The 55,561-nt window shown below is 62.6% G+C and carries 54 protein-coding genes and 4 tRNA genes (1 of these 58 running past the window's edge); 25 read left to right on the forward strand and 33 right to left on the reverse strand.

The features are described 5' to 3' along the window. Positions 1–51: 51 nt before the first annotated feature. The 7 genes from F6X62_RS06560 to F6X62_RS06590 all read right to left on the reverse strand — a co-directional run bounded on the left by F6X62_RS06560 (position 52) and on the right by F6X62_RS06590 (position 4,762). Complete coding sequence (locus F6X62_RS06560; protein ID WP_153773018.1) at positions 52–1,050, reverse strand: glycosyl transferase family protein; 999 nt, start codon at positions 1,048–1,050, stop codon at positions 52–54. Positions 1,051–1,058: 8 nt separating this feature from the next. Continuing rightward, positions 1,059–1,394: a TusE/DsrC/DsvC family sulfur relay protein gene (locus F6X62_RS06565; RefSeq protein ID WP_054892321.1), complete on the reverse strand. Its 336-nt coding sequence runs from the start codon at positions 1,392–1,394 to the stop codon at positions 1,059–1,061. Beyond that, positions 1,391–1,687 carry a sulfurtransferase complex subunit TusB gene (gene tusB / locus F6X62_RS06570; protein ID WP_153773019.1) on the reverse strand — a complete coding sequence of 99 codons (297 nt, stop codon included), beginning with the start codon at positions 1,685–1,687 and terminating at the stop codon, positions 1,391–1,393. The genes F6X62_RS06565 and tusB overlap by 4 nt, the downstream gene beginning before the upstream one ends. Next, positions 1,687–2,046, reverse strand: a complete 360-nt coding sequence (gene tusC, locus F6X62_RS06575) for a sulfurtransferase complex subunit TusC (protein ID WP_065864358.1) — start codon at positions 2,044–2,046, stop codon at positions 1,687–1,689. Before tusC ends, tusB begins: the two co-directional genes overlap by 1 nt. 1 nt (position 2,047) lies before the next feature. After that, positions 2,048–2,440, reverse strand: a complete 393-nt coding sequence (gene tusD / locus F6X62_RS06580; RefSeq protein ID WP_125930282.1) for a sulfurtransferase complex subunit TusD — start codon at positions 2,438–2,440, stop codon at positions 2,048–2,050. 86 nt (positions 2,441–2,526) lie between these two features. Beyond that, positions 2,527–3,906, reverse strand: a complete 1,380-nt coding sequence (locus tag F6X62_RS06585; protein WP_153773020.1) for a nucleobase:cation symporter-2 family protein — start codon at positions 3,904–3,906, stop codon at positions 2,527–2,529. A gap of 184 nt (positions 3,907–4,090) precedes the next feature. Further along, on the reverse strand, positions 4,091–4,762 hold the full coding sequence (locus F6X62_RS06590) for a Bax inhibitor-1/YccA family protein (protein ID WP_054892316.1): 672 nt from the start codon (positions 4,760–4,762) through the stop codon (positions 4,091–4,093). Positions 4,763–4,886: 124 nt separating this feature from the next. Between F6X62_RS06590 and F6X62_RS06595 the strand changes: the two genes are divergently transcribed. After that, positions 4,887–4,974: transfer RNA gene (locus F6X62_RS06595), tRNA-Ser, on the forward strand. 285 nt (positions 4,975–5,259) lie between these two features. Here F6X62_RS06595 and F6X62_RS25355 read toward each other — a convergent pair. Together F6X62_RS25355 and F6X62_RS06600 are read right to left on the reverse strand one after the other, a co-directional pair. Next, positions 5,260–5,496 carry a hypothetical protein gene (locus tag F6X62_RS25355; RefSeq protein WP_232233450.1) on the reverse strand — a complete coding sequence of 79 codons (237 nt, stop codon included), beginning with the start codon at positions 5,494–5,496 and terminating at the stop codon, positions 5,260–5,262. A 98-nt stretch (positions 5,497–5,594) separates the two neighbouring features. Continuing rightward, positions 5,595–7,022: a PLP-dependent aminotransferase family protein gene (locus F6X62_RS06600; protein WP_218572546.1), complete on the reverse strand. Its 1,428-nt coding sequence runs from the start codon at positions 7,020–7,022 to the stop codon at positions 5,595–5,597. A gap of 125 nt (positions 7,023–7,147) precedes the next feature. On the opposite strand from F6X62_RS06600, the gene F6X62_RS06605 reads away from it, so the two are divergent. Then, positions 7,148–7,579: a cupin domain-containing protein gene (locus tag F6X62_RS06605; RefSeq protein ID WP_063544301.1), complete on the forward strand. Its 432-nt coding sequence runs from the start codon at positions 7,148–7,150 to the stop codon at positions 7,577–7,579. A 1-nt stretch (position 7,580) separates the two neighbouring features. After that, positions 7,581–8,042, forward strand: coding sequence for a carboxymuconolactone decarboxylase family protein (locus F6X62_RS06610; RefSeq protein WP_153773021.1), 462 nt, complete (start codon positions 7,581–7,583; stop codon positions 8,040–8,042). A 219-nt stretch (positions 8,043–8,261) separates the two neighbouring features. On the opposite strand, the gene F6X62_RS06615 is transcribed toward F6X62_RS06610, so the two are convergent. Further along, complete coding sequence (locus F6X62_RS06615) at positions 8,262–9,293, reverse strand: alpha/beta fold hydrolase (protein ID WP_232233452.1); 1,032 nt, start codon at positions 9,291–9,293, stop codon at positions 8,262–8,264. A 251-nt stretch (positions 9,294–9,544) separates the two neighbouring features. Between F6X62_RS06615 and F6X62_RS06620 the strand changes: the two genes are divergently transcribed. The 3 genes from F6X62_RS06620 (at position 9,545) to F6X62_RS06630 (ending at position 11,106) form a co-directional block, all read left to right on the forward strand. Beyond that, positions 9,545–10,036: a GNAT family N-acetyltransferase gene (locus F6X62_RS06620; protein ID WP_153773023.1), complete on the forward strand. Its 492-nt coding sequence runs from the start codon at positions 9,545–9,547 to the stop codon at positions 10,034–10,036. Positions 10,037–10,078: 42 nt separating this feature from the next. Beyond that, positions 10,079–10,432, forward strand: coding sequence for an SH3 domain-containing protein (locus F6X62_RS06625; protein ID WP_054892690.1), 354 nt, complete (start codon positions 10,079–10,081; stop codon positions 10,430–10,432). Between the two features lie 479 nt (positions 10,433–10,911). Next, positions 10,912–11,106 (forward strand): hypothetical protein, encoded by a 195-nt coding sequence (locus F6X62_RS06630; protein WP_063544312.1) that lies wholly within the window; start codon positions 10,912–10,914, stop codon positions 11,104–11,106. A gap of 126 nt (positions 11,107–11,232) precedes the next feature. On the opposite strand, the gene F6X62_RS06635 is transcribed toward F6X62_RS06630, so the two are convergent. Further along, positions 11,233–12,132 carry a LysR family transcriptional regulator gene (locus F6X62_RS06635; RefSeq protein ID WP_153773024.1) on the reverse strand — a complete coding sequence of 300 codons (900 nt, stop codon included), beginning with the start codon at positions 12,130–12,132 and terminating at the stop codon, positions 11,233–11,235. A gap of 100 nt (positions 12,133–12,232) precedes the next feature. On the opposite strand from F6X62_RS06635, the gene F6X62_RS06640 reads away from it, so the two are divergent. Next, positions 12,233–12,991, forward strand: coding sequence for a TSUP family transporter (locus tag F6X62_RS06640; RefSeq protein ID WP_054892693.1), 759 nt, complete (start codon positions 12,233–12,235; stop codon positions 12,989–12,991). 1 nt (position 12,992) lies between these two features. Here F6X62_RS06640 and F6X62_RS06645 read toward each other — a convergent pair whose 3' ends face one another. Together F6X62_RS06645 and F6X62_RS06650 are read right to left on the reverse strand one after the other, a co-directional pair. Beyond that, positions 12,993–14,411, reverse strand: a complete 1,419-nt coding sequence (locus F6X62_RS06645) for a GGDEF domain-containing protein (protein WP_153773025.1) — start codon at positions 14,409–14,411, stop codon at positions 12,993–12,995. Positions 14,412–14,557: 146 nt separating this feature from the next. Then, on the reverse strand, positions 14,558–16,390 hold the full coding sequence (locus F6X62_RS06650) for an SLC13 family permease (protein ID WP_153773026.1): 1,833 nt from the start codon (positions 16,388–16,390) through the stop codon (positions 14,558–14,560). A gap of 162 nt (positions 16,391–16,552) precedes the next feature. Between F6X62_RS06650 and F6X62_RS06655 the strand changes: the two genes are divergently transcribed. After that, positions 16,553–18,349, forward strand: coding sequence for a glycoside hydrolase family 15 protein (locus F6X62_RS06655; RefSeq protein WP_153773027.1), 1,797 nt, complete (start codon positions 16,553–16,555; stop codon positions 18,347–18,349). A gap of 78 nt (positions 18,350–18,427) precedes the next feature. On the opposite strand, the gene nuoN is transcribed toward F6X62_RS06655, so the two are convergent. From nuoN to F6X62_RS06730, 15 genes are all read right to left on the reverse strand, one after another. Beyond that, complete coding sequence (nuoN, locus tag F6X62_RS06660; RefSeq protein WP_054892697.1) at positions 18,428–19,897, reverse strand: NADH-quinone oxidoreductase subunit NuoN; 1,470 nt, start codon at positions 19,895–19,897, stop codon at positions 18,428–18,430. Positions 19,898–19,904: 7 nt separating this feature from the next. Further along, positions 19,905–21,437: an NADH-quinone oxidoreductase subunit M gene (nuoM, locus tag F6X62_RS06665; protein ID WP_054892698.1), complete on the reverse strand. Its 1,533-nt coding sequence runs from the start codon at positions 21,435–21,437 to the stop codon at positions 19,905–19,907. Positions 21,438–21,495: 58 nt separating this feature from the next. Beyond that, positions 21,496–23,349: an NADH-quinone oxidoreductase subunit L gene (nuoL, locus tag F6X62_RS06670; protein ID WP_054892699.1), complete on the reverse strand. Its 1,854-nt coding sequence runs from the start codon at positions 23,347–23,349 to the stop codon at positions 21,496–21,498. Next, entirely contained in the window at positions 23,346–23,654 is a 309-nt protein-coding gene (gene nuoK, locus F6X62_RS06675; RefSeq protein ID WP_023631349.1) for an NADH-quinone oxidoreductase subunit NuoK, read from the reverse strand. The genes nuoL and nuoK overlap by 4 nt, the downstream gene beginning before the upstream one ends. Positions 23,655–23,657: 3 nt before the next feature. Continuing rightward, entirely contained in the window at positions 23,658–24,158 is a 501-nt protein-coding gene (gene nuoJ, locus F6X62_RS06680; RefSeq protein ID WP_054892700.1) for an NADH-quinone oxidoreductase subunit J, read from the reverse strand. Positions 24,159–24,168: 10 nt separating this feature from the next. After that, positions 24,169–24,717, reverse strand: a complete 549-nt coding sequence (gene nuoI, locus F6X62_RS06685) for an NADH-quinone oxidoreductase subunit NuoI (protein WP_011534620.1) — start codon at positions 24,715–24,717, stop codon at positions 24,169–24,171. Between the two features lie 11 nt (positions 24,718–24,728). Next, on the reverse strand, positions 24,729–25,736 hold the full coding sequence (nuoH, locus tag F6X62_RS06690) for an NADH-quinone oxidoreductase subunit NuoH (RefSeq protein ID WP_016488222.1): 1,008 nt from the start codon (positions 25,734–25,736) through the stop codon (positions 24,729–24,731). Then, a complete protein-coding gene (nuoG, locus tag F6X62_RS06695) occupies positions 25,733–28,447 on the reverse strand; it encodes an NADH-quinone oxidoreductase subunit NuoG (protein WP_153773028.1) in 2,715 nt (904 codons plus the stop codon). The genes nuoH and nuoG overlap by 4 nt, the downstream gene beginning before the upstream one ends. 132 nt (positions 28,448–28,579) lie before the next feature. After that, positions 28,580–29,944, reverse strand: a complete 1,365-nt coding sequence (gene nuoF, locus F6X62_RS06700) for an NADH-quinone oxidoreductase subunit NuoF (protein ID WP_054892702.1) — start codon at positions 29,942–29,944, stop codon at positions 28,580–28,582. Further along, positions 29,941–30,438: an NADH-quinone oxidoreductase subunit NuoE gene (gene nuoE / locus F6X62_RS06705; RefSeq protein WP_012313767.1), complete on the reverse strand. Its 498-nt coding sequence runs from the start codon at positions 30,436–30,438 to the stop codon at positions 29,941–29,943. The genes nuoF and nuoE overlap by 4 nt, the downstream gene beginning before the upstream one ends. Positions 30,439–30,440: 2 nt before the next feature. After that, on the reverse strand, positions 30,441–32,222 hold the full coding sequence (gene nuoC, locus F6X62_RS06710; protein ID WP_153773029.1) for an NADH-quinone oxidoreductase subunit C/D: 1,782 nt from the start codon (positions 32,220–32,222) through the stop codon (positions 30,441–30,443). Positions 32,223–32,301: 79 nt separating this feature from the next. Further along, positions 32,302–32,979, reverse strand: coding sequence for an NADH-quinone oxidoreductase subunit B family protein (locus F6X62_RS06715; RefSeq protein ID WP_029614113.1), 678 nt, complete (start codon positions 32,977–32,979; stop codon positions 32,302–32,304). Positions 32,980–32,989: 10 nt separating this feature from the next. Next, entirely contained in the window at positions 32,990–33,403 is a 414-nt protein-coding gene (locus F6X62_RS06720; protein WP_003251427.1) for an NADH-quinone oxidoreductase subunit A, read from the reverse strand. 707 nt (positions 33,404–34,110) lie between these two features. Continuing rightward, positions 34,111–35,436 carry an isocitrate lyase gene (gene aceA, locus F6X62_RS06725; RefSeq protein WP_054892704.1) on the reverse strand — a complete coding sequence of 442 codons (1,326 nt, stop codon included), beginning with the start codon at positions 35,434–35,436 and terminating at the stop codon, positions 34,111–34,113. A gap of 495 nt (positions 35,437–35,931) precedes the next feature. After that, complete coding sequence (locus F6X62_RS06730; RefSeq protein ID WP_153773030.1) at positions 35,932–36,666, reverse strand: secretin N-terminal domain-containing protein; 735 nt, start codon at positions 36,664–36,666, stop codon at positions 35,932–35,934. A 181-nt stretch (positions 36,667–36,847) separates the two neighbouring features. On the opposite strand from F6X62_RS06730, the gene F6X62_RS06735 reads away from it, so the two are divergent. Then, on the forward strand, positions 36,848–38,557 hold the full coding sequence (locus tag F6X62_RS06735) for a S8/S53 family peptidase (RefSeq protein ID WP_153773031.1): 1,710 nt from the start codon (positions 36,848–36,850) through the stop codon (positions 38,555–38,557). A gap of 133 nt (positions 38,558–38,690) precedes the next feature. Beyond that, entirely contained in the window at positions 38,691–40,133 is a 1,443-nt protein-coding gene (locus F6X62_RS06740) for a SulP family inorganic anion transporter (RefSeq protein ID WP_153773032.1), read from the forward strand. 66 nt (positions 40,134–40,199) lie between these two features. On the opposite strand, the gene fusA is transcribed toward F6X62_RS06740, so the two are convergent. Continuing rightward, positions 40,200–42,311, reverse strand: coding sequence for an elongation factor G (gene fusA / locus F6X62_RS06745; protein WP_153773033.1), 2,112 nt, complete (start codon positions 42,309–42,311; stop codon positions 40,200–40,202). A gap of 71 nt (positions 42,312–42,382) precedes the next feature. Next, positions 42,383–42,811, reverse strand: a complete 429-nt coding sequence (locus F6X62_RS06750) for a hypothetical protein (RefSeq protein WP_151923981.1) — start codon at positions 42,809–42,811, stop codon at positions 42,383–42,385. Between the two features lie 206 nt (positions 42,812–43,017). Here F6X62_RS06750 and F6X62_RS06755 point away from each other — a divergent pair, with 206 nt between their 5' ends. Further along, positions 43,018–43,320, forward strand: a complete 303-nt coding sequence (locus tag F6X62_RS06755; protein ID WP_153773034.1) for a hypothetical protein — start codon at positions 43,018–43,020, stop codon at positions 43,318–43,320. A gap of 3 nt (positions 43,321–43,323) precedes the next feature. Here F6X62_RS06755 and F6X62_RS06760 read toward each other — a convergent pair whose 3' ends face one another. Continuing rightward, complete coding sequence (locus F6X62_RS06760; protein WP_153773035.1) at positions 43,324–44,574, reverse strand: aspartate aminotransferase family protein; 1,251 nt, start codon at positions 44,572–44,574, stop codon at positions 43,324–43,326. 110 nt (positions 44,575–44,684) lie between these two features. Then, positions 44,685–45,581, reverse strand: a complete 897-nt coding sequence (gene gcvA, locus F6X62_RS06765; RefSeq protein WP_063544338.1) for a transcriptional regulator GcvA — start codon at positions 45,579–45,581, stop codon at positions 44,685–44,687. Between the two features lie 289 nt (positions 45,582–45,870). Between gcvA and F6X62_RS06770 the strand changes: the two genes are divergently transcribed. The 14 genes from F6X62_RS06770 to F6X62_RS06835 all read left to right on the forward strand — a co-directional run bounded on the left by F6X62_RS06770 (position 45,871) and on the right by F6X62_RS06835 (position 55,198). Then, positions 45,871–47,256 (forward strand): amino acid permease, encoded by a 1,386-nt coding sequence (locus tag F6X62_RS06770; RefSeq protein ID WP_112897967.1) that lies wholly within the window; start codon positions 45,871–45,873, stop codon positions 47,254–47,256. A gap of 105 nt (positions 47,257–47,361) precedes the next feature. Continuing rightward, entirely contained in the window at positions 47,362–47,859 is a 498-nt protein-coding gene (locus tag F6X62_RS06775) for a PaaI family thioesterase (protein WP_063544342.1), read from the forward strand. A gap of 299 nt (positions 47,860–48,158) precedes the next feature. After that, positions 48,159–48,548: a DUF4398 domain-containing protein gene (locus F6X62_RS06780; RefSeq protein ID WP_063544344.1), complete on the forward strand. Its 390-nt coding sequence runs from the start codon at positions 48,159–48,161 to the stop codon at positions 48,546–48,548. A gap of 11 nt (positions 48,549–48,559) precedes the next feature. Further along, on the forward strand, positions 48,560–49,333 hold the full coding sequence (locus tag F6X62_RS06785; RefSeq protein ID WP_153773036.1) for an OmpA family protein: 774 nt from the start codon (positions 48,560–48,562) through the stop codon (positions 49,331–49,333). A 112-nt stretch (positions 49,334–49,445) separates the two neighbouring features. Then, the gene (locus F6X62_RS06790; protein ID WP_153773037.1) at positions 49,446–50,141 is read left to right on the forward strand and encodes a glutathione S-transferase N-terminal domain-containing protein; all 696 of its coding nucleotides are present in this window, start codon (positions 49,446–49,448) and stop codon (positions 50,139–50,141) included. A gap of 145 nt (positions 50,142–50,286) precedes the next feature. After that, the gene (locus F6X62_RS06795; RefSeq protein ID WP_063544348.1) at positions 50,287–50,685 is read left to right on the forward strand and encodes a DUF488 domain-containing protein; all 399 of its coding nucleotides are present in this window, start codon (positions 50,287–50,289) and stop codon (positions 50,683–50,685) included. Between the two features lie 7 nt (positions 50,686–50,692). After that, positions 50,693–51,151, forward strand: coding sequence for an N-acetyltransferase (locus F6X62_RS06800; protein WP_153773038.1), 459 nt, complete (start codon positions 50,693–50,695; stop codon positions 51,149–51,151). Positions 51,152–51,294: 143 nt separating this feature from the next. After that, positions 51,295–51,684 carry a helix-turn-helix domain-containing protein gene (locus F6X62_RS06805; RefSeq protein ID WP_054892717.1) on the forward strand — a complete coding sequence of 130 codons (390 nt, stop codon included), beginning with the start codon at positions 51,295–51,297 and terminating at the stop codon, positions 51,682–51,684. Positions 51,685–51,747: 63 nt separating this feature from the next. Continuing rightward, positions 51,748–52,386, forward strand: coding sequence for a UvrY/SirA/GacA family response regulator transcription factor (gene uvrY / locus F6X62_RS06810; RefSeq protein ID WP_153773039.1), 639 nt, complete (start codon positions 51,748–51,750; stop codon positions 52,384–52,386). Between the two features lie 6 nt (positions 52,387–52,392). Continuing rightward, positions 52,393–54,216, forward strand: coding sequence for an excinuclease ABC subunit UvrC (gene uvrC / locus F6X62_RS06815; RefSeq protein ID WP_054892719.1), 1,824 nt, complete (start codon positions 52,393–52,395; stop codon positions 54,214–54,216). A gap of 33 nt (positions 54,217–54,249) precedes the next feature. Further along, positions 54,250–54,810 (forward strand): CDP-diacylglycerol--glycerol-3-phosphate 3-phosphatidyltransferase, encoded by a 561-nt coding sequence (gene pgsA / locus F6X62_RS06820; protein ID WP_054892720.1) that lies wholly within the window; start codon positions 54,250–54,252, stop codon positions 54,808–54,810. Between the two features lie 64 nt (positions 54,811–54,874). Next, positions 54,875–54,950: transfer RNA gene (locus F6X62_RS06825), tRNA-Gly, on the forward strand. 92 nt (positions 54,951–55,042) lie between these two features. Next, positions 55,043–55,118: transfer RNA gene (locus F6X62_RS06830), tRNA-Glu, on the forward strand. 4 nt (positions 55,119–55,122) lie between these two features. Further along, positions 55,123–55,198, forward strand: a tRNA-Gly gene (locus F6X62_RS06835). 290 nt (positions 55,199–55,488) lie between these two features. Here the strand turns inward: F6X62_RS06835 and F6X62_RS06840 are convergent. Beyond that, a protein-coding gene (locus F6X62_RS06840; protein WP_153773040.1) for a DsbA family protein crosses the window boundary here: on the reverse strand, positions 55,489–55,561 show its end. It continues 614 nt past the right edge of the window; the window shows 73 of its 687 coding nt (coding positions 615–687); the start codon falls outside the window, past its right edge — the gene reads right to left on this strand; the stop codon is at positions 55,489–55,491.

Genomic DNA, 55,561 nt, shown 5'->3' on the forward strand with positions numbered 1-55,561 from the left:
GCATACCGTTCGAATAAATAGCGCAAATATCGCCGGTCATTGATCGAGTGATTAGATGTTTCGGTTTGACCAGAACGTGCGCGCGGTGCTGAACGCCAGTTCGCGATCCTGGCCCAGACCGCGCAGCGCCAGGGCCATGGTCGCGACTACTGCCAGCTCGCCATAGCTGTCCTGCGCCGCGCCGCGCCATACCGCCAACAGATGCTCAGGCTCAAGCTTTGCCGGCTTGACGTGGCGTTGTGCGCTCAGCGCGGGCCATTCTTCGTCCCAGGCCTCGCTGCCAGTAGTGCCGTACAAGTGACTGAGGACATCGGGGTTCACCTCGATCTCGCCGCCATCACCTTTGATCACCAGGGCGTGATCGCCGAGCAGGCGGCTGGCTTCGCGGTGCACGGCCTGGTAGCCGGGGTGGAAGATGCTTTGCAGGCCGCAGCGGGCGCCGAGTGGGTTGAGTACACGGGCCAGGGAGTGGATCGGCGAGCGCAGGCCCAAGGTGTTGCGCAGGTCGATCATCCGCTGCAACTGCGGCGCCCAGTCCTGCAACGGGAAGAAGGCCAGTTGCTGCTGGTCCAGGCTGCTGGCCACCGCTTGCCAGTCGCGGCACAGGGGGATGTCCAACAGGGTGAGCAACTGTTCGGTGTACAGGCGCCCGGCCGTGTGGGCGCCGCCGCCATGCATGAGAATACGCACGCCGTTGCCAGCCAGGCACTTGGCGGCCAGCAGGTACCAGGGCAGGTGGCGCTTCTTGCCGGCATAGCTTGGCCAGTCGATATCCACGGCGATCGATGGTGCTTGCAGGTGGCTGCGCAGGGCTTCGGTGAAACCAGCCAGTTCCTCGGCACTTTCCTCCTTGTGCCGCAGCAGCATCAGGAAGGCGCCCAGTTGGGTGTCTTCGACTTTCCCTTCGAGCAGCAGTGTCATCGCCGCGCGCGCTTCCTCGCGGGTCAAGCCCCGTGCCCCTCGCTTGCCCTTGCCAAGAATGCGCACGAATTCGGCGAAGGGGTGTTCGGCCGGGGTTTCCAGGGTCAGGGGGCTTGGGCTGTCGGTCATCGGCTCGGTCATATGCAGTTGGTCGGCTTGGGCAGGCCCGCCAGCTTGGCGGCCAGTTTGGCGGGGGTGCCGTTGAACAGACGGTTCAGGTGCGGGCTGTTGCCCTTGTCCGGGCCCAGCTTCAGGGCGGTGTACTTGATCAGCGGACGAGTCGCTGGCGAAAGCTGATATTCGTCGTAGAACTGACGCAGCAGTTCGAGGACTTCCCAATGGTCCGGGGTCAATGCGATCGCTTCACGAGCGGCCAGGGCTTGGGCGACCTCGTGGGACCAGTCCTGCAAGTCGACCAGGAAGCCGTCCTTGTCCAGGGCGATCGAGCGATCGCCGACAGTCAGGTTGCTCATAGCCAGGTGTTGACCTTGTCGTAGTGCAGCGAGAGCTCGACGAAGGCGGGATAGTCCACGGCCTTTGCCAACTCGCTGGGGATTGCGCGGGCCTGTAGGTCTTCTTCGAGGGCGAACAGGCGTTGCTCCAGGCCTGCAGCGTGCAACACCCGGTAAGGTTCGCTGCCAGGCTTGAGGGCGTAGGTTGCATCGCCGCACAGCAGCAGCGCGTCCTGGGTGTCCAGCAAACGCAGGCAGCTGGCCAGGCGGTCGTCGCCGAAGGGCGAATGGCTGATTACATGCAAGGTCATCATCAGAGGGTCACCACCTGGTCGAAACGGGCGATCAGTGCGCGCAGCGCTGCATCGTCGAGAACCTGTACTGGCAGTTCCAGCGTGCTGCCGTCCAGCCCGCGCTGCTGGAGGCTGTGCGCGCAGGCGAACAGTTCCTCGACCCCGAACATCGGAAGCGCCTGCAGGTTGGCGGCAAGGTTCTTCTGCTGCAGCAGCGCCGGTTGTTGGCTGCTGGCGAGCTGGAAGACACCGTCGTCGAGAAACAGCATGCCCAGCGGCAGGTCGAAGGCGCCACCGGCAAGCGCGATATCCAGCGCTTCGCGGGCGGATGGCCCATTCCAAGGCGCCTGACGGCTGATGATCAACAAGGATCTGGCCATTTCAATCGCCTCCGAAGCAGACCAGGCGGTCTGCCGTTTGCGCAGCTTCGTGCAGTTGCCCAAGGCCGGACAGTTCCCAGGGTTTGGGCAGGTTCACGGCAGGGCGCTGGTAACGGTTGGCTTCGGCCTCGTCGAGCACGCCCCGGCGCAATGCTGCGGCGATGCAGACCACGGCATCGAGCTGATGGTCGCTGACGAAGCTGCGCCATTGCGCCGCCACATCCTGTTCATCCTGAGGCGCGACGACGTTGGCCGAGGCGCTGTGCACCCCATCCTGATAGAAGAACAGTCGGGTAATCTCGTGTCCGCCGGCCACGGCCGCCTCGGCGAAGCGCAGCGCGCGGCGCGAGGAGGGCGCATGGGCCGGAGAAAACACCGCGATGGCGAATTTCATGGAAGGCTCGTGCAAAGAAATGCCGTCATGATAAAGCAAAAAGCCCGCACCTGTAGGCGCGGGCTTTTGTCTGTCGGCAACAGTGGTCAGGCGCGTTCCTTGCTCTCTGGCAGGAACCAGTTCAGCACCAGGGCGCAGATGCCGCCGGTGGCAACGCCCGACTCCAGTACGTTACGCAGCGCCGCCGGCATGTGCGCCAGGAACTCCGGCACCTGCGCCACGCCCAGCCCCAGGGCCAGCGACACGGCGATGATCAGCAGCGCCCGCCGGTCCAGGCGGGTGCTGGCCAGGATGTTGATCCCTGATGCCGCCACTGCACCGAACATCACCATCGCAGCGCCACCCAGCACAGGCTCCGGCACGGCCTGGATCACCCCGGCTACGCTCGGAAACAGCCCCAGCAGTACCAGCATGAGCGCGATCCAGACACCGATATGACGGCTGGCGATGCCCGTCAGCTGGATCACCCCATTGTTCTGCGCAAAGATCGAGCTGGGGAAGGTGTTGAACAGGCCCGCCAGCAGCGAGTTGGCACCATTGACCAGCACCCCGCCCTTGATCCGTTGCATCCACACTGGCCCCTCGACCGGCTGGCGCGACACTTTGCTGGTGGCTGTCACATCGCCGATGGCTTCCAGCGAGGTCACAAGGTAGATCACCAGCATCGGAATGAACAGCGCCCAGGAGAAGCCCAGGCCGAAGTGCAGCGGGACCGGCACCTGGAACAGCGCGGCCTCGTGCATGCCAGTGAAGTCCAGGCGCCCCAGGTAGCCTGCCAGCGCATAGCCCACCGCCAGCGCGATGACGATGGCGCAACTGCGCATCCACACCACCGGAATCCGGTTGAGGACCACGATGATCGCCAGCACCACGCCCGACAGCAGCAGGTTCTCGCCATTGGCGAAGGTGCCGTTGCCCATGGCCGCGAAGCCACCGCCCATGCTGATCAGGCCAACCTTGATCAGGGTGAGGCCGATCATCAGCACCACGATGCCTGTCACCAGCGGGGTGATCAGGCGCTTGATGAATGGCAGGATGCGCGAAACGCCCATCTCCACGAACGAGCCGGCGATCACTACCCCGAAAATCGCCGCCATCACGCCTTCGACTGGCGTACCCTGCTTGACCATCAGCGCGCCACCGGCAATCAGCGGCCCGACGAAGTTGAAGCTGGTGCCCTGGACGATCAGCAATCCCGCGCCGAATGGCCCGAAGCGCTTGCACTGGACGAAGGTGGCGATGCCCGAGATCACCAACGACATCGACACGATCAGGTTGGTGTCTCGCGGCGAAACGCCCAGCGCCTGGCAGATCAACAGGCCAGGCGTGACGATTGGCACGATGATCGCTAACAAGTGCTGCAGTGCCGCCAGCAGGCCGATCAGTGGCCGCGGCTTGTCCTCGAGGCCAAGGACCAGTTCGTTGGCAGGCGCCGTCGCGCCCGGCTCGTGTTCGAGTGAACTCATGGGAAACCGCCCCGAAGAAAAAAGGAGCGCATTCTACGGGGCCCGACGGTGAAGGGGTAGAGGTACGTCTTGGCTGGGCGCTCTTTGTTTCTTTGTGGCGGGGAGGGGCGTGCAACCCTAAAAGCATCCGCCCACAAAAAAGCCCGCCGAAGCGGGCTTTCCTGAATCGTCCAATCGCTAGCGATCAGTCGTCACGACCCATGATGCCGAACAGTTGCAGCAGGCTGACGAACAGGTTGTAGATCGATACATACAGGCTGATGGTCGCCATGATGTAGTTGCGCTCGCCGCCATGGATGATGGCGCTGGTCTGGAACAGGATGCAGACCGACGAGAACAGCACGAAGCCAGCGCTGATCGCCAGTTGCAGGCCGCTGATCTGGAAGAAGAAGCTCGCGACCACGGCACCCAGCAACACGAAGAAGCCCGCGGTGATGAAGCCGCTGAGGAAGCTCATGTCGCGGCGGGTGATCAGCACGTAGGCCGACAGGCCGCCGAACACCAGTGCGGTCATGGCGAAGGCCGAGCTGACCACTTCAGCGCCACCGGCCATGCCGAGGTAGCGGTTTAGGATCGGGCCGAGGATGAAGCCCATGAAGCCGGTGAGGGCGAAGGTCGAAACCAGGCCCCAGACCGAGTCACGCAGCTTGGCGGTGAGGAAGAACAGCCCGTAGAAGCCGATCAGCACCACGAAGATGTTCGGGTAGCCGACGCGCATCTGTTGAGCGACGAAAGCCATCACGCCGCTGAAGGCAAGCGTGAGCGCCAGCAGGCTATACGTGTTGCGCAGGACCTTGCTGACCTCCTGCTGCTCGACCTGCTGGCCGTGTTGTACGGCGTAATCCTGTTCGCGCATGGCGACACTCCTGTGGGTTTGAAACGTTCAGATGCAAAGATCATAACAGAGCCTCTGCAACGGGCGACAGAGAGAGTTTGACAGCGTGTTTCATTACGGTATGATTGCCGCCGCAAAACAAGCTGGAAGCGTGGCCGAGTGGTTTAAGGCAACGGTCTTGAAAACCGTCGATGGGCAACTATCCTAGAGTTCGAATCTCTACGCTTCCGCCATATTCAAAGCCCTGATTATTCAGGGCTTTTTGCGTTTCTGGGGTAGAAAAAACTTTCCGAAGCGCTTCCGACACGTTACTTGGTCGGCAGGTTTCGCCAAGAGCCCGCTAGGTGGCGCTCCCCGCACGTTATCTGTTCTTTGGTTTGCCCCGGCAGCAGTTGCATGGTCCAGATCGATGGATGTCCGAAGCTGCGGCTGGTCAGTAAATTTATACATGTGGCGAAGCTTGGAGCGGCTACGCGAGAGCCGCTTCGCCGGAGTCTTCGCGGTCAGTCGACGCTTGTCTACCCTTCAGGCAAGCTCACACCGCATATGAAATCATCCGATCCTAGTCGGTGTGCGCCATACTCCACGACGTAGTCATCTCCCCGGCGTTGCGCCTCCATCCTGGCGGTATTTCTGTCGGCGAAGACGTCGACAAAGTGCCAGGGATGTCGATCCCTCAGCACTCCCCAGCCAAGCACCCAGCCCTCGTTGTGAGGATCGGGTGGAAGATTTTTTGCCAAGCTGCGTAGGGTCATGACCTCTCCTTGAAGTAGCCGTGTGACAACGCCAAGGCCCTTCGTGAACGCTGCAGTTGATCTTGCCAGTGTAGACGGCTGATGGCCAGGGCCAGGGTCTATAGCCCACCCCCATCACCCTCCACAAACCGCCCAACAATCTCATCCAGCCGATCACAGCACCGCTCCAGCTCTCGCCCCGAGCTGGTCGCAATACCAAGCAGAATCCCGCTGCTGGCCCGCGCCTGGTCCAGATACCACGGCGACAATGCCCCAGGCGACATGCCGAACATCGACGCCTCTCTGACAATGCTCACATCCAGCGTCCCAGCCGGCAGTCGCAACAGCACCGCGAGCCCGGCAGTGCAGATGTCGGCACCCAGTGGCCTTTTTTTCAAGGCGCTGAGCAGTTCGTCACGCTGGCTGCGGTACAGGCGTTTCGCCCGGCGAAGATGGCGCAGGTAATGTCCCTGCTGCATGAATTCCGCCGTGGCCAGTTGCACGGCGGGACCTGGCGCGGGGCTCAGGCAGGCGGCGACTTCGCCGAGCCTGGGGGCCAGTGCCGGTGGGGCGATCAGGAAGCCCAGGCGCAGCGCTGGGCTGATGGTCTTGCTGAAGGAGCCGATGTGCACCACACGGCCATTGCGGTCCAGGGAGGCGAGGGCGGGTGCTGCCCTGGACTCCAGTTGCAGCTCGCTGAGGTAGTCGTCTTCGATGATCCAGGCGTTGTTCTGCGCGGCCCAGTCGAGCAGGTTCAGGCGTCTGGGCAGGGACAACGTGACGCCCAGTGGGGCGTGCTGTCCGGGGGTGACCAGCGCCACGGCGGCATCCGGCGCCAGGCGCCGGCCCTGTTCGACGTCCATGCCCGACGCGTCCACCGGTACGGGAACCGGCACCAGCCCGGCGAGCTCCAGGCCTTTTCGGGAGAACGGAAAGCCGGGGTCTTCGATCCAGGCCTTGCGGCCGCCGATGCCCAGGGTCTGCAGAAGCAGGCCGAGCCCGCCAGCGAAACCACTGGTGATGATCACCTGCGAGGGCAGGCACTCGATGCCTCGGGCGATGGCCACATAGGCGGCCACCACCCGGCGCAGTTCCAGCTCGCCCCGCGGGTCGGGGTACTGGATCGAGCCGCGCATCTCCGAGCGCATGGCATGTGAGCGGATTTGGCTGAACAGCCTCGCTGGCAAGCTTTCATGGGCCGGAACACCGAGCTGGAAGATTGCGGGGCCTGCGGTGAACTCGCGGTACAACTCCATGAACGGGGTTTCGCGCGGGGGTGTTTCTTCGCGCGCGGGGAGTGCTGGCCGGTCGCAGACGCGTGTGCCATCCGCCCGTGAGGCGACCACGAGCTGGGCGTCCACGAGCATCTCGTAGGCGGCGCGCACGGTGCCGCGCGATACGCCCAACTGGGCGGCGAGGTCCAGCCAGGAGGGGAGGCGTGCGCCAGGCTTGAGTACGCCGGATTCGATCGCGGCACCGATGCTGGCGCGGATCTGCTCGGTCAAGGGTGTTTTTGCAGCGCGGTCGATGCTGACGTTGAGCGGCATGAGTATTAGGCCTGGACGCGACGAGGTAGCCGCCTGGTACATGTAAAAAAGGTATTTTTGGTGCTTTTTAATGTACCAGATAGCACCGAGACTGACGTTGCCATTCATTCCACGAGGAACTCTCGATGAAGCGTTTTTCGCTCACGGCTACCCTTTTTGCCGGCGTCCTGTTGGGCGCTTCGCTGACGGCCCAGGCGCATGGTGTCGGCGAGGTAGTGACGCCCAACTTCGAACATGCCATTCCCAACATTCCAGGCAAATCGCTGGTGGCGGTCGAGGTGGACTATGCGCCGGGTGCTCAGTCGCCTTCGCATGTGCATGCCCAATCGGCATTCATCTACGCCTATGTCGTATCGGGGGCCATCGAGTCCCAGGTCGATGATGGCCCCAAGCAGGTCTTCAAGGCCGGCGAAAGCTGGTACGAGAACCCCGGCGCGCGTCATACCGTGAGCCGCAACGCCAGCAAGACAGCGCCTGCTAAGCTGCTCGCGGTCTTCATTGTCGATAGCGATGACAAAGCCCTCACCACACCTGTCGCACACGCCGGGGAGAAGTAAGATGACCAACCGACTCGATTACAACCAACTGGCACCCGGTGGGGCAAAGGCCCTGGGAGGGGTCTACGCCTATGTCATGCAGAGCGGTCTCGATGCAACGCTGGTAGAAATGGTTTACCTGCGGGTCTCGCAGATCAACAACTGCGCCTATTGCCTGGACATGCACACCCGCGACCTGATCAAGAAAGGCCAGAAGATCGAGAAGATCGCTCTGGTCCAGGCCTGGGCAGAAGCGGGCGATCTGTTCGATGCGCGCGAACGGGCGGCACTTGCCTGGGCCGAGCAGGTCACGCGAGTGGCGCAGACCGGTGTGCCGGATGACGCCTATGCGGCAGCCCGCCTGGTGTTTGCCGAGCGCGAGCTGATCGACCTGACGATCGCCATCAGCTTGATGAACGCCTACAACCGTATGGCCATCAGTTTCCGCAACACGCCCAAGGCCGTCGGGGAGTTGGCGCGATGAAGGTGCTGATTGCCGGGCGCCAGACTCGGTGACCTCAGAACAGGCGTTGGTCAGTTTTGGCAGGAGGCGCTGTTCTATCATGCAGCGATGCGGGGTGCGTTCAATGCTGGAATTCCGACCTGCCACAGGCCGTTGACCTTTATTGTCCTGATGACCTGTTGTCCTGCGCAAAAAGCCCTGGCATGCCAGGGCTTTTGTTTGCGGATGAGCCAGGGCCAGTCAAAGGTGGTCGGCATCCACCACCGCCTGCGCGAAGGCTGCAGGTGCCTCCTGCGGTGGGTTATGACCAATCCCGCCGGTCAGCAAGCGATGCTCGTACTTCCCGGTAAAACGTTGCCGATAGGCGTCTGCCGGCGGATGCGGTGCGCCGTTGGCGTCACCTTCGAGGGTGATGGTCGGTACCGTGATCGCGGGGAACTTGGCCAGTTTCGCTTCCAGCGGATCGTATTGGGTTTCGCCCTGCGCCAGGCCCAGGCGCCAACGGTAGTTGTTGACGGTGATCGCCACCTGATCAGGGTTGTCCAGCGCCTTGGCACTGCGATCGAAGGTGGCGTCGTCGAATGCCCACTTCGGCGAGGCGAGCTGCCAGATCAGCTTGGCGAAGTCATGACGATTCTTTTCATACCCGGCACGGCCGCGCTCGGTGGCGAAGTAGAACTGGTACCACCATTGCAGCTCGGCACTGGGCGGCAGCGGGGCCTTGGCGGCCTCCTGGCTGCTGATGAGATAGCCGCTGACCGAGACCAGCGCCTTGACCCGCTCGGGCCACAGGGCCGAGACGATGTCGGCGCTACGTGCACCCCAGTCGAAGCCTGCGAGCACGGCCTTTTGTACGTGCAGAGCGTCCATGAAGGCGATCACATCGCTGGCCAGGGCCGAGGGTTGAGCGTTGCGGGGCGTCTTGTCGGAGAGGAAGCGGGTGTCGCCGTAGCCACGAACATAGGGCACCAGGACGCGATAGCCCTTGGCCGCGAGCAGGGGCGTCACGGTTTCGAAGCTGTGGATGTCATAGGGCCAGCCGTGCAGGAGGATGACTACAGGACCGTCGGCGGGACCCTGTTCGACGTAGGCGACATCCAGCACGCCGGCCTTGATGTGCTTGAGCGGGCCAAAGCTGTCGTGTGCGGTTTGCGTGCTTGGGGCAGCAGGCGTTGGGTCCGCGGCGAAGGCTGCGCCTGTGGCAACGAGGCTCAGCGGCATCAGTACGGCGGCGAGCAGGGCGGGGTATCTGAAACGGTGAGGGCTGGACATGGACATTTCCTTGGCGTGGCCGTGGGGCGGGGGTGGCACCAGTAGAATGTCGGGGTGTATCGAGGATGTGTCTGATGATGCTGGGTGTGGTTTTCCTACGTATCTGCGCTTGGATTTGATACGTAAGCATACAAAGGCGTGGTGCACGGATAACGCTCGGTTAAGCGGGGTGTGACCTGTGATCGCGGTGCGAAGCTGAGCCGCTCCGGTTAGGATGTCGTCCTCTGCTTATCGAAACACGGACCTACCCCATGAATACCCCTGATTTCCGCCCCGCCACACCTTCGGATGTGGACCGCTGCTATCACATCGAAACCACTGCCTACGAAGGTGACGAAGCGGCCACGCGGGAGAAGATTGCCACGCGCATCGCCCAATACCCGCAGGGTTTCCTGGTGCTGGAGCTGGACGGCCAAGTGGTGGGCTTCATCAACAGTGGCTGTGCCCACGAGGTGGTGATGTCCGATGAGGCGTTCAAGGAACTGGTCGGGCACGATGCCCAGGCGCCAAATGTGGTGATCATGTCGGTGGTGGTCGATCCGTCGTTTCAGGGGCGTGGTTTCGCCGGGCAACTGATGACGCGCTTCATCACGCAGATGCGTGAACGTGGCAAGGCGACCATTCACCTGATGTGCAAAGACCAGCATGTAGGGTTGTACGAAAAGATGGGATACGAGTACGTAAAACCCTCCAGTTCCGATCACGGTGGCATGGCTTGGCATGAAATGGTCATGAGCCTCTGAACGACTGCCAGGACTGATTCTTCTATAGCCAGGGAGCGGCATATGAAATACGTGGTGATCGAAAGCCATCGCAGTGAATACCCTCGACCCATCAGCTTCGCCCGAGGGACGTTGTTGCAGATCGGGCAGCGTTACGAGGGCGAGGAAGACTGGCAGGACTGGTACCTGTGCAGTTGTGAGGGGCAAGAGCCAGGCTGGGTACCGGGGCAACTGATCGAGCGGCTGGGTGTTGGCCAGGGGCGGGCACTGGAGTCGTACTCGGCCTATGAGCTGGACGCTGATCCCGGGCAGGTGATGGTGGGGCTGCGGCGCTTGAACGGCTGGCTCTGGTGTCGGCGCCAGCGCAACGGTGAGCTGGGGTGGTTGCCGTTGGAAAAGTTGCGACAGATGGACTGAACGATCAATCTGATATGCTTTTTTTCCAGCAACCTGAATCTGTAACCGTATCAGCCAAGGCCTGACAATGCCCCTCAAGCCCAGCCGTACGAAGCGGTATGCGCTGGGCAAGCGCGGCTGCACTGTATCCCTGACGGGCAGCTCTGCCGTTCAGTCCCCACTTTGTCGAGGTTCCAATGGGCAAGCTTGCGTTGTTCCTGGGTGGTTTCCTGATGCTGACGATCCTGATCGGCTTGCTGGGTACCATCCCGCCGGGCTGAAATGCCCGTCCAACTTTCCCGAGCCCGTCTACCCGTGAGACGGGCTCGATGCGTTTTACCTCCTGCTACGCCTCTCATCGACTTTCCGTCGGCTTCTTGTTGATATTTATTCTTGTTTGATGACCGCTCGTGTAATCTCCCGCGGCCGTTTTCGGCGCCTGAGCGTGGGGGCGTCTGGAGTTTTGGCTTGACGGCAGCCCACCTGTCTCGGAGTCGTACATGGAAAGCAAGAAGGGCACTGCAGCGATGCTGGAGTGGCGGGAGCGGTTCGTTGGCACAGGTATCGCCAGCGAACGGGATTACGAGCAGGCACTGGTCTGTGCCGAACAACTCGAGCAGGCCGGGGCGATCAACGTTGGCGAGTGGATCGAATTGGTCAAGCTGGCCAATGCTGCACTGGTGCGTGTGCGATAAGTCGTTATCTGGCCTCGGAATTCTGTCCACAAAAAACGTGGGTAGGTCTGTGGATAAAACGCTACAAGCCAGGAGTGAAGCGGCCTTTGTTAAATTGAGCAGAATTTGTACAGCACCATCTGAGGGTCAGGGACGCGCATGCCGCAGCGCCTGCAGCAGTTCACGGACCCGAGCCGGTTGTTCGCCTGGCGGATAGAGCGCATGCATCTGTGGATCCTGGCCGCTGCTGGAGGTCAGGTGATACGCCGGACATACCCGCAGCAAGCGCCCGGCCTGCACTTGTGGTTCGCCCAGCCAGTCGGCGAGGCGGGCGATGCCGGCGCCTGCCAACGCGCTTTGATACACCGCAGTGCCAGCGGACAGGCGCAGGCGCGGACGTGGTCGCAGGCTGGTGATCTGGCCGTCGCGGCAGAAATGCCAAGCCTTGAGGATGCGGGGAGCGGTGTGCAGGATCAGCGCATGGCCGCTCAACTCCTCTGGCTCCAGTGGCAAACCGTGTTGCTGCAGGTACGCCGGGCTGGCGTACAGGTGGCGACGGTAGTTCCACAGTGGATAGCCGATCAGTTCGCTTGACTGGGGAAAGGCGCCGCGCACGACGAAATCGAACTTGCCTTGCACCGGGTCCAGGGCCTGGTCGACGAACTGTACGTCCAGGGTTACCTGGGGGTGACGCTGGGAAAAGTCTGCGAGTACCGCTGGCAGTACTTTCTGGCCTAACAGTTCGGGCACTGCGAAGCGGATCCAGCCTTGTGCCGAACCGCTCAGCGCCGCCAGCTCATCGGCCGCATCACGTTGCACCTCCAGCAAGCGTTGTGCATGTGGCAGCAGGTGTTCACCGGCTTCGGTCAGGGTAACGGCATTGGCACTGCGATTGAGCAGGCGGGTGCCAGCGTTGTCCTCCAGTGCTTGCACCGCGCGGGTTACGGCGCTGGGGGAGCGCCCCAGCGCGCGGGCGGCGGCAACGAAGCTGCGCTTGTGGGCGACGCTGACGAAGGCTTGTATTTCGCGCAGCATGTCCAATGCCATGGCGAGTTCCTCATTGCGGTTTGTGCAATATGGCATTTCAACACAGGTGCGGCCATTTGATTAGGCTGTGCGCACGCTCTCCCTGCCTGGAACCTTTCAAATGACGGATATCGTCCTGTTGTCCCTGTTCGCTTTCGCTGCCGGATTGATCGATGCTGCGGTCGGCGGCGGCGGGCTGATCCAGATTCCTGCATTGTTCAATGTATTGCCCGGTGCTCAACCGGCAGCGCTGCTGGGCACCAACAAGTTTGCGTCGGTGTGCGGCACGGCTTTCGCTGCGCGCTCGTTCATTCGCAAGGTCAGTCTCGACTGGGGGCTGATCGTGCCGGCGATGGCCAGTGCCTTTGTGATGTCGTTCGTCGGGGCTGCGACCGTATCGTTGGTCCCTCCCAGCGTGATGCGCCCAGCGGTGCTGGTGCTGATCGTATTGATGGCGATCTACACGTTCTGCAAGAAGGACTTCGGTGCCGTGCACACACCGACGCGCATCGGCCGCAGGGAACAGTGCCTGGCGGTACTGATCGGCGGTGCCATCGGTTTCTATGACGGTCTGTTCGGCCCTGGCACGGGCAGCTTCCTGATCTTCCTGTTCATCCGCTTTTTCGCGCTGGATTTTCTCCACGCCTCGGCGTCGGCCAAGCTTGTGAACATCGCCACCAATCTCGCAGCGCTGGTGTTCTTCGTGCCCTCGGGTAACGTGCTGTGGGCCATTGCATTGCCGATGGCGGTGTTCAACATCCTGGGGGCTTTGACGGGTACCTGGCTGGCGGTACGCAAGGGGGCAGGGTTCGTGCGCGGGCTGTTCCTGGTGCTGCTGTGCGTGCTGATCGGCAAGCTTTCGTGGGACCTGATCGGCTGACTCAGACGACCTGGCGCTGGGCCTGCTCGACACGATTGCGGCCATGGGCCTTGGCGCGATACAGCGCCTGGTCGGCGTCGGCCAGCAAGGCATCAAGGTCGGCTATCGGTTGGCTATCGTTGCAGCCACTGACACCGATGCTCACGGTGATACGCAGTGGCACCTCGCCTTGCACCATCTGCAGGTCCTGCACGGCCCGGCGCAGACGCTCGGCAGTGAACGCGGCCTGCTCGGGAGCCAGCCCCGGAACGACGATGACGAACTCCTCGCCACCCAGGCGAGCGAACAGCTCGCCGTCGTGCAGCTGGTCCTGCAGTACCCTGGCGCATTGGCGCAGGACGTGGTCGCCGACAGCGTGGCCATGGCGATCATTGATGGCCTTGAAGTAGTCGATATCGAGCATCATCAAGGTCAGCGGCAGCGCCTGGGCATGCTGCTGCCGGCCTTCGAGCAGGGCGTTGGCCTGGCGAGCGAAGGCGCTGCGGGTCAGGGCGCCGGTCAGGTGATCGATGGTCGCCTGGTGCGCCAGGCGCGACAGCAGGGCACGGTTGGCATTACTCACACAGGCCACCACCAGCGGCCCGAGCACCAGCATGGCGATGCCCAGGCGAGCCGACATCAGCGCAGTGACGCCAGGCTCGCTCTGCGGCACGCTGAAATGCATCAGGTTCTGGGCCACGGCAACGATGAGGGTGCTGCCCGCTGTCAGGGACAGCAACGAAAGCATGAAGGGGGAATAGCTCAGGGCGCACCACAGCAGCGCAGAAATGGGGAAGGCGATTGCGCCAGGGCCGCCGAAAACGATACTGAGCACCAGCGACGCCAGCAGCACCAGCAAGGGTGCCAGTCGCACAGGCAGCCCTCCGCTGCGCACCAGGGCCGGTAGCGACGGCGCAGTGAGCATGATCGGCAGCACGAGTACGCTGGTGGAGAACTGTTCGCTGAACCAGGCCAGCCAGGTGGCGCGCAATGATTGATCGAACCAGGGCGCGGCCATCACGCAGGCGAGGCTCGCAGCCACCACGGCCCCTGCGGCACAGGCAGCGAACACGCGCAGTACGCCGTGAGGTGTACGCAGGCGCCGGTGGGAGCGGGGCAAGTGCGCCAGCAGACGCCAGAGAGTGACGATCGCACCGACGTTGCACAGGTTGAACCACAGGGCCGGGCGCCACTCGCTGCCACAGATCAGATCAGCACTGACCATCGCCAGGTACATCAGGGCCACGCCCAGGATACTGCCCTGGCGGGGATGGCGCAGCAGAACCCCGGCCAACACCGCATTGACCGGCCAGAACAGCGACAGGGATTCGATCGGCCTGGCCAGGATGCCGCCCAGCGTCAGGGCGAAGGTCAGGCCAAACAGGATCAACGGAGGCAGCAGGCGCGACTGGGCTGAAAACACCATGGGCTCGACCGACAAGCGGAAACGTAATCCAGGACGACTACAGCGAACACCTGGGACACATGGCTTGCAGTGTGGTTCATGAAACGAATTGATGTCAATTGGATATTAGTTTGTGCCGATCCTCCCTGATATTTCAGGTTTGGTACAGGTTTTCAGCCGGCTCACTGCAACCCGAAGAACCAGGGCACCATCACCACGGTCACTCCCATCACCAGAAGGGTGAAGGGCACACCGATCTTGACGAAGTCGGCGAAGCGGTACTGGCCCGGGCCGAGCACCAGGGTATTGACCGGCGAGGACACCGGCGTCATGAAGGCTGCCGAGGCGGCCAGGGCCACGGTCATGGCGAAGGGGTACGGTGACATCCCCAGCTGTTGCGCCGTGCTGATTGCAACCGGAGCCATGAGCACTGCCGTAGCCGTATTGGAGATGAACAGCCCGATCACTGCGGTGAGGGCGAACAGGCAGGCCAGGATGGCCAGCGGGCCGGCGCCGCCGAGCAGGCCGACCAGCCCGGTGACGGCCAGGTCGATGCCGCCGGTCTTCTGCAGGGCCAGGGCGAAGGGCAGCATGCCGACGATCAGTACCAGGCTTTGCCAATGGATCGCGCGGTAGGCGCTGTTCATGTCGATACAGCGCCCGGCGCCCATCAACAGGCAGCCGATCAGCGCAGCGAGGACATTGGGTACCAGGCCGCTGACCATCAGTCCGACCATCACCGCCAGGCTCAGCAAGGCGTGCGGAGCACGGGCGCGCGCAGGCGCCACCTGATCGACTTCGGCTGGCAGGCTGAGTACCAGGAAGTCGCGCGGCTGACTTTGCAGCTGGCGCACGGCCTTCCAGGGGCCGATGACCAGCAGGGTATCGCCCAGGCGCAGTTTCTCTTCCACCAGTTGCTCATCGACCGCGTTCTGCTCGCGGCGCAGGCCGACCACATTGAGGCCGTAGCGACTGCGAAAGGCCAGCTCCAGGATAGTCTTGCCGATCAGTTGCGAACCGGGCGGCAGCGAGACCTCGGCCATGCCCACTTCCTGCGATTGATCGATGAAGTAGGCGGCCTTGAAGTGCAGGGGTTCCAGTTGCATGGTCTGGCACAGGCTGCGCAGATCGTCGCGATTGGCGAAGAGGTCGAGCAGCAGCACATCGCCCTGTTGCAGCAAGGTGCCGGAGTCGGCGGCGATCACCCGGGTGGTGAATTTGTGCTGGCGCTCGATGCCGACCACATTGGCGCCATGGCGGGTACGTAATTCGAGTTCGCCAAGGGTATGGCCGATCAGCGGCGAATGTGGACGAATGCGCAGCCGCCGCTCGCGGCCGCTGAGTTTGTAGTCCAGCACCAGGTCGAGCAGGGTGCGACGGCTTTCGCTGCGGCCGTCCTTGCGCACCTCGCCGTCGAGCCAGCGGCGGGTCAGCAACATGTAGCCCACGCCCAGCACCAGGATGACCAGGCCGAACGGGGTGAAACTGAAGAAGTTGAAGCCCTCCAGCCCATGGCGTACCAACTCGCTGTGCACCACCACGTTCGGTGGCGTCGCCACCAGGCTGAGCATGCCGCTGATCAGGCCGGCGAAGCTCAGCGGCATCATCAGGCGGCTTGGCGAGCGCTTTTGACGCGCAGCGATGCTCAGCACCACCGGGATGAAGATCGCCACCACCCCGGTCGAACTCATTACCGACCCAAGCCCGGCAACTGCGACCATCAACAGCACCAGCAAGCGTGCCTCGCTGTTGCCGGCGCGCTCGCTCATCCAGTCGCCGATGCGGTAGGCGATGCCGGTGCGCACCAGGCCTTCGCCGATCACGAACAGCGCGGCGATCAGCACCACGTTGGGATCGCTGAAGCCGGCCAGGGCCTGCTCGACGGTGAGGATGCCGGACAGCGGCAGAAACAGGATCACCAACAGGGCAACCACATCCATGCGGGGGCGGTTGAGGATGAACAGGGTGACGACGATGGCCAGCAGGCCGAGGACCAGGAGCAGGTCGGAAGACATGGGGCAGGGTGATCCTTCACGGGTTGGGGCTGGGGAGAACAGTAGCAGGCCAGGGGGGCGACGTCGTTGATGTACTGCAGGATTCGGGCGAGGGGCGCAAAGCGTGCTCGGTTGTGGTCACAAACAACAGAGCGAACCCAAGCCTCAATCCAAGGAGCTCCAATGCCCGCGCACATCGAAGACTATGCCCTGCTTGGCAACTGCCGTAGCGCAGCCCTGGTCAGCCGCGATGGTTCGATCGACTGGCTGTGCCTGCCCCGTTTCGACGCCCCGGCGGTGTTCGCCGCCTTGCTCGGCAGTGAAGAAAATGGTCGCTGGCGCCTGGCGCCCAGTGACTCGGTGGAGCAGTGCAGCCGGCAGTACCTGGGCGATACCCTGGTACTGGAAACCACCTGGACCACTGCCAGCGGCCGTGCTCGGGTACTCGACTGCATGCCCCTGGGTGAAGACAACGCCGTGCTACGCATCGTCGAAGGTCTTTCGGGGCAGACCCGATTCGAGCTCGATCTGGTGCTGCGCTTCGACTATGGCCGCAGTGTTCCCTGGGTGGAGCGGCTCGATCCACTGACCCTCAGTGCCGTTGCCGGCCCCGACCGGCTGATCCTGCGTAGCACGGTCGGGTTGCATGCAATGGACCATCACAGCGTCTGCCGCTTTCATGTGGGCGCGGGCGAGCGGCAGGTGTTCGCCTTGCGTCATCAACCCTCGCACCTGCCCGACACGCCGGATTTCGACGCCGATCAGGCGCTCGCACGCACCTTGGAGCACTGGCAGGACTTCGCTGCCCGCTGCCCTGACATGGGGCCGCACAGCGCTCTGGTGCGTCGCTCGCTGTTGACCCTCAAGGCGCTGACCTATGCGCCCACCGGCGGGATCGTCGCTGCGGCCACCACCTCGCTGCCCGAGCGCATTGGTGGCGAGCGTAACTGGGACTATCGCTATTGCTGGTTGCGGGACGCCACCATGACCCTGCTGGCGTTCATGAACCTGGGGTACTTCGATGAAGCGCAGGCCTGGCGCGAATGGCTGCTGCGCTCGGTGGCCGGTAATCCGGAGCAGATGCAGATCATGTATGGCCTGGCAGGCGAGCGCGACCTTGCCGAGTTCACCTTGCCCTGGCTGGCCGGGTATGAACGCTCAAGCCCGGTGCGCATCGGCAACGCAGCCTCCGGGCAGCGCCAGCTGGATATCTATGGTGAGGTGGCCGATGCCATGGCCCAGGCGATCAAGGGCGGGCTGCCCCGCCACCCTCGCAGTGCCGCAATCGCCCGGTTGATCATGCCGTATGTGGAGCGCATCTGGCGCGAGCCCGACGAAGGAATCTGGGAGGTGCGTGGCGGTCGCCAACAGTTCGTGCATTCGAAGGTGATGGCCTGGGTTGCGTTCGACCGTGCGGCGAGTCTGGCTGAAACCACCGAGGAGGATCGCGAACGGGGCACGCATTATCGTCAGGTAGCCGAGCAGATCCACCGGGAGGTGTGCGAGCAGGGGCTGGACGCTGGTGGGCAGTACTTCGTGCAGGCCTATGGCTCGGACGAACTCGATGCCAGCCTGCTGCAGATTGCCCTGACCGGTTTTCTGCCAGCGGAAGATCCGCGCTTCTTGCGGACGCTGGAACAGATCGAGCATCGTCTGCTGAAGAATGGTTTGTTGCTGCGCTACGACAGCGACAGTTGCAGCGACGGCCTTGCGCCTGGGGAGGGGACCTTCCTGGTGTGTTCGTTCTGGTTGGCTGACGTGTATGTGCTGCTGGGGCGTCAGGCCCAGGCGCAGGCCTTGTATGACCGCCTGACCGGGTTGTGCAACGACGTGGGCCTGCTGGCCGAGCAGTACGATCCGCTCGGGCAGCGAATGCTGGGGAATTTTCCCCAGGCGTTCAGTCACATCGGCATTATCAATACCGCATTGAATCTGCACCGAGCTGAATGCCCGGCGCGTGACCGTGCTCGCTGTGGTTGAAGGCGGTGGCCGGTTTTGCCGGACCCTGAAACAAGACACCCCGCCGAGGCGGGGTGTCTTGATACAGCGCAGAACGGATCAGCCCACCAGGTGCAGGCCAGCCTGCTGAACCAGTTCCAGCAACGGCTGCGGGTATACACCCAGCACGAAGGCCAGGATCGCAACGGCCAGCAGCATGACGCCGCCGGTACGCTGTTCCCACTTCAGCGGCGCATCGTGACGACGCAGGTTCGGCTCTACCAGGTACAGGGTCACCATGACCCGCAGGTAGTAGTACACGCCGATGGCGCTGCCGATCACCAGAGCACCGACCAGCCACCACAGGTGCGATTCGACGCCGGTGGCGATGATGTAGAACTTGCCGATGAAGCCTGCAGTCAGCGGGATACCGGCCAGCGACAGCATCATCACGGTCAGTACCGCGGTCAGGTACGGACGACGCCAGAACAGGCCGCGGTATTCGTAGAGCGCGTCGGCGTCACGGCCGGCGTACGGCGAGGACATCAGGGTGATCACGCCGAAGGCGCCCAGGCTGGTGATCACGTAGGTGACCAGGTACACGCCCATGGCCTCCAGTGCCAGACCCTTGCTCGCCACCAGGGCGATGACCAGGTAACCGAAATGGGCGATGGACGAGTAACCCAGCAGACGCTTGAGGTTGCTCTGGGTCAGCGCCAGCAGGTTACCGACCAGGATCGAGGCGACGGCGATCACTGCCAGTACGGTGCTCAGCACGCCACTGCTGGCGGCAGGGGAGAGCATGAACAGGCGTACGACCACGGCGAATACCGCAACCTTGCTGGCGGTGGCCAGGAAGGCGGCGACCGGTGCCGGAGCACCTTCGTACACGTCCGGCGTCCACAGGTGGAAAGGCACGAGCGACAGCTTGAAGGCCAGGCCTACCAGCATCATGCCCAGGCCCAGCTGGGCCAGCAGGCTTGGCATGCTGGTGGCGGCCAGGGCCTTGCCCAGCTGGTCGAAGGTCAGGGCGCCGGCATCGGCGTAGAGCAAGGCCATGCCGAACAGCAGGAAGGCCGAACCTGCAGCCGAGAGCACCATGTACTTGATGCCGGCTTCCAGCGAGCGCTTGTTGAAGAACGCATAGGCTACCAGGCCATAGACCGGCACCGACAGCAGCTCCAGGCCGATGAACAGGCCTGCCAGGTGGTTGGCGCTGACCAGCACCAGGCCCCCCAGCGCTGACATCAGCAGCAGCAGGTAGAGTTCTTCACGGTTGCCCGGGAAGCCCTTGGAGCCCTCGCCCAGGTAGGCGTGGGCGAGGGTAACGCATGCCAGAGTGGCCACCAGGATGATCGCCATGTACAGGCAGGCGAACTTGTCGATGGTCACCAGCGAGGTGACCGCCAGCGGTGCGACTTTCAGTGCCGGCAGGATCGACAGCAGGGCCAGGTTCAGGCCCACGGTGGACAGCAGGAAGGTCTGCGAGTGGTTGCGCTTCCAGGCGATCGCCAGCATCACCACCACCGTGGTGATGGTGGTGATCAGCATCGGCGCCAATGCGATGAAGTGTTGAGTGGTGAATTCCATAGCGCTCTTACCGGGCCGAAGCGAGTTGAGTGAAAGCGGAACCGAGCCACTGCTGCACACCGCTCATGGTGGCGGCAGAGGTGTCGAGGAACGGCTGCGGGTAGACGCCCAGCACGATCAGCAGCACCGCCAGGCCCAGCACCATGATCAGCTCGCGTCCGTCCATGCCGGCCAGCACGGTGTCGGCTTTGGCCGGACCGAAGTAGGCGCGGTGGATCATGATCAGCGAGTAGACCGAGCCGAACACGAGGCCGGTGGTGGCGATCACGGTGATCCATGGTACGTGGGCGAAGCTGCCGATCAGGATCAGGAATTCGCCGACGAAGTTGCCGGTGCCCGGAAGGCCCAGCGACGCGGCGGCGAAGAACAGGCTGATGGCTGGCAGATACGCGATGCGGTGCCACAGGCCACCCATCTGGCGCATGTCACGGGTGTGCAGGCGCTCGTACAGCTGGCCGGACAGGATGAACAGCGCCGCGGCCGACAGGCCGTGGGCCAGCATCTGGATCACCGCACCTTGCAGGGCTTGCTGGCTGCCGGAGTAGATACCGATCAGCACGAAGCCCATGTGCGAGACGCTGGAGAAGGCGATCAGGCGCTTGATGTCGGTTTGGGCGAAGGCCAGGAACGCACCGTAGAAGATACCGATCAGGCCCAGGGTCATGGCGATCGGCGCGAACTCGGCCGAGGCGTTCGGGAACAGCGGCAGGGCGAAGCGCAGCAGGCCGTAGGCCGCAGTCTTCAGCAGGATGCCGGCGAGGTCGACGGAACCTGCAGTCGGCGCCTGGGCGTGGGCGTCAGGCAGCCAGGAGTGGAACGGAACCACTGGCAGCTTGACCGCGAAGGCGATGAAGAAGCCCAGCATCAGCAGGTATTCGACACCTGGCGGCAGCTGTGCCTTGAGCAGGTCGCTGTAGTTGAAGGTGATCACCCCGGTGGCGTTGTAGTTGACCAGCACCAGGCCAAGGATCGCCACCAGCATGATCAGGCCGCTGGCCTGGGTGAAGATGAAGAACTTGGTCGCCGCGTAGATCCGGGTCTTCTTGCCATCTGCCGAGCTGTGACCCCAGAGCGCGATGAGGAAGTACATCGGCACCAGCATCATTTCCCAGAAGAAGAAGAACAGGAACAGGTCCAGCGCCAGGAACACACCGACCACGCCGCCGAGGATCCACATCAGGTTGAGGTGGAAGAAGCCGACGTGGCGCTGGATCTCTTTCCACGAGCACAGCACCGACAGCACGCCGAGCAGGCCGGTGAGCAGGATCATCAGCAGCGACAGGCCGTCCAGGGCCAGGTGGATGCTGATGCCGAAGCGCTGGATCCACTGGACTTTGTATTCCACGGCCCAGGCAGGTTCGGCGCCCGGAGCGGGGGCGAGGGTGTAGTCACCGGTGCCCCACAGCCACAGGCCGATACCGAGCAGCAGGGACATGGTCAGCAGCGCGATCCAGCGCGGCAGGGTGGCGCCGAAGCGCTCACCCAGCCAGCACAGGAAGCCGCCGATGAAGGGGATCAGGATCAGCCAAGGCAGAATCATGACGGGTTCGTTTCCTTTCGCAGAGTCGCAAGGTTCGCGAGGTTCGCAATATTCATGGTCATACCGCGGCCACTACCACGGCGCCGAGCACGAGCACGGCACCTACGGCGATAGAGGCGGTGTACCAGCGCAGCTGACCGGTCTCGGTCTTGCTCATGGCGACGTGGCCGCCGCGAGCCATGCGAGGAATCAGGCCGATACCGCGGTCAACCGGGTCCTTGCGCAGGATGTGGCTGATCAGCAGGTAAGGTTTGACGAACAGCTTGTCGTAGATCCAGTCGAAGCCCCAGGCGGCGAACCACCAGGCGGACAGGACGCGACCGATGCTGCTGTTGGCGATCGCGGTGACCAGGCGACGTTTGCCCAGGAACAGCACCGCAGCCAGCAGGATACCGGCGATGGCGATGGCGCCCGAGGCGATCTCCAGCGAGTGCTTGGCTTCGCCACCGGCGTGACCGGCGCTCTCAGGCAGCACGCCTGCCAGCGGCGGGTGGATCCAGGCGCCGACGAAGGTCGACAGCACGATCAGCACGCCCAGCGGCAGCCAGTGGCTGATGCCGTGGCCAGCGTGGGCTTCGGTCTTCGCTTCGCCGTGGAAGGCGATGAAGATCAGGCGGAAGGTGTACAGCGAGGTCATGAACGCGCCGACCAGGCCTGCGTACAGCAGGTTGGTGTTGCCGCTGGCGAAGGCTTCCCAGAGGATCTCGTCCTTGGAATAGAAGCCCACGGTCAGGATCGGCAGGGCGGCCAGCGCAGCACCACCGACCACGAAGCTGGCGTAAGCCAGTGGCAGCTTCTTCCACAGGCCGCCCATCTTGAAGATGTTCTGCTCGTGGTGGCAGGCAACGATCACCGCACCGGAGGCAAGGAACAGCAGGGCCTTGAAGAAGGCGTGGGTCATCAGGTGGAAGATCGCCGCATCCCATGCGCCAACGCCCAGGGCGAGGAACATGTAGCCGATCTGGCTCATGGTGGAGTAGGCGAGGATACGCTTGATGTCGGTCTGCACCAGCGCGGCGAAGCCGGCCAGTACCAGGGTGATGCCACCCACTACGCCAACCAGGTGCAGGATGTCTGGCGCCAGGGTGAACAGGCCGTGGGTACGGGCGATCAGGTAGACGCCTGCGGTGACCATGGTCGCGGCGTGGATCAGTGCCGAAACCGGGGTCGGGCCAGCCATCGCGTCGGCCAGCCAGGTCTGCAGCGGGAGCTGGGCCGATTTACCAACCGCACCACCGAGCAGCATCAGGGTGGCCAGGACCATCCAGGTGTCGCCCGCCTGGAATTTCTGCGGTGCCAGCACCAGCAGTTCCTGGACGTTCAGCGTACCCAGTTGGGCGAACAGGATGAACAGGCCGATGGCCATGAACACGTCGCCGATGCGGGTGACGATGAAGGCCTTCAGTGCCGCGTTACCGTTGTTGCGGTTGCTGTAGTAGAAACCGATCAACAGGTAGGAGCACAGGCCTACACCTTCCCAGCCGAAGTAGATGAACAGCAGGTTATCGCCCAGGATCAGGAACAGCATGCTGGCGATGAACAGGTTGGTGTACGAGAAGAAGCGCGAGTAACCGGCTTCGCCACGCATGTACCAGGAGGCGAACAGGTGGATCAGGAAGCCTACGCCGGTGACCACGCCGAGCATGGTGACCGACAGGCCGTCCAGGTACAGGGTGAAATTCGGCGCGAAGCCGTCCACCGACATCCACTGCCACAGCAGCTGGCTGTACGCACCGCCTTCAGGCGGCGCGACGTTGAACTGCCAGATCACGTAGGCGGCGGTCGCGGCCGAGAGGCCGACCGAACCGACGCCGATCAGGGCGGACAGGTTCTCCGAGAACCGCCCGCGCGAGAACGACAGCAGCAGGAAGCCGATCAGGGGAAAGACGAAAGTCAGGAAGAGAAGGTTCATCCGCGCATCTCACTGGCAGCATCGATGTCGAGAGTGTGGAAGCGGCGATACAGCTGCAGCAGGATTGCCAGGCCAATGCTGGCCTCGGCGGCTGCCAGGCTGATCACCAGAATGAACATCACCTGACCGTCGGGCTGGACCCAACGGGCACCGGCGACGATGAACGCCAGGGCTGCGGCGTTCATCATGACTTCCAGGCTCATGAGCACGAAGAGGATGTTGCGGCGGACCATCAGGCCGACCAGACCTAAGCAGAACAGGATGCCGGCGACCGCCAGACCATGCTCGAGAGGGATAGCACCCATGATTTACTCCTTCGCCTCGTTGCGGCCCAGGTGGAAGGCGGTGACGGCCGCGGCCAGCAGCAGCATCGAGGCCAGTTCGACCACCAGCAGGTAGGGGCCGAACAGGCTGATGCCGACGGCCTTGGCGTCAACCGTGGTACCGCTGATGGCAGCACCGCTCGGATTGGCGAACAGCACGTACAGCAGCTCCAGCAGCAGCAGGGCGGCGAGGATCACCGGCCCTGCCCAGATGCCCGGCTTGAGCCAGCCACGCTCCTGGGCGACCGAAGCCGGCCCCAGGTTGAGCATCATCACCACGAAGACGAACAGCACCATGATGGCGCCAGCGTAGGCGATCACTTCCAGGGCGCCGGCGAACGGCGCACCCAGGGAGAAGAAGATCATCGCCACGGAGATCAGCGAAATGATCAGGTAGAGCAGGGCGTGCACGGGGTTTGTGCCGGTCACCACCCGAAGGGTGGAGACCACGGCGATCCCGGATGCGAAGTAGAAAGCGAATTCCATCTTTCTGTCCTTATGGGAGCAAGCTCTTCACGTTGATCGGCTCGGCTTCGTTCTGCGCAGAGCCTTTCGGCTTGCCAGCGATGGCCATACCCGCAACACGGTAGAAGTTGTAGTCAGGGTTCTTGCCGGGGCCGGAGATCAGCAGATCTTCTTTCTCGTACACCAGGTCCTGACGCTTGAACTCGGCCATTTCGAAATCCGGGGTCAACTGGATCGCGGTGGTCGGGCACGCCTCTTCACACAGGCCGCAGAAGATGCAACGCGAGAAGTTGATGCGGAAGAACTCGGGATACCAACGGCCATCCTCGGTCTCGGCTTTCTGCAACGAGATGCAGCCGACCGGGCAGGCCACCGCGCAAAGGTTGCACGCTACGCAGCGCTCCTCGCCGTCGGGATCGCGGGTGAGGACGATGCGGCCACGATAGCGTGGCGGCAGGTACACGGGCTCTTCGGGGTATTGCAGGGTGTCGCGCTTGCGGAACCCGTGGGAGAACACCATCACCAGGCTGCGCAGCTGAGTGCCGGTGCCCTTAACGATGTCGCCGATATATTTGAACATGGGTCAAATCCTCACTGGGCCGCGACGGCTGGCGTGTTGTAGAGCACGATCGCAGCGGTCACCAGCAAATTGATCAGGGTCAGCGGCAGGCAGAACTTCCAGCTGAAGTCCATCACCTGGTCATAGCGCGGGCGCGGGATCGAGGCGCGCAGCAGGATGAACAGCATGATGAAGAACGCGGTCTTCAACGCGAACCACAGGAACGGCAGTTGCGGCAGGATGCCGAACGGGCCGTGCCAGCCGCCGAAGAACAGGGTAACCAGCAGCGCCGAGATGAGGATGATGCCGATGTACTCACCGACGAAGAACATGCCCCATTTCATGCCGGCATACTCGATGTGGTAGCCGTCGGCCAGTTCCTGTTCCGCTTCTGGCTGGTCGAACGGGTGACGGTGAGTCACGGCGACGCCAGCGATGAAGAAGGTGCAGAAGCCGAAGAACTGCGGAATGATGAACCACAGGTTCTGAGCCTGGTATTCAACGATGTCGCGCATGTTGAACGAGCCCACCTGTACCACCACGCCCATCAGCGCCAGGCCCAGGAACACTTCGTACGACACGGTCTGCGCCGAGGCCCGCAAGCTGCCCAGCAGGGCGTACTTGTTGTTCGACGACCAGCCGGCGAACAGCACCGCGTAGACCGACAGGCCGGCCATGGCGAAGAAGAACAGCAGACCGATGTTCAGGTCGGCAACGCCCCAGCCCGGTGTGATCGGGATGATCGAGAAGCCGATCAGCAGGGCGCTCATGGCCACGACCGGCGCCAGGGTGAAGATCATCTTGTCGACGAAGGGCGGGTTCCAGTCTTCCTTGAAGAACATCTTCAGCATGTCGGCGGCGATCTGGAACATGCCGAACGGGCCGACACGGTTCGGACCGTAGCGGTCCTGCCACCAGCCCAGCAGGCGGCGCTCGACGAAGCTGAGCAGGGCGCCGCAAACCACCACGGCCAGCAGCACCACGATAGCCTTGACGACCTGGATGATCACATCGATCACTTCGGGGGTGAACCAGCTCATTGTGCTGCCTCCTGCAGGCCTTCGACGGATGCACCGAAGATGGCGGGCGGAATGCCGGCCAGGCCTTTGGGCAACGCCACCAGGCCAGCGCCCAGTTCTTCATTGATGCGCAGCGGAAGGCGCAGCGAAACGCCCGCGACGTTCAGGCTCAGCAGTGCGCCGTCGTTTACGCCCAGGCGGTCGGCTTCAGACTTGGCCAGGCCGACGTAGGCGGCCGGGATGCGCTCTTGCACCGGGGCGGCGCGGGAGGAGGACTCTTCGCTGCCGAACAGGTGGAAGAACGGCACGGCAGTCCAGGTCCCGCGCGCCGGGTTGAAGGCAGCCGGGATGGTGTTGAACCAGTTCAGACGATCGCCTTGCGATTCGATCAAGCGCACGCCAGGGTCACCGGCACGCAGGTGGCCACCGACTTCATCCTGGAACTTGTTCCAGGCTTGCGGCGAGTTCCAGCCCGGCGACCAGGCGAATGGCACTTGCTGGCGCGGTTCGGCCGAGCCCGAGTAGCCTTCCATCGAGAAGGCGAACGCGGTGTCCTTGTCCTGCGGTGTGCGCGGCTCGTGAACGCTGATGTTGGCGCGCATGGCGGTACGGCCCGAGTAGCGCAGCGGCTCACGGGCAAGCTTCATGCCCTTGATGCGGAACGCGGCGCTTGGCGCTGCGTTGACGATGCCGGCCAGTTGCGGTGCGGCGTTGGCGCAGGCGCTGGTGACGTGGTCCAGTTGGGTCCAGTCGACCGGCTTGTTCAGCAGGGTGGCACGCAGGGCGTGCATCCAGCGCCAGCCTTCGTGGATCTGGATGCTGCTGTCCAGGTACTGCGGGTCGAACACCTGGAAGAAGCGCTGGGCGCGGCCTTCCTGGCTGACCAGGGTGCCGTCGCCTTCGGCGAAGGACGCTGCGGGCAGGACCAGGTCGGCGCGGTCGCTGGTGGCGGTCTTGGAGTGGTCGGCGACGATCACCACTTTTGCAGCGGCGAGCGCAGCATCGACCTTGGCGGCCGGCACGCGGGTGTACAGGTCGTTCTCCAGCACGACGATGGCGTCGGCCTTGCCGGTGATGACGGCGTCCAGTGCAGCATCGACCGAATCGCCACCCATCATGGCCATGCCGAGGCTGTTGGCCTCAGGCACGACCAGGCTCAGCGAACCGTTCTTCTCGCGCAGCTTGAGCGCTTTGGCGATGTTGGCTGCGGCTTCGATCAGTGCGGCATCAGCCAGCGAAGTACCGGCAACTACCAGTGGGCGCTTGGCGGCGACCAGGGCGTCGGCGATGCGCTGGGCCAGCGCCTTCGCTTCGGCGTCCAGGCCTTCGACGGCGGGTGCGCTCGGGTCGATGGCGTGGGCCACGGCGAAGCCCAGGCGGGCGAGGTCGGCAGGGGCTGCGTGTACGCATTCCTCGGCGACGTCATCGAGCTTGGTCTCGGCCAGCGAGGCAATGAACAGCGGGTACAGCGCGTGCTGGCCGATGTTCTTCACCGCGGCGTCGAGCCATGGCTGCACCTTCATGCCTTCGGCCATGGCCTCGGCCTTGCCCTTGGTGGCCTGGCGAACAGCCAGGGCGACGCGGGCGGCGGTTTGCGTGAGGTCTTCGCCGAGTACGAACACGGCATCGTGAACTTCGATGTCGCGCAGGGTCGGCACCGGCAGCGGGCTGTTGTTCAGCACCTCCAGCACCAGGCGCACGCGGCTCAGCTCACCGGCTTCCATACCCGAGTAGAAGTAGTCGGCGCCGACCAGCTCGCGCAGGCCGTAGTTGCTCTCGAGGCTGGCGCGCGGCGAGCCGATGCCGACGATGGTACGACCGCGCAGCAGGTCAGCGGCCTTGTCCAGCGCGGCGTCGAGGCCCAGCTTGCTGCCATCGGCCAGCAGCGGCTGGCGTGGACGGTCGCTGCGGTTGACGTAGCCGTAGCCGAAGCGGCCACGGTCGCACAGGAAGTACTGGTTCACCGAGCCGTTGAAGCGGTTCTCGATGCGGCGCAGTTCGCCGTAGCGCTCACCGGGGCTGATGTTGCAGCCGCTGGAGCAGCCGTGGCAGATGCTCGGGGCGAACTGCATGTCCCACTTGCGGTTATAGCGCTCGGAGTGGGTCTTGTCGGTGAACACGCCGGTCGGGCAGACCTCGGTCAGGTTGCCAGAGAACTCGCTCTCCAGCACGCCGTCTTCAACGCGACCGAAGTACACGTTGTCGTGGGCGCCATAGACACCCAGGTCGGTACCGCCTGCGTAGTCCTTGTAGTAGCGCACGCAGCGGTAGCAGGCGATGCAGCGGTTCATCTCGTGGGCGATGAACGGGCCGAGGTCCTGGTTCTGGTGGGTACGCTTGGTGAAACGGTAGCGGCGCTCGTTGTGGCCGGTCATTACCGTCATGTCCTGCAGGTGGCAGTGACCGCCTTCCTCGCACACCGGGCAGTCGTGCGGGTGGTTGGTCATCAGCCACTCGACGACGCTGGCACGGAACGCCTTCGACTCGTCATCGTCGATGGAGATCCAGGTGCCGTCGGAGGCAGGGGTCATGCAGGACATGACGATACGACCACGGGTGTCGTTCTCGTCGGTGTACTGCTTGACCGCACATTGCCGGCAGGCGCCGACGCTACCGAGCGCCGGGTGCCAGCAGAAATAAGGGATGTCGAGGCCGAGCGACAGACAGGCCTGTAACAGGTTGTCTGCACCGTTGACTTCGAGCGCTTTGCCGTCTACGTGGATAGTGGCCATGGTTCAAAGTTCTTCGTTGGCCCGCGTGAGCAGGCGTGGCTAATGGAAATCGGTGAGCTTGCGGCCGGCCGCGAATCGTTCGGGCCGGCCTGCAAGCTGGCGGGTGGCACGGACCACCCGCGATTCATCTTGTTATGCGCCGACCACAATCGGCTTGGCCAGGTTCGGGCGCAGGGTGTCGGCAGCGCTAGCGGGCGCGACACCGGCCTCGAACTCGGACCGGAAGTATTTGATGGCACTGCCCAGCGGCTCCACGGCACCCGGTGCGTGAGCACAGAAGGTGCGGCCTGGGCCGAGGAAGTTGACCAGACCCAGCAGGGTCTCGATGTCTTCGGCGCGGCCTTGGCCTTTCTCCAGGGCGCGCAACATCTTCACGCTCCATGGCAGGCCGTCACGGCATGGTGTGCACCAGCCGCACGACTCGCGGGCGAAGAACTCTTCCATGTTGCGCAGCAGCGAGACCATGTTGATGCTGTCGTCGACCGCCATGGCCAGGCCCGTACCCATGCGGGTGCCGACCTTGGCGATACCACCGGCGTACATCTGTGCATCCAGGTGTTCTGGCAGCAGGAAGCCGGTACCGGCACCGCCTGGCTGCCAGCACTTGAGCTTGAAGCCGTCGCGCATGCCACCGGCGTAGTCTTCGAACAGCTCGCGGGCGGTCACGCCGAATGGCAGTTCCCACAGACCCGGGTTCTTCACCTTGCCGGAGAAGCCCATCAGTTTTGTGCCATGGTCTTCGCTGCCTTCACGGGCCAGCGACTTGTACCAGTCGTTGCCGTTGGCGACGATGGCCGGGACGTTGCACAGGGTTTCGACGTTGTTCACGCAGGTCGGCTTGCCCCACACGCCGACAGCGGCAGGGAAGGGCGGCTTGGAGCGTGGGTTGGCGCGGCGGCCTTCGAGCGAGTTGATCAGTGCCGTTTCTTCACCGCAGATGTAGCGGCCGGCACCGGTGTGCACGAACAGCTCGAAGTCAAAACCGGAGCCCAGGATGTTCTTGCCCAGCAGGCCTGCGGCCTTGGCTTCATCGATGGCGCGGTTGAGGTTCTTCGCTGCCGTGGTGTACTCGCCGCGCAGGAAAATGTAGCCACGGTAGGCCTTCAGCGCGCGGGCGCTGATCAGCATGCCCTCGACCAGCAGATGGGGCTGTTGCTCCATCAGCATGCGGTCTTTCCAGGTGTTGGGCTCCATTTCATCCGCGTTGCACAGCAGGTAGCGGATGTTCATGGATTCGTCTTTGGGCATCAGACCCCACTTCACGCCCGTGGGGAAGCCTGCGCCGCCGCGGCCCTTGAGGCCGGAGTCCTTGACGCTTTGCACGATGTCATCGGCGGACATGTCGGCCAGGGCCTTGCGGGCCGCGGCGTAGCCGTTCTTGGACTCGTACTCGGCCAGCCAGACCGGCTCGCCGTCATCACGCAGGCGCCAGGTCAGCGGATGGGTTTCAGCCGAGCGCGCGATGCGGTTGGCCGGGCCGAAGGAAGTGATGGTCATACGTAACCCTCCAGCAGTTTGGAGACGCCTGCAGGCTGCACGTCGCCAAAGGTGTCGTCGTCGATCATCAGCGCGGGGGCCTTGTCGCAGTTGCCCAGGCAGCACACCGGCAGCAGGGTGAAGCGGCCATCGGCGGTGGTCTGGCCCAGGCCGATGCCCAGTTCGCTCTGGATCTGGCTGACGACCGATTCATGGCCGCCGATGTAGCAGACCATGCTGTCGCACACGCGAATGATGTGGCGACCGACCGGCTGGCGGAAGATCTGGCTGTAGAAGGTGGCCACGCCCTCGACGTCGCTGGCAGGGATGCCCAGCACTTCGCCGATCGCGTAGATGGCGCCGTCCGGCACCCAGCCGCGTTCCTTCTGCACGATTTTCAAGGCTTCGATGGACGCCGCGCGCGGGTCCTCGTAGTGGTGCATCTCGTGCTCGATGGCCGAGCGCTCGGTTTCGCTCAGGGCGAAACGGTCGGTTTGGATAAGCGTGCTGTTCATGCTTAGCGGTCCACGTCAGCCATAACGAAGTCGATACTGCCCAGGTACGCGATCAGGTCCGCGACCATGCTGCCCTTGATCACCGAAGGGATCTGCTGCAGGTGCGGGTAGCTCGGGGTACGGATCCGGGTGCGGTAGCTCATGGTGCCGCCATCGCTCGTCAGGTAGTAACTGTTGATGCCCTTGGTCGCCTCGATCATCTGGAACGACTCGTTGGCCGGCATGACCGGGCCCCACGAGACTTGCAGGAAGTGGGTGATCAGGGTCTCGATGTGCTGCAGGGTGCGCTCTTTCGGTGGCGGCGTGGTCAGCGGGTGATCCGCCTTGTACGGGCCTTCCGGCATGTTGCGCAGGCACTGGTCGATGATGCGGATACTCTGGCGCATCTCCTCGACACGGACCATGCAGCGATCATAGGCATCGCCGTTGTGGGCCAGCGGTACATCGAACTCGAAGTTCTCGTAGCCGGAGTAAGGACGGGCTTTGCGCAGGTCGAAGTCGCAACCGGTGGCGCGCAGGCCGGCACCGGTGGTACCCCACTCCAGCGCTTCCTTGGTGTTGTATGCGGCAACGCCGATGGTACGGCCCTTGAGGATGCTGTTCTGCAAGGCGGCCTTGGTGTATTCGTCCAGGCGCTTGGGCAGCCATTCGACGAAATCCTTGACCAGCTTGTCCCAGCCGCGTGGCAGGTCGTGGGCAACGCCGCCGATGCGGTACCAGGCCGGGTGCAGACGGAAACCGGTGATCGCCTCGATCACGGTGTAGGCGCGCTGGCGGTCGGTGAAGGTGAAGAACACCGGGGTCATGGCGCCGACGTCCTGGATGTAGGTACCCAGGAACAGCAGGTGGCTGGTGATCCGGAAGAACTCGGCGAGCATGATGCGAATCACGTCGACTTTCTGCGGCACCTGGATACCGGCCAGCTTCTCGACCGCGAGGACGTACGGCAGGTTGTTCATTACCCCACCGAGGTAGTCGATACGGTCGGTATAGGGGATGAAGCTGTGCCAGGACTGACGCTCGGCCATCTTCTCGGCACCACGGTGGTGGTAGCCGATGTCCGGGACGCAGTCGACGATCTCTTCGCCGTCCAACTGCAGGACGATACGGAAGGCACCGTGGGCAGAAGGGTGGTTGGGGCCGAGGTTGAGGAACATGTAGTCCTCGTTGGCGCCCTGGCGTTTCATGCCCCAGGCCTCGGGGTTGAAGCGCGCCGATTCCTCTTCAAGCTGCTGCTTGGCGAGCGTGAGGCTGTAGGGATCGAATTCGGTGGCGCGGGCAGGGTAGTCCTTGCGCAGCGGGTGACCTTCCCAGGTCGGCGGCATCATGATCCGGCTGAGGTGCGGGTGGCCGGCAAAGTCGATGCCGAACATGTCCCAGACTTCGCGTTCGTACCAGTTGGCGTTCGGCCAGATACCGGTCACGGTCGGCAGGTTCAGGTCGCCTTCGCTGAGCGATACCTTGATCATCACGTCGCTGTTACGCTCGACCGACAACAGGTGGTAGAACACGCTGAAGTCGGCGGCAGGCAGGCCGCGGCGCTGGGTGCGCAGGCGCTCGTCGACGCCATGCAGGTCGTACAGCATGCTGTAGGGCTTGGCCACGCCACGCAGGAAGCTGAGCACTTCCTTGAGCTGGGCGCGTTTGACCCACAGTACGGGCATGCCGGTGCGGGTTTCCTGGGCGACGAATGCTTCGGCGCCAAAGCGGTTGTTCAGTTCGACGACCACATCTTGGTCGTCAGCCTTGTAGGGCGGAATGAAAATAGCGGTGTCCGCTGTCATGGTCTCGGTCGCTTTGGGTCAACGTTGAGAATGAAGCCAGGCCGCCGGCTCCTTGGGGAGCGGGCGGCAGGTCGCTGGATCAGACTTCGTCGGGGCTGCGCAGATTGGTTACCGCAATGCGCTGTTCACGACGCAGGTCTTTCTGGGCAGGCATCTCGGCACGATAAATACCTTGATCACCAACCACCCAGGAGAGCGGGCGTCGTTCTTGGCCGATCGATTCCTGCAACAGCATCAAACCTTGCAGGAAAGCCTCGGGGCGCGGCGGGCAGCCAGGCACATAGACGTCCACGGGGAGGAACTTGTCGACCCCCTGAACGACCGAGTAGATGTCGTACATGCCACCGGAGTTGGCGCACGAACCCATGGAGATGACCCACTTGGGCTCGAGCATCTGCTCGTAGAGGCGCTGGATGATCGGCGCCATTTTGACGAAGCAGGTACCGGCGATGACCATGAAGTCGGCCTGGCGCGGCGAGGCCCGGATGACTTCGGCGCCGAAGCGGGCGATGTCGTGGGGTGCCGTGAAGGCCGTGGTCATTTCCACGTAGCAGCAGGAGAGGCCGAAGTTGTACGGCCAGAGGGAGTTCTTGCGACCCCAGTTGACCGCGCCACGCAGCACATCTTCGAGTTTCCCCATGTAGATGTTCTTGTGGACCTGGTCTTCGAGCAGTTGGTCGGTGACGGTTTCCCGATCACCTACCGGGTACTGCTCGTTGGGCGCATCCGGATCGATTCTGGTGAGATTGTATTGCATTGCCAAAGCCTCATTGTTTCAGCTTCGCTTGCCGCTTGCGGCGACCTTCGGGAGCCCAATCAAGAGCACCGACGCGCCATAGGTAGACAAGACCTGCCAACAGAATTGCTATGAAAACGAGAGCTTCGACGAATCCGGTCCAGCCGCTTTCGCGGACGGACACAGACCATGCAAAGAGAAAGAGGGCTTCGATATCGAAGATCACGAACAGCATCGCGACCAGATAGAATTTGGCGGACAGGCGCAGGCGGGCGCTGCCAACGGGCAGCATGCCGGATTCGAAGGGTTCGTTCTTGGCGCGGCCCCAGGCCTTGCTGCCGAGCAGGCTGGACAGGCCGAGCATGAAGGCACACAGGCCGACGACACCCAGGAGGAAGATGGCAAAGCCCCAGTTGTGGGCGATGAGTCCTGCCGAATCGGACATGCTTGAAATCCTTATACAGAGACCCAGCTCTGCAGTCTGAAATAAGTAGAGCGGCGACGCGGTGTCGCTGATGCAGTGACCAAATGTCGCAGCTGAATCAATCGCGCTGATTTTATGGGTAAACCCACGGCAAGTAAAATTTCCAGTGCAAAATTATTCGTAGGATTAAGAACAAAAATCTTTCGTAAATCGCTGAAAGCCTTGATTTTCGGGCATTCCAATCAGATTTGTTAATTATGTTTCTTGGTTGGCGTAACGAGTCTTCAATTTAATAATGATAATTAATATCATTTGGCTGAGCCGCTGTTTGCCGAGCCATCTGATACCTGTCTAGTTCAATTCGCAATCTTGTCACTTGCAAATGAGAAAAACTCTCGTTCTAGCAGTTGCAGCGTTTTCGTGTACCGCTCTGGGTCAATGTTTCGGCGAATGACGGGGCGGCGGGGGCGGGCGGCAATGGCAAGGAAGCGCAATCGAGCAAGCCGGGTACGGGCTGTGCTTCTTTATATAGGGGGCATCCAGGCGTTGGCTTGGACGAGGCATGTGGCAGTCCTTGCTTGCTGTGCTGCCTCAAGCATAGACCTGATCTCGGGGTTTGCCTCGTCGTCAGGACATCAGGCGCCTGCAGGGGCAGGCAGTGGTGGGGCAGCAGGCAAAAGAAAGCCCGGGGCTTTCTCAAGCCCCGGGCCTCTGTCAGCAATCCACTATCAGTGGAACTGCTCTTCCTCGGTCGAACCGGTCAGTGCCGTCACCGACGAAGCGCCACCCTGGATCACGGTGGTCATGTCGTCGAAATAGCCGGTGCCCACTTCCTGCTGGTGCGCCACGAAGGTGTAGCCCTTGCTGGCGTCGGCGAATTCCTGCTCCTGCAGTTTCACGTAGGCGGTCATGTCGTTGCGGGCGTAGTCGTGCGCCAGGTTGAACATGCCGTGCCACATGTTGTGGATGCCGGCCAGGGTAATGAACTGGTGCTTGTAGCCCATCGCCGACAGTTCGCGCTGGAACTTGGCGATGGTGGCATCGTCCAGGTTCTTCTTCCAGTTGAAGGATGGCGAGCAGTTGTACGACAGCAGTTGGTCCGGGTACTCCTTCTTGATCGCTTCGGCGAAGCGACGGGCTTCGTCCAGGTCCGGCTTGGCGGTTTCACACCAGATCAGGTCGGCGTACGGGGCGTAGGCCAGGCCGCGGGCGATGGCCTGGTCGAGGCCGGCACGTACCTTGTAGAAGCCTTCACGGGTACGCTCGCCGATCACGAACGGCTGGTCGTAAGGGTCGCAGTCGCTGGTCAGCAGGTCGGCAGCGTTGGCGTCAGTGCGAGCGAGGATGATGGTCGGTACGCCCGCAACGTCAGCGGCCAGACGCGCGGCCACCAGCTTCTGTACGGCTTCCTGGGTTGGTACCAGTACCTTGCCGCCCATGTGGCCGCATTTTTTCACCGAGGCCAGCTGGTCTTCGAAGTGCACGCCAGCGGCGCCTGCCTCGATCATGTTCTTCATCAGCTCGTAGGCGTTCAGCACGCCGCCGAAACCGGCTTCGGCGTCAGCCACGATCGGTGCGAAGTAGTCGATGTAGCCATCGTCGCCCGGGTTCTTGCCAGCTTTCCACTGGATCTGGTCGGCGCGGCGGAAGGCGTTGTTGATGCGCTTGACCACGGTCGGTACCGAGTCGACCGGGTACAGCGACTGGTCAGGGTACATGGACTCTGCCGAGTTGTTGTCGGCGGCTACCTGCCAGCCGGACAGGTAGATGGCCTGAATGCCGGCTTTTACCTGCTGCACGGCCTGGCCGCCGGTGAGGGCGCCCATGCAGTTGACGAAATCTTTTTCGGGCCGGAAGGACGGGTGGGCACCTTGGGTGACCAGCTTCCACAGTTTTTCTGCGCCTTGACGAGCAAAAGTGTGCTCTGGCTGCAGGGAGCCACGCAGGCGAACGACATCGGCGGCGGTGTAGGTACGGGTCACGCCTTTCCAGCGCGGGTTTTCGGCCCAGTCTTTCTCGAGGGCTGCAATTTGCTGTTCGCGTGTCAGTGCCATGGAAATAAACCTCGTCGCATCGATCTTGAGTGTAGTTGTGCGGATGCTCAGGGCGCGGAATCAGAGGCTTGGCGGCTGTCCTGTCCGGGGGAGTGCGGCGGCGAACGGGGAAGGCTCGAAGGGGAAGGGGGTGCAGTTCAGGCGAAAGTGTCCCCAGCAGGTTGGCTCGTGGATGCCTTGCTGCGGTGCGACGTCGATTGCCGGTTCTGCGGTGATGCGCTTCCGTCCCTCGGGACAACTTCTTCGTTGCAGTCGCAATCCCGTCGAACCGCCTTGTGGGCCGTATAGACACAGGACGCCTCCAGGGGTGTCGGGAGGGCGTCCCGAAGGCCCTTGCCAGGGCCCCTGATTAGCGGGAGCGAGGCCATCATGCCCTTGGCGAAAAGAGCCTGTCAAATGTTTTGTAGTGCTTTTTTTGGCTTACTACATCTTTGGTCTAATGCGACTCTGTAGTCAGTTTCAAGGCCCTTGGTCGAGGCCTTGAACGGCCTGGGATCAGTCGAGAAGGTCGACTTTGACGCGTAGCGTCATGTTTTCACCGCGCTGGGTGCTGTAAGTAAGGGCCGAAGGACTATTGTCGGCCTGACTCTGCTGGTTGTACCCCGCCAGGGTGATCCACTCGCCGAGCCTTCCAGAGACAGTTGTGTCGGTACTCTGCACCTTCACTACATCCTGGCGTTCCTGGCTCATTCGATCATTATTGGTGCTGATTTGCAGACGAACCGTTTCACCGCTGACGCTCGGCGTGACGTAGAAACCCTGGGTCACATTGCGGTATTGGGTGTCGCTCTGGATGCGTCCATAACCATCGGTCGAGGTGCTGGTGATGGGGATGCTCTGGCCGATCTGGATCAGCGCCGGCTGGCCTTCGCTGGCCTGGATCTGCTGCAGGCCGCCTTCGCGGTTGCTGGTGCCGTACTGGATGACCCGGGCGTTGCCGCGGTTGTCCTGGTAGTTGCTGTCGTTGTTGTCGACGCTGATCAGCAGGCGTTTGGGCGCAGTGTCCAACTGCTGTAGCAAGGCGCGCAGGTCGTCGATGCGTTCCGGGCTGGCATTGACGATCAATTTGTTCTCGAAGGCGCTGACGGTTCCGTCCTTTCCAAGAAAGGACTGGGCGGTCGGCAACAGCTCGGCGCTGCTGCGGTGCTGCAGCGGCACGACTTCGGTGGCCGCCTGCGCGGTGAGGCTGGCCGCCAGCAGCAGGGCGGTGACAAGGGGGCGTAGCGGCATGTTGGTGGTCTCCGCAGGTTGAATAGACATGATGGCAAATTTGCCAGCATTGTGCCGTGTCTGGATCACAGGGATTTGAAATTTGCAGTGCGGCTACGGAGCTTTCGCGGGCTATCGTCAACAGCTGAACCATCGCCTGAGCGCTGGGGTCGCAGCAAAAAGACCACGGCAGACCCTCAGCATGAAGCGCTACCTACCTTTGTTGTTGCTTGTTCTTGGACAGAGTGCCATCGCCGAACCGCGCATCCAGCAGTTGCAGCGCTGCGGCGATTTGCTGTCCGAGGCCTCGCAGCACTGGTGCCTGCGCGCGCAAGGTCTGGAGCACCAGGCTCCACAGGTGTGGCTGGGCGACCGGGCCTTGCCTGCCAGTGCCGTGCTGCGCGAGGGCGACAGGCTCGAGTTCACGCTCGACCAGCCCGGTCCGAGCGCTCCTTTGTGGCTGCAGGTCGGCGGGCAGAAAAGCAATCCGGTCTGGCTCACTCGCCAGCGCAGCCATGTGGTCGCCGCAGGCCCGCACGAGGTGGCCAGGAACATGGACGGCCTGACCACCTACCTCGACCTGGTCAGCCTGCTGATCGAGGAAAAGCACAACGGGCGCGAGGAGGCGCAACGTATCGCCGACAAATATGGTGCGCAGGTGGTGGGGGCGATCCCGCCGTTGAACGTCTACCAACTGCGCCTGCCGGTACGTGATCTTGTACAACGCGATGCGATGATCCTGCGCATGGGCAGCGAGCTCAGCGTGGACGCGGTGATCGTCGAAGAGTCGGCGCCGGAGCGAGGTGAGGAAGGCGAGGGCGGCAAGGCTACGGTCATCGACCAGGCCGACGAGTGGGCGGCCAATCGTTTCACGGATGCCCTGTACTACTACCAGCGCCGGGTCCCGGCCTCGAACGTGCCTGTACAGCCGATACGTGTGGGCGTGATCGAGCGCGAGCTGGATTTCGACGCTGCGCCCTTTCAGGCTTATCGCGGCGCCTGCGGGCCAAGACAGGCCTGCCTTTATGGCCGCGACGGCGCACGTGCGCAGAGCCACGGCAGCCACGTCGCCGGTATCCTGGCCGGGCATGGGGAGGGGGTGGCAGGTGGCTTTCTCAGCGGCCTGGGCAAGGCCAGCCCCGGGTTCGAGGTGATCGTCGAGCGCAACTCGGATGCAGGTATCACCGCCAACATCGCCGCGTCGGTCAACCTGGTCGAGGACGGCGTACGGGTGCTCAACTGGAGTTGGGGTATCCACCGCGTCGGCGCCAGAAGCGTGGAGGGCGACGAGGTCGATTCGCTGGTGCGCTCGGGGTTGGCCATGAGTGGCTACGAGGAGTTGCTCGAGGAATTCTTCCTGTGGCTGCGCAGCGAGCACCCGGATGTGGTGGTGGTCAATTCCGCGGGCAATGGCTCGTCATGGTCTGGCACCGATGAATACCGTTTGCCATCGTCGTTCGTGACCGAGCAATTGCTGGTGGTGGGCGGGCATCAACGCAGCGAGCGCGACACCGCGGTTGACGATCCGCAACATGTGGTCAAGCGCCGCAGCTCCAACGTCGACATGCGTGTGGATGTCAGTGCAGCAGCCTGCCTGCAACCTGCCGATGCTGGCAAGCCGCACTGCGGTACGTCCTATGCAACGCCATTGGTGGCCTCGACGGTGGCGGCGATGTTGTCGATCAATCCGCAGCTTACGCCCGAGCAGGTGCGTATGTTGCTGCGCCGCAGTGCCCTGACCATGGGCTCTGAACAGGACTTCGAGGCGATGGATGCCGAGGACCTGACTGCGCCGATCCTGCCGTCGGAGCGCAATGGTCGTCTCAATGACCCGGACCTGGGCCGCTCGGCACGGCTGGACATGCAGCGCGCGCTGGATCTCGCGGTGCAGAGCCGGGAGCGTGTGCGCTGAGCAGAGCGGCGGTGGCCGCTGTCAGACAAATTCCGTAACATCGCGCCCCTCGATTTTGCTTCCGCTCGTGTGATTGGGGTCACCCAGTGCACCCGCGCGCTGTCGCCCAGACTGGACACTTCACAGGATCTACATGAAACCCGCCCGACTTCGCGCCGACGTCCTCGCTGGCCTGACCACTTCCTTCGCCCTGGTGCCCGAGTGCATCGCCTTCGCCCTGGTGGCGCACCTCAATCCGCTGATGGGGCTCTACGGTGCCTTCATCATTTGCACGCTGACCGCGTTGTTCGGCGGTCGCCCAGGGATGATCTCCGGCGCCGCCGGGTCGATGGCGGTGGTGATCGTCGCCCTGGTCGTGCAGCACGGTGCCCAGTATCTGCTGGCCACGGTGCTGCTTGGCGGGATCGTGATGATCCTGTTCGGCGTGCTGCGCCTTGGCAAGCTGGTGCGTCTGGTGCCTTACCCGGTGATGCTTGGCTTCGTCAATGGCCTGGCCATCGTCATCGCCATGGCCCAGCTCGAGCATTTCAAGGACGGCGAACACTGGCTCGGCGGGAAGCCGCTGCTGCTGATGGTCGGCCTGGTAGCCCTGACGATGCTGGTGGTCTACGTACTGCCGAAGCTGACCCGCGCGGTGCCGCCAGCGCTGGTGGCGATTGTCGGTGTGGGCCTGCTGGTCTACCTGCTCGAGCTGCCGACCCGCACCCTCGGCGACATGGCGCACATCGCCGGCGGCCTGCCGCAACTGGCCTGGCCGGAGGTGCCCTGGAACCTTGAGACGCTGAAGATCATCGCCCCCTATGCGCTGGTGATGGCCATGGTCGGTCTGCTGGAAACCCTGCTGACCCTCAATCTCACCGATGAGATTACCGAGAGCCGCGGTTTCCCTGATCGTGAATGTGTGGCGCTGGGCGCGGCCAACATGGTGTCGGGGCTGTGCGGTGGCATGGGCGGCTGCGCGATGATCGGCCAGACCGTGATCAACCTCAGCTCCAATGGCCGCGGTCGGTTGTCGGGCGTGGTGGCGGGGGTGATGATCCTGCTGTTCGTGTTGTTCCTGTCGCCGCTGATCGAGCGTATTCCGCTGGCGGCACTGGTCGGGGTGATGTTCGTCGTGGCGCAGCAGACCTTCGCCTGGGCGTCGCTGCGAGTACTGCACAAGGTGCCGAAAAGCGATGTGTTGGCGATCATTGCCGTGACGGTGGTCACGGTACTGACGGACCTGGCCGCCGCGGTGCTGTTCGGGATCGTCATCGCGGCCATCAACTTCGCCTGGCAGCATGCTCGTGAGCTGTATGCCGATAGCCACGAGGATGGCCAGGGCGGCAAGATTTACCAGGTGCATGGCACCTTGTTCTTTGCCTCGACCACACCGTTTCTCGAGCAGTTCGATCCGGCGCAGGATCCGCAGAGCGTGACGCTGGACTGCAAGCACCTGAGCTTCGTCGACTACTCGGCGATCGCCGCGTTGAAGACCCTGCGCGAGCGGTATTCCCGCGCGGGCAAGCACCTGCGCGTGGTGCATCTGTCGGAGCGGTGCAAGAAGCTGTTGCGGCGGGCAGGCGAGCAGCATTGAGGTTCCGAGTCGGCGGGGCCGACGCCATCGCGGGGCAATCGGGACCCCGCGATGAGCTCGCCTGGGCTATTCCCCCCGGTTCTTCTTCACGATGCCATCGGCGATACTCGCCGGCGCCTCTGCATAGCGCGTGAACTCCATTGAGAAGCTGGCCCGGCCTTGGGTCATCGAGCGCATCGAGGTGGCGTAGCCGAACATCTCGCCCAACGGCACCTCGGCGCGAATCACCTTGCCGGCGGGCGTCTCGTCACCATCCTGGATCATCCCGCGGCGACGGCTCAGGTCGCCCAGAATGTCGCCCTGGTACTCCTCGGGCGTTACCACCTCGACCTTCATCACCGGCTCCAGCAACACCGCGCCGCCTTTTTGAGACAGCTGCTTGGTCGCCATGGATGCGGCGATCTTGTAGGCCATTTCGTTGGAGTCGACGTCGTGGTAGGAGCCGTCGAACACTGCGGCCTTGAGGTTGATCAGCGGATACCCGGCGAGCACGCCGTTCTTCATCTGTTCCTCGATGCCTTTCTGGATCGCCGGGATGTACTCGCGTGGCACCACGCCGCCGACGATCTCATTGATGAACTCCAGGCCTTCCTTGCCTTCGTCGCCCGGGGCGAAGCGGATCCAGCAATGGCCATACTGACCGCGTCCGCCAGACTGTCGGACGAAGCGGCCTTCGATCTCGCAGGTGTTGCGGATTTTTTCGCGGTAGGCGACCTGTGGTTTGCCAATGTTGGCTTCGACGTTGAACTCCCGGCGCATGCGGTCGACGATGATGTCCAGGTGCAGCTCGCCCATGCCCGAGATGATGGTCTGCCCGGTCTCTTCGTCGGTGCGCACGCGGAACGAGGGGTCTTCCTGGGCGAGCTTGCTCAGGGCGATCCCCATCTTCTCCTGGTCGGCCTTGGTTTTCGGCTCGACCGCGACCGAGATCACCGGGTCCGGGAAGTCCATGCGCTCGAGGATGATCGGCTTGTCGATGTCGCACAGGGTGTCGCCGGTGGTCACGTCCTTCATGCCGATCAGCGCGGCGATGTCGCCCGCGCACACGTCTTTGATTTCGGCGCGCTGGTTGGCGTGCATCTGGACCATGCGGCCGATGCGTTCCTTCTTGCCCTTGACCGAGTTGAGCACCGCATTGCCGGAACTGAGTACGCCGGAGTAGACGCGAGCGAAGGTCAGGGTGCCGACGAAGGGGTCGGTGGCGATCTTGAAGGCGAGTGCGGAGAACGGTTCCTTGTCGTCGGCATGGCGCTCGAGGTGCTTTTCCTCGTCGTCCGGGTCGGTGCCCTTGATTGCAGGGATTTCGCTGGGGGCGGGGAGGTAGTCGATCACAGCGTCCAGCATCAGTGGCACGCCCTTGTTCTTGAACGAGGAGCCAAGGATGGTCGGTACGATCTCGTTGGCGATGGTGCGTTGGCGCAGGGCGGCCTTGATCTCGTCGATGCTCAGTTCTTCTCCTTCAAGAAACTTAAGGGTCAGTTCGTCATTGGCTTCGGCCGCGGCCTCGACCATGTGCGCGCGCCATTCGTCGGCCAGGGCCTGCAGTTCGGCGGGAATCGGTTCTTCGCGGTAGCTGGTGCCCTGGTCGGCGTCGTTCCAGTAGATGGCCTTCATCTTCACCAGGTCGATCTGGCCGATGAAGTTTTCTTCGCTGCCGATGGCCAGCTGGATGGGCACCGGGTGGTGGCCCAGACGCTGGTCGATCTGCTTCACCACGCGCAGGAAGTCTGCCCCCTGGCGATCCATCTTGTTGATGTAGGCCAAGCGTGGCACGTGGTACTTGTTGGCCTGGCGCCACACCGTCTCGGACTGCGGTTCGACCCCGTCGGCGCCGCTGAACACCACCACCGCGCCATCGAGCACGCGCAGCGAGCGCTCCACCTCGATGGTGAAGTCGACGTGGCCGGGCGTATCGATGATGTTGAAACGGTACTTGTCGGCGAACTGCTTGGTCGAGCCTTGCCAGAACGCCGTGGTCGCCGCCGAGGTGATGGTGATGCCGCGCTCTTGCTCCTGGGCCATCCAGTCCATGGTCGCGGCGCCATCGTGGACCTCGCCCATCTTGTGGTTGACCCCGGTGTAGAACAGGATGCGTTCCGTTGTGGTGGTCTTGCCGGCATCGACGTGGGCGACGATGCCGATATTGCGGTACAGCTCGATGGGGGTTGTGCGGGCCATGGCAGGTCACCTGCAGGTGAGGATTCTCCCACGGTAGCAGACCGGGAGAATCCTGCTGCGCCGCCGGGCTGTCAGTCGGCCTGGGCTTGCAGTATCCAAGTGCCATCGACCTCGCGCGCCAGGCCGCTGGCCGGGAGCAGGGCCAGCAGCCGCTCATGCAGGTTCGTTTCGGTGAAAGTGCGCAGGGTGTTCAGATCGAGCTGGCCGAGCAGAGGCAGGTCGTTCTTGGTGTATGACAGCCAGGCTTTTTTCAAGGCTTGCAGCACATCGCTGCCTGCGGTGTTGGCGAAGCGGCGGTGCATCGGGCGGCCATCGAACTCGAAGGTGTGGCGGTGGCTGTAGCTGGTCTCGTCGCCGTTCAGCTCGACGCAGCGATGACAGCGACAGGCGCCGTCGCCAAAGGCGTTGCGCAGGTAGGTGTTGAAGTCCACGACGGGCTTGAGGGTCAGGCGTTTGTCGACCTCGAACAGGTCGGCGATCAGGGGTTCTTCGGCGCTCACGTGGTGTCCTCCTCTGGTATGGCGTGCATCGCCCGGCACCCTAACAGATCGACGGGGCCAGATCACCTGTTGCAGGCCGGCGCGTCGCAGGCGAGTCCACCGCGCTTCGTCGCTGCGGTTGACCCGCGAACAGGCCATTAGAGACAACAGGGATCACCTGCCGTACTCTACGCGCCCATTCGACCATCCTCCCGAGGTAACCCCGCTTGAGCACCAAGTACCCCTACACCGCCACCGTGACCGTCAGCGCCGAAGACCGCGGCGGCGATACCGAAGCCTCGGAAAACCCAGGCATGCGCATCGGTCTCGAGGCGGTGACCGAAACGCTGAAGAAGGTGCATTTCGTCGGTACGCTCGCGGCTCCTGAAAAGTCGGCCACGCACATCTGTGTCACGCTTGAGAACGGCCTGACTTACTACGGCCCGATCGTCAACGGCCATGCCGAGCTCGAAGGTGGCTGGATCGCCTTCGAGTCCGACATGCTCACGCCAGAAGAACTGGGGCTCTGAGTCTCAGTCCAGTGCGGCCAGGCACTGTTCGAGAATATCCAGCCCGTCCTCGAGTACTTCGGCTTCGATGGTCAGCGGCGCCAGCAGGCGAATGATGTGGCGGGCCTTGCCACTGGGCATCAGCAGCAACCCCTTGGCTCGTGCAGCGTCCATTACCTTGGCCAGTTGCGCAGGCGCCGGGCTGCCGTCGGGGTTGACGAACTCGATCCCTCGCATTGCGCCAACGCCGGTCAGGCGCCCCAGGTAACGGCACAGGCCACTGGCCTTCCAGTGTTCGAAGCGTCTCACGATGGCCTGCTCCTGGCGCTCGCCCCAGGTGGCGAGGTTCTCGTCGCTCATCTGCGCCAGGCTGGCCAGGGCCGCGGCACAGGCGATGGGATTACCCGAATAGGTGCCGCCAAGCCCGCCCTTGGGCAGGGCATCCAGCAGTTCACGTCGCCCGACCACTGCACCCAGCGGCATGCCGCCGGCGATGCTCTTGGCCAGCAACAGCAGATCCGGTTCGATGCCCAGGCGTGGGAAGGCGAAGCGCTGGCCGGTGCGTCCGAAACCGGACTGGATCTCGTCGATGATGATGAGAATGCCATGTTGGTCGCAGAAGCCGCGCAGGGCTTGGGCGAAGGTGGGGTCCAGCGCGAGGAAGCCGCCTTCGCCTTGCACCGGTTCGAGGATGAAGGCTGCCACATCCTCGACCGCAAGCTCGACGCTGAACAGCCGTTCCATGGCCTTGAGTGCCTGTTCGCAGGTCACGCCGGTATCGGCACTGGGGTAGGGCAGGTGATAGACCGGCCCCGGCAGCTCACCCACGCGTTGCTTGTAGGGGGCGACCTTGCCGTTGAGGTTGAGGGTGGCCAGGGTGCGGCCATGGAAGCCGCCGTCGAAGGCGATGACGGCGCGCTTGCCGGTGGCGCCACGGGCCACCTTCAACGCGTTCTCTGCGGCTTCGGCGCCGCTGTTGGTGAGCATGCCGGCGAGCGGGTAGTTCACTGGAACGAACCCTCTCAGTTGCTCCATGAGGTCAAGATAAGGCGCATGGGGCGCTGCATTGAAAGCGTAGTGGGTTAGGCGAGCGGCCTGGTGCTGAATGGCCTCAACCACTGCCGGGTTGCAGTGGCCCAGGTTGAGCACGCCGATACCGCCGACGAAGTCGATATAGCGCTTGCCGTCGGTATCCCAGACTTCGGCGTTGCGGCCATGGGAAAGTGTGATCGGGTGAACGATGGCGATGGACTGGCTGATACTTTCCTGATTCATGGACGCACGGAACCTTGTTCGAATTTCTTATTATCCAAGCGCGATGAATGTGTGTTCGGCAAACGAATTATTCGATTGGGATCATTCCTTGGATTCTCGAAGTTCGACTTTTAACCCTCTTCAGCTGCCCGTTCCAGGATCCACTCCACGAAGGCCTTCACCTTGGGGACTTCGGCCGCATGCTCGGCATGGGCCATGAAGTGCCGGCCATTGCTCGCCACCGGATGATTCCACGGCACCACCAGCTTGCCTTCGCTCAGTTCCTCGGCCACCAGATAACGCGGAATCAGGGCAATTCCGCAGCCTGCGATGGCTGCGCGGATGCACAGGTAGAAGGTGTCGAAGCGTGGTCCGTGGTAGCTGTTCTGGCTGTGCAGCCCCAGCCCAAGGAACCACTCGTGCCAGGCTTCGGGCCTCGATGCGCATTGCAGCAGACGGTGCTCGGTCAGCGACTGGGCACTGCCGAACGCATGTGCCTGCAACAGTTGTGGTGCGCACACCGGCACCACCTCCTCGCTGAACAGCTCCAGGCAGGTGGCGCCGGGCCAGGTGCCCTGGCCAAAGAAGAACGCGATATCGACCTTGGCCTGCACGAGGTCGAATGGCTCCAGTTCGTTACGCACGTCCAGGTGGATGCGCGGATGGCGTTCGCCGAAACCTTTGAGGTGTGGCACCAACCAGCGCGCCCCGAAGGTGGGTTGGGTGGCGATGCGCAGGACTTCCGTCTCGTCGCCGTAGCTGAGGATGTAGCGGCTGGAGATGTCGATCTGGGTGAGGATCTTGTTCACTTCGGTGAGGTACAGCGCGCCTGCCGGGGTCAGGTGCAGGCGTCGGCGAATACGCTGGAACAGCGGGTGGGACAACATGTCTTCGAGCTGTGCGACCTGTTTGCTCACCGCGCTCTGGGTGAGGTGCAACTCCTGCGCCGCACGGGTAAAGCTCAGGTGGCGGGCGGCTGCCTCGAAGCATTGCAGGGCGGTGGTGGAGGGCATCAGGCGTTTGGACATGACAGGCGTTACCAGGCAGGAAAAATAAGAAATGCATTCCAAAACGGAATCATGTGTTTCTAAAAGGTCGTTTGTTGAGCCACGCCTATAGATTAATACTGACCTGGATCAACGATTACAACCCGATGGAGAGGCAAGAGAAAAAACACCCCTTACTCCAACTTCCTGTCCTGTGCGCAGTGACAGCGAAAACTGCACAACAACAAGAAACAACAGCACAGACCTACAACAAAATCTGCTCAGACTCATCGCCGCCTTTTGCGGCGGCCGACCCATCAGAGGGTTCCCCATGGCATCGTCACAACAAAAGAAACAGCGTTCGCTGCAGCACGGCCTGACTTCGCGCCAGGTGTCCATGATTTCCATCGCAGGCATCATTGGTGCCGGCCTGTTCATCGGCTCCTCCAACGCCATCGCCACGGCAGGCCCGGCGATCCTCATTTCCTATGCCATGACCGGCCTGCTGGTGCTGCTGGTGATGCGCATGCTTGGCGAAATGGCCATCGCCAACCCCAACAGCGGTTCGTTTTCCACCTACGCCACCGAGGCCATCGGACCTTGGGCCGGTTTCACCATCGGCTGGCTGTACTGGTGGTTCTGGGTATTGATCATCCCGGTCGAGGCGATCGCTGGCGCCGATATCCTCCATGCCTATTTTCCCGATGTGCCGTCCTGGCTATTCGCCTTCCTGATCATGGTGCTGCTGTCGGGGACCAACCTGGTCAGCGTGAAGAACTTCGGCGCCTTCGAGTACTGGTTCGCGTTGATCAAGGTGGTCGCCATTCTCGCCTTCATCATCATTTGCAGCCTGGCACTGTTCGGCGTCTGGCCGTTGGCCAAGGTCTCCGGCGTCAGCCAGCTGTGGGCCAACGGAGGCTTCATGCCCAATGGCTTTGGCACGGTGCTGGGGGGCGTGCTGATCACTATCTTCTCCTTCTTCGGTGCCGAGATCGTCACCATTGCCGCCGATGAAACCGCCAACCCCAAGGAGAAGATCCGTCGTGCCACCAACCTTGTGGTGTATCGCATCGCTATCTTCTACCTGGCGTCGATCTTCCTGGTGGTGTCGCTGGTAGCTTGGAACGATCCGGGGCTCAAGGCCGTGGGCTCGTTCCAGCGCGTGCTGGAGGTGCTCAATGTGCCGGGCGCCAAGCTGGTGGTCGATCTGGTGGTGTTGGTGGCGGTGACCAGTTGCATGAACTCCGGGCTCTACACGGCCTCGCGGATGCTCTATTCGTTGGGCGCTCGCGGTGAGGCGCCGAGCATGACCCGGCGGATTTCCGGGGCTGGTGTGCCGACCGTAGCAGTGATCCTTTCGACGTTGGCGGGTTTCGCCGGCTGCTTCGTCAACTATGTGTTCCCGGGCAAGGTATTCGGTTTCCTGTTGTCGACCACGGGGGCCATCGCCCTGCTGGTGTACCTGGTGATTGCTGTTTCGCAACTGCGCATGCGTGCGCGGGCTGAGCGTGAGGGGACGGAGCTTGCATTGAAGATGTGGTTGTTCCCATGGCTCACCTGGCTGGTGATCGGGACTATCGTACTGGTGCTGGGGTACATGCTGTTCAGCGATGCCTATCGCTACGAAACCCTGATGACGGCCGGGGTTACGGCGGTGATCCTGCTGATTTCCGTGACACGGCGGCGAGAGAGGGCTGGTCGGGTGCAAGTCGTTTGAGGCTTGCGCTCATCCTGTGTTGCCGCTGCAGGTGAGTGCACAAGGAAGGGGGGAGCGCTACCATCTTTCCGCCATCCTTCCCATTCCAACAAGCACAGGAAGCGTATGAACGAGAAAGCACTCTCCCTCCAGCAACTGGCGGCGCCCGAAGGCTCCTGCTATGGCTGCGGTTGTTCCCATCCCAGTGGCCTGCATATCCAGAGCCACTGGGACAGCGACGGCGTGCACCTGCTGTGCCGGCACTCACCTGACAGCGGCTTCATCGGCTGGCCCGGATTGGTCTACGGTGGCCTGCTGGCGATGCTGGTGGACTGCCATTCCAACTGGACCGCAATGGCCTACCACTACCGGGCCGAAGGGCGCGAGCCGGGCAGCTTGCCGCGTATTGACTGTGTCACCGGCACCCTCAGCCTGACCTACCTCAAACCTACGCCCATGGGTGTCGAGTTGCTGCTCAAGGCCAGGGTTGAAGGTGAGGTCGGGCGCAAGAGCCGGGTCATCTGCGAGGTCTGGGCCGGGGACGTGCTGACCGTCCGCGCCGATTCGGTGTTCGTGCGTGTCGACACCGAAAAGCTCAAGCGGCAGGCGCACGAGCGTAGCTGAACCCTAGGGGCGGGTAGCCATCGGCTACCCGATGCAGCTTGCGGGTTGTCGAAAATTACCCGTGGTTGGTTCGGATAGTTCCTATGTGGCGTTCAATATCTGCGGAATAGTCTTGCAAGGCTTTTCCAAGAGACCGTCAAAGATGTTCTACGTTTCTCACTGATTGCTCCCCTCTCGTGGCGGCTGAACCAGCCCGCACCGCGAACATCGACCGTACCCTCTGGACCTTTCGACCATCACCGCGCGAACACGGCGGGAGCCCTGTGTTCGTGTGTCGTCAACTCACGAGGAGTTGTTCAATGCCTGCCCGATTCAATATCAATTTCCTGCCTGCTGCCGGCCTGCTCCTGGCGCTGGGTGGCTGCGCCAGTTCGCTCATGCCCAGCGAGCAGATCGAGCTGACCCGTAGCGCGGTCAACCGGGCGGTCTCTGCCGACGCCACGCAGTACGCGCCGGCGGAGATGCGTGCCGCCCAGGACAAACTCAACGCCATGGAGCGCGCACTGGGTGAGAAGGATGCCGCTCAGGTGAAGATACTCGCCGAGCAGGCCGAGGCTGATGCCCGTTTGGCCGAGCGCAAGGCTGCTGCTCGCAAGACCCAGGCGCAGCTTGACACTGCGCGCCAAGGCATCGAGGTGCTCAAGCAGGAATTGCTCGACGCCCCCCAAGCCATCGCTACCCCCCGCTGAGGAGAACCATCATGTCGAAATTCCATCTGCTGCCGGGTGTATCGGTTGTTGCTCTGATGCTGGCCGGTTGTGGCACCACCCCGGAAAACCCTGGGTTGCTCGAAGCGCGGGAGGCATATTCGGTGCTCCAGGCAAAGCCTGAGTCGAGTCGTGTTGCTGCGCTGGAAACCCGTGAGGCCTTCAGCGCTCTGGGACGAGCCGAGCAAGCTTCGCTCAAGGACCGCAAGAGCGCCGAGGTGACTCAGCTCGCCTATCTGGCCAACCGCAGGATCGAAACTGCCGAGCAGACCATCTTGCTGCGTCAGGCCGAAACTGGCCTGCAGGGCATCGAAGCTCAGCGCACCCTGGCGCGTCTGGATGTGCGGACCGCACAGCTCAAGGCGTTGCAGAGCCTCAATGCCAAACCCAGCGACCGTGGCACGGTCATCACCTTCGGCGATGTTCTGTTCGACACCGGGCGTGCCGAACTGCGTGGCGGCAGCTATCGTAACATTCAGCAACTCGCGCACTACCTGCAGCAAAATCCAGAGCGCAAGGTGTTGATCGAAGGCTTCACCGACTCGACTGGCAGCGATGCCCTCAACCAGCGACTGTCCGAGCAGCGCGCGGCGGCGGTGGCCAATGCCCTGCGTCGCCAAGGCGTGGCCGGCGATCGTATGGTCACTGCCGGCTACGGCAAGGAGTATCCGGTGGCAGGCAATAACGATGCACAGTCGCGCCAGCTCAACCGGCGCGTCGAAGTGGTCATCTCCAACGACGCCCAGCCTGTCCTGCCACGCTATTGATCCAGCGACAAGTGGCGCACCCGTGTGGGCGTCACTTTCGATCTCTGGAAGGCCATGGTCAAACCTTGACGTTGGTTCTAGAGTGATGATCCCTTCGCATTCGGAATCGACCATGACCGATCTGTCCGCTTTTCCCATCACACAGAAGTGGCCGGCGCAGCACCCCGAGCGCCTGCAACTCTACTCGCTGGCCACACCCAATGGCGTCAAGGTCTCGATCATGCTCGAAGAGATCGGCCTGCCCTATGAGGTACACAAGGTCAGCTTCGAGACCAACGATCAGCTGACGCCCGAGTTCATCTCGCTCAGCGTCAACAACAAGATCCCTGCGATTCTCGATCCCGACGGTCCCGGCGGGCAGGCATTGCCGCTGTTCGAGTCAGGGGCGATCCTCCAGTACCTGGCGGAGAAGACTGGCCAGTTGCTCAGCCAGGACCCCGCGCAGCGCTATCAGACCTTGCAGTGGCTGATGTTCCAGATGGGCGGCATCGGGCCAATGTTTGGCCAGGTGGGGTTCTTCCATTTCTTCGCTGGCAAGGATTACGAGGACAAGCGTCCGCGTGATCGCTACGTCAACGAATCCAAGCGTCTGCTCGGTGTGCTCGATCGTCACCTGAAGGGCCGTGAGTGGATGGTCGATGAGTACAGCATCGCCGACATCGCCATTTTCCCCTGGGTGCGCAATCTGGTGGATCGCTACGACGCCCGTGATCTGGTGGGCTTTGAGACGTTCAAGGAAGTGCAGCGAGTGCTGGCGAAATTCCTGGAACGTCCTGCGGTGCAGCGTGGGCTGAAAATTCCGGGCTGACTTGATCGAGGCCGCCCGCGCGGCCTCTTTTTTTACCCCGGGCGAGGGTTGCGCAGCGGCTGTCTGGTGTTGATCGAATGGCTGTCGCGTGACCTTGGTCAATGTAAGTCGTAGGCTGAGGGTGAAAATAGCGCCGGAAAATTCGATGATCTGTTGCAAGCGCGTGTATCAATCGGTTTCGCCTGAGGACGGACAGCGCGTGCTGGTCGATCGCTTGTGGCCACGCAATATGCGCAAGGATGCCTTGCACGGCCAGTGGTTGCGCGACGTTGCACCGTCGGATGCGCTGCGCAGGGCGTTTCATGCCGGGGATATGGACTTTGCCGGTTTTTCCGAGCACTACCGTGCCGAACTGGCGGCCCATCCTGAGCATTGGTATCCGCTGTTGGATCTGGCGGCCAAGGGGACCCTGACCCTGTTGTTCGCAGGCAAGGATACTGCGCACAACAATGCCCGGGTGCTCGCCGACTGGCTGGAAGAAGAGCTCGAGCGAAGGGGGCCGGGCAGTTCACCGGTGTGTTATGCCCAGGAGCCAGGCGGATAGAGATGCAATGACTCAACTATCACTTGAACTCGTTCCGGCTACCGCAGGCTGTCGTACCTTCGCCCGCGACCTGACGCGGCGCGCCATGCTCCCGTACTACCGCGAGTTCGACCTGTTGTGGATCGAAGAGGCATTTGACGAAGCTTGGAGCTGGCGCGAGCAGTGGCTGGTGAAGGGCGGAGAGCAAGTGCTGGGTTTCTGCAGCCTCAGTCAGGACCGCCAGGCCTTGTTTATCCGCGAACTGCACCTGCTGCCCGAGTACCGCGGGCACGGCGTTGGATCCTGGGTGCTGGGGCAGTTGGCCGGATGGGCAGCGCAACGTCGTTTGCCGTTACTGCGCCTGATGGTGTTCCGCAGTAACCCGGCCAGGCGACTCTACGCACGGTCGGGCTTTGTCGAAATAGGGGAGGACGACTGTTTCGTTCGTATGCAGCGCAATGTCATGGTCACGGGCGTGAGGTCTTGATGTCGGTACAGGTTTAGACAAGTGCCGTAATAGTAGCTTGTATTGGTTGGATCCAATGTGCATAGTGCCAACTGGATTCGTGGCTATTCGCCTGGGGGCCGGACGCGCCCAGGGCTATCTGATCGAGAGAGGAAGGGAGTCGAATGAAAGGATTCGGTCTGCGTTTGAGGGAAGAGCGCGAGCGGTTGGGATTGACCCAGCGAGTGTTCGGCGACATCGGGGGTGTCGAGCCAAACGCCCAAGGCAAGTACGAAAGTGGGGAGCGCACGCCCCGCATCGATTATCTGGCGGCGCTCGCCGCAAAGGGCGTCGATGCTGCGTACGTACTCAGCGGCCTGCGCACGCCGGCGCCATTGGAATGCCTCAGTGGCGATGAGAGCCGCGTGCTGGGTATGTTGCGACGGCTGACTTCAGCCGATCGGGCGGCGATCTGGCACCTGCTCGGGCGTTTGGCGGCAGATAACGAAAGCTACGAAAAGACTCGCCTGCGAAGGGCAGACCGCCAGGCATATGCCAATGACGCTTTGCGCTAGGTTCGTGATGAAATTTTTTGTTAAGGTGGCCGGATCCAATCGCCCCCATGACGAGGTGTCTGCTTGATTAGGGTACATGTGGTCGATGATCACGATCTGGTGCGTACCGGTATCACGCGCATGCTGGCCGATATCGATGGGCTGCAAGTGGTCGGCGAGGCGGATTCGGGCGAAGCCGCCCTCAAGCTTGCCCGTGAGCTGAAACCCGACGTAGTCCTCATGGACGTCAAGATGCCCGGAATCGGTGGCCTGGAAGCCACGCGCAAATTGCTTCGCAGTCACCCGGATATCAAAGTTGTGGCCGTCACCGTGTGCGAGGAAGACCCGTTCCCCACGCGCTTGCTGCAGGCAGGCGCCGCAGGATACCTGACCAAGGGCGCGGGCCTCGACGAAATGGTCCAGGCTATCCGTCTGGCCTTCGCGGGGCAGCGCTACATCAGCCCGCAGATCGCCCAGCAGCTGGCGCTCAAATCGTTCCAGCCCCAGGGGTCACCGTTCGATGCGCTGTCTGAGCGGGAAATCCAGATTGCTCTGATGATTGTCGGCTGCCAGAAAGTGCAGATCATCTCAGACAAGTTGTGTCTGTCCCCCAAGACCGTCAATACTTACCGTTATCGGATCTTCGAAAAACTCTCGGTCACCAGCGACGTCGAACTGACATTGCTGGCCGTTCGCCACGGTATGGTTGACGCAAGCCTGTAATCCCCCATGTCCCAACTCTTTGATGCCAGCGCGTTCCTGGCGACCTGCAGCGGTCGCCCAGGCGTGTACCGGATGTTCGATGCCGAGTCCCGGCTGCTTTACGTAGGCAAGGCCAAGAACCTCAAGAAGCGTCTGGCCAGCTACTTCCGCAAGACTGGCCTGGCGCCGAAAACGGCCGCCCTGGTGGGGCGCATCGCTCAGGTCGAAACCACCATTACCGCGAACGAGACCGAGGCGCTGCTGCTCGAGCAGACGCTGATCAAGGAGTGGCGTCCGCCCTACAACATTTTGTTGCGGGACGACAAATCCTACCCTTACGTCTTTCTTTCCGACGGCGATTTCCCACGCCTGGGCATACATCGTGGCGCGAAAAAAGCCAAGGGCCGCTACTTCGGCCCTTATCCCAGCGCCGGGGCGATCCGTGAAAGCCTGAGCCTGCTGCAGAAAGCTTTCTCGGTGCGTCAGTGCGAGGACAGTTATTACGCCAACCGCACCCGGCCGTGCCTGCAATACCAGATCAAGCGCTGCAAGGGACCGTGCGTCGGCCTGGTCACGCCCGAGGAGTATGCCGAAGACGTACGGCACTCGGTGATGTTCCTCGAGGGGCGTAGCCAGCAGCTGGGCAATGAGCTCAACGCCGAGATGGAGCAGGCCGCCATGGCGCTGAATTTCGAGAAGGCCGCCGAGCTGCGCGACCAGATCGCCTTGTTGCGTCGCGTCCAGGACCAGCAGTACATGGAGGGCGGCTCCGGTGACGTCGATGTCATCGCCGCCTTCGTCAACCCGGGCGGGGCCTGTGTGCACCTGATCAGCGTCCGCAGCGGGCGCGTGCTGGGGAGCAAGAACTTCTTCCCGCAGGTGGGTATCGAGGAGGAGGTGTCCGAAGTGATGGCGGCCTTCCTTTCCCAGTACTACCTGGGCAACGCCGAGCGAGAACTGCCAGGAGAGCTGATCGTCAATGTGGTCCACGAGGACTTCCAGGCGATCACTGAAGCGGTACAGACCTTGCGCAGTCGCGACCTGGCCATCAGTCACCGAGTCCGAGGGACTCGGGCACGCTGGCAGCAACTGGCCGTGACCAACGCCGAGCAGGCGCTCAACGCTCGTCTGGCCAACCGCCAGCACATGGCCGCACGTTTCGAGGCCTTGGCTCAGGTGCTCAACCTGCCGGAGGTGCCTCAGCGCCTGGAGTGCTACGACATCAGTCACTCCAGCGGCGAGGCTACGGTGGCCTCGTGCGTGGTGTTCGGCCCTGAAGGCCCGCTCAAGTCCGACTACCGCCGTTTCAATATCGAAGGGGTCACCGCCGGTGATGATTATGCTGCCATGCACCAGGCCCTGACTCGCCGTTTCGGGCGGATCAAGGACGGCGAGGGCAAGTTGCCCGATGTGCTGTTGGTCGACGGCGGCAAGGGACAGCTGAACATGGCCCGTGAAGTCATGCAGGAGCTGGCACTGAGTGACCTTACCTTGCTCGGGGTGGCCAAGGGGGTGACCCGCAAGGCCGGTTTCGAGACGTTGTATCTCAACGATGTGGCCCACGAATTCACCCTCAAGGGCGATTCACCGGCACTGCACCTGATTCAACAGATTCGTGATGAGGCGCACCGTTTTGCCATCACTGGCCACCGCGCACGTCGCGGCAAGGCTCGCCGTACGTCCAGCCTCGAAGACGTTGCAGGGGTCGGGCCGAAGCGCCGTCGAGACCTGCTGAAACATTTCGGCGGCCTGCAGGAGCTCAACCGCGCCAGTGTCGACGAGATTGCCAAGGCACCCGGCATCAGTAAAAAGCTTGCCGAGTCGATTTATGCGAGCCTGCATAGCGAGTAGAATGCCGGGTTCAACTCGCAGCCAGTCGTACCGATGAATATTCCAAATCTGCTCACCGTTCTACGCGTCCTGCTCATCCCGATCTTCATTCTGCTGTTCTACGTGCCTTATCACTGGAGTTACGTAGCCGCCAGCAGCGTGTTCGCCATCGCCGCCGCAACTGACTGGCTCGACGGCTATCTGGCCCGTCGTCTTCAGCAGAGCACGCCGTTCGGGGCGTTTCTGGATCCTGTCGCCGACAAACTGATGGTTGCCGTGGCGCTGGTACTGTTGGTGCAGGTGCACGCCAACTTCTGGCTGACGCTGCCCGCAGCGGTGATCATCGGGCGTGAAATCGTGGTATCGGCTCTGCGCGAGTGGATGGCCGAGCTGGGGGCGAGGGCGCATGTGGCGGTGTCGAACCTGGGCAAGTGGAAGACCGCCGCGCAGATGCTGGCGCTGGTCATTCTGCTGGGCAATCCGCCGGTGCTGACCTTCTGGGTCGCACTCGGTTACGGGCTGTTGCTGGTGGCCGCAGGCCTGACTTTGGTGTCGATGGTGCATTACCTGCTGGCGGCCTGGCCGCACCTGCGCGAAGGCTCCGAGCAGAAGTAAAACTTTTTTTGAATCAAGGGGTTGACCTTCCCTGGCAGTTCGCTAGAATGGCACCCATCACGACGCGGGAATAGCTCAGTTGGTAGAGCACGACCTTGCCAAGGTCGGGGTCGCGAGTTCGAGTCTCGTTTCCCGCTCCAATTTTCACGGTGCTGCCTGAGGCAGGGCTGGGAAATAAATCCAGTGCAAGCCGCAAGGCTTTATAGCTGGTGCGCTGAAAAGCGCTGGGTATGTCCCCTTCGTCTAGTGGCCTAGGACACCGCCCTTTCACGGCGGTAACAGGGGTTCGAGTCCCCTAGGGGACGCCATTTAGCGGGAATAGCTCAGTTGGTAGAGCACGACCTTGCCAAGGTCGGGGTCGCGAGTTCGAGTCTCGTTTCCCGCTCCAAATATCGATCTACAGAGTTCCATGGAAGTCTGTAGGTCCTTGAAAAAAGACGCTTCGGCGTCTTTTTTCGTTTCAGTCAAAGCCACTCCGATCCATGGGCATCCGGACTTATTGAGTCCAGAAATTAGTCCATAAAATCCGGGCTTGCGCCGTCGCTGTTTGTCGATCTACACCATCAAGCGCCACTATCTGCTCGACATGCTTGCCAGAATCGAGCGGGGACGCGGCTATACCGTGCCTTGCTCAAGGCGCCCGAGCTGGAGAAGAGCCCGGCTTCGTCCCTCGATGAGTTACCTGGGCATTTCGCTGACTGTGTTAGCAGGCATTTCGGTGTTTGGGCTTTCGGGCGGGACCAGCAGGTCG

Origin of the sequence: Pseudomonas sp. MNR3A (assembly GCF_009650575.1) — a bacterium.
In the GTDB taxonomy this organism is placed as follows: Bacteria; Pseudomonadota; Gammaproteobacteria; order Pseudomonadales; family Pseudomonadaceae; genus Aquipseudomonas; species Aquipseudomonas machongensis.

Bases quoted from the DNA above. Each gene is read 5' to 3' on its own strand.
- F6X62_RS06560 (WP_153773018.1), bottom strand. From the start codon at position 1,050: ATGACCGACAGCCCAAGCCCCCTGACCCTGGAAACCCCGGCCGAACAC.
- F6X62_RS06565 (WP_054892321.1), bottom strand. From the start codon at position 1,394: ATGAGCAACCTGACTGTCGGCGATCGCTCGATCGCCCTGGACAAGGAC.
- tusB (WP_153773019.1), bottom strand. From the start codon at position 1,687: ATGATGACCTTGCATGTAATCAGCCATTCGCCCTTCGGCGACGACCGC.
- tusC (WP_065864358.1), bottom strand. From the start codon at position 2,046: ATGGCCAGATCCTTGTTGATCATCAGCCGTCAGGCGCCTTGGAATGGG.
- tusD (WP_125930282.1), bottom strand. From the start codon at position 2,440: ATGAAATTCGCCATCGCGGTGTTTTCTCCGGCCCATGCGCCCTCCTCG.
- F6X62_RS06585 (WP_153773020.1), bottom strand. From the start codon at position 3,906: ATGAGTTCACTCGAACACGAGCCGGGCGCGACGGCGCCTGCCAACGAA.
- F6X62_RS06590 (WP_054892316.1), bottom strand. From the start codon at position 4,762: ATGCGCGAACAGGATTACGCCGTACAACACGGCCAGCAGGTCGAGCAG.
- F6X62_RS25355 (WP_232233450.1), bottom strand. From the start codon at position 5,496: ATGACCCTACGCAGCTTGGCAAAAAATCTTCCACCCGATCCTCACAAC.
- F6X62_RS06600 (WP_218572546.1), bottom strand. From the start codon at position 7,022: ATGCCGCTCAACGTCAGCATCGACCGCGCTGCAAAAACACCCTTGACC.
- F6X62_RS06605 (WP_063544301.1), top strand. From the start codon at position 7,148: ATGAAGCGTTTTTCGCTCACGGCTACCCTTTTTGCCGGCGTCCTGTTG.
- F6X62_RS06610 (WP_153773021.1), top strand. From the start codon at position 7,581: ATGACCAACCGACTCGATTACAACCAACTGGCACCCGGTGGGGCAAAG.
- F6X62_RS06615 (WP_232233452.1), bottom strand. From the start codon at position 9,293: ATGTCCAGCCCTCACCGTTTCAGATACCCCGCCCTGCTCGCCGCCGTA.
- F6X62_RS06620 (WP_153773023.1), top strand. From the start codon at position 9,545: ATGAATACCCCTGATTTCCGCCCCGCCACACCTTCGGATGTGGACCGC.
- F6X62_RS06625 (WP_054892690.1), top strand. From the start codon at position 10,079: ATGAAATACGTGGTGATCGAAAGCCATCGCAGTGAATACCCTCGACCC.
- F6X62_RS06630 (WP_063544312.1), top strand. From the start codon at position 10,912: ATGGAAAGCAAGAAGGGCACTGCAGCGATGCTGGAGTGGCGGGAGCGG.
- F6X62_RS06635 (WP_153773024.1), bottom strand. From the start codon at position 12,132: ATGGCATTGGACATGCTGCGCGAAATACAAGCCTTCGTCAGCGTCGCC.
- F6X62_RS06640 (WP_054892693.1), top strand. From the start codon at position 12,233: ATGACGGATATCGTCCTGTTGTCCCTGTTCGCTTTCGCTGCCGGATTG.
- F6X62_RS06650 (WP_153773026.1), bottom strand. From the start codon at position 16,390: ATGTCTTCCGACCTGCTCCTGGTCCTCGGCCTGCTGGCCATCGTCGTC.
- F6X62_RS06655 (WP_153773027.1), top strand. From the start codon at position 16,553: ATGCCCGCGCACATCGAAGACTATGCCCTGCTTGGCAACTGCCGTAGC.
- nuoN (WP_054892697.1), bottom strand. From the start codon at position 19,897: ATGGAATTCACCACTCAACACTTCATCGCATTGGCGCCGATGCTGATC.
- nuoM (WP_054892698.1), bottom strand. From the start codon at position 21,437: ATGATTCTGCCTTGGCTGATCCTGATCCCCTTCATCGGCGGCTTCCTG.
- nuoL (WP_054892699.1), bottom strand. From the start codon at position 23,349: ATGAACCTTCTCTTCCTGACTTTCGTCTTTCCCCTGATCGGCTTCCTG.
- nuoK (WP_023631349.1), bottom strand. From the start codon at position 23,654: ATGGGTGCTATCCCTCTCGAGCATGGTCTGGCGGTCGCCGGCATCCTG.
- nuoJ (WP_054892700.1), bottom strand. From the start codon at position 24,158: ATGGAATTCGCTTTCTACTTCGCATCCGGGATCGCCGTGGTCTCCACC.
- nuoI (WP_011534620.1), bottom strand. From the start codon at position 24,717: ATGTTCAAATATATCGGCGACATCGTTAAGGGCACCGGCACTCAGCTG.
- nuoH (WP_016488222.1), bottom strand. From the start codon at position 25,736: ATGAGCTGGTTCACCCCCGAAGTGATCGATGTGATCATCCAGGTCGTC.
- nuoG (WP_153773028.1), bottom strand. From the start codon at position 28,447: ATGGCCACTATCCACGTAGACGGCAAAGCGCTCGAAGTCAACGGTGCA.
- nuoF (WP_054892702.1), bottom strand. From the start codon at position 29,944: ATGACCATCACTTCCTTCGGCCCGGCCAACCGCATCGCGCGCTCGGCT.
- nuoE (WP_012313767.1), bottom strand. From the start codon at position 30,438: ATGAACAGCACGCTTATCCAAACCGACCGTTTCGCCCTGAGCGAAACC.
- nuoC (WP_153773029.1), bottom strand. From the start codon at position 32,222: ATGACAGCGGACACCGCTATTTTCATTCCGCCCTACAAGGCTGACGAC.
- F6X62_RS06715 (WP_029614113.1), bottom strand. From the start codon at position 32,979: ATGCAATACAATCTCACCAGAATCGATCCGGATGCGCCCAACGAGCAG.
- F6X62_RS06720 (WP_003251427.1), bottom strand. From the start codon at position 33,403: ATGTCCGATTCGGCAGGACTCATCGCCCACAACTGGGGCTTTGCCATC.
- aceA (WP_054892704.1), bottom strand. From the start codon at position 35,436: ATGGCACTGACACGCGAACAGCAAATTGCAGCCCTCGAGAAAGACTGG.
- F6X62_RS06730 (WP_153773030.1), bottom strand. From the start codon at position 36,666: ATGCCGCTACGCCCCCTTGTCACCGCCCTGCTGCTGGCGGCCAGCCTC.
- F6X62_RS06735 (WP_153773031.1), top strand. From the start codon at position 36,848: ATGAAGCGCTACCTACCTTTGTTGTTGCTTGTTCTTGGACAGAGTGCC.
- F6X62_RS06740 (WP_153773032.1), top strand. From the start codon at position 38,691: ATGAAACCCGCCCGACTTCGCGCCGACGTCCTCGCTGGCCTGACCACT.
- fusA (WP_153773033.1), bottom strand. From the start codon at position 42,311: ATGGCCCGCACAACCCCCATCGAGCTGTACCGCAATATCGGCATCGTC.
- F6X62_RS06760 (WP_153773035.1), bottom strand. From the start codon at position 44,574: ATGAATCAGGAAAGTATCAGCCAGTCCATCGCCATCGTTCACCCGATC.
- gcvA (WP_063544338.1), bottom strand. From the start codon at position 45,581: ATGTCCAAACGCCTGATGCCCTCCACCACCGCCCTGCAATGCTTCGAG.
- F6X62_RS06770 (WP_112897967.1), top strand. From the start codon at position 45,871: ATGGCATCGTCACAACAAAAGAAACAGCGTTCGCTGCAGCACGGCCTG.
- F6X62_RS06775 (WP_063544342.1), top strand. From the start codon at position 47,362: ATGAACGAGAAAGCACTCTCCCTCCAGCAACTGGCGGCGCCCGAAGGC.
- F6X62_RS06780 (WP_063544344.1), top strand. From the start codon at position 48,159: ATGCCTGCCCGATTCAATATCAATTTCCTGCCTGCTGCCGGCCTGCTC.
- F6X62_RS06785 (WP_153773036.1), top strand. From the start codon at position 48,560: ATGTCGAAATTCCATCTGCTGCCGGGTGTATCGGTTGTTGCTCTGATG.
- F6X62_RS06790 (WP_153773037.1), top strand. From the start codon at position 49,446: ATGACCGATCTGTCCGCTTTTCCCATCACACAGAAGTGGCCGGCGCAG.
- F6X62_RS06795 (WP_063544348.1), top strand. From the start codon at position 50,287: ATGATCTGTTGCAAGCGCGTGTATCAATCGGTTTCGCCTGAGGACGGA.
- F6X62_RS06800 (WP_153773038.1), top strand. From the start codon at position 50,693: ATGACTCAACTATCACTTGAACTCGTTCCGGCTACCGCAGGCTGTCGT.
- F6X62_RS06805 (WP_054892717.1), top strand. From the start codon at position 51,295: ATGAAAGGATTCGGTCTGCGTTTGAGGGAAGAGCGCGAGCGGTTGGGA.
- uvrC (WP_054892719.1), top strand. From the start codon at position 52,393: ATGTCCCAACTCTTTGATGCCAGCGCGTTCCTGGCGACCTGCAGCGGT.
- pgsA (WP_054892720.1), top strand. From the start codon at position 54,250: ATGAATATTCCAAATCTGCTCACCGTTCTACGCGTCCTGCTCATCCCG.